This window comes from Bradyrhizobium sp. LB14.3, from assembly GCF_040547985.1.
In the GTDB taxonomy this organism is placed as follows: domain Bacteria; phylum Pseudomonadota; class Alphaproteobacteria; order Rhizobiales; family Xanthobacteraceae; genus Bradyrhizobium.
This window is the reverse complement of record NZ_JBEPQT010000010.1, coordinates 57,672-113,475: the sequence shown is the minus strand read 5'-3', so window position 1 is coordinate 113,475 and position 55,804 is coordinate 57,672. Positions and strand designations below refer to the sequence as shown.

Below are 55,804 nucleotides of genomic sequence, written 5' to 3'. Positions count from 1 at the left end.
GCCGCGATCCCACATCCAGGGCGTTCTTCAACGCGGCAGGCACCGAGCGATTGTACTCGGGGGTGACAAAAAGGACGGAATCCGCCGCCCGTACACGCTCGCGGAACGCCGTCCATTCCGCTGGCGGATCGTCATCGCCGTCCTGATTGTAGAGCGGCAGTTGGCCGATCTCGACGATGCCCAGCTTCAGTCCGGCTGGCGCCAGTTCAGCCAGCGCATTGGCCACCATGCGATTGATCGAAGCCTTCCTGAGGCTACCGACGATCACGGCGACGTCGCGGGGCTGATCCATGCGGTTCCCTTTCGATGTTTTTGAAATCGACTCCGACCTAACCCCGCAAAAGACCAATGGCTCCTCGGTCGGGAGCGGCTACACGATCCGATCGGGCAACAACGGCGCGACGGACGGACCCGAAAAACGTAAGCCGACTTCCGTCCCGTGCCGGCCGCGGACTTCTTCGCGACTTCCTTCGCAGGCTCATCCCCGAGATTCATCCGGCGACGGCCGCCGCGCCCTGGGAATTCGGAGGAAGAGCCTCTTGACTCTCATGAACGAAACGGGAACATAAAAGCATGAAAGCTGCTCCGGATCGGACTATTCCCGCCGTCGACGATTTCGATGCCGCCGCCGACCCAAGCGACAGCGGGCTTGCGGCGGCGATGCCCGGAAAACCGTGAAGGCCCTATTGGTCGCGAACGAGTTTCTGGAGGTGCAGCTCGACGAACTCCGCTCGAAGGTGTCGACCGGCTACGCGCGGGGGCGACTTCCAGGGCCGCGCGAACGCAAGAATTAGGCAGATGGCTCACATGACCTATTATGTCGCTCTACCGTTCGTTTTCTCCTGCGACGGCGTGGCCGCCGGGGAGGCAACGGAGTGCTTCAGCGCCAATGCCGCGGTCATGCGGGCCGAGGCGCTATCCCGGAAGCCCGATCATGCCGGCGCCGTCGCGTTCTCGCGGACCGGAGATCCGTCCAGCGGCGACTTCACCGACGCCACGCTGATCCGGAAGTTCGGTGACGACGTGCCAGACGACCTGAGCGCGCTGTGAAGCTCGACTGGCTCCGTGGCGAGATCACGCGCATGCGCGGGCAACTCCGCGCCCAGGAGCGGGAGATCGGGATGCTGCAGCGGGCGGGCGTGCCGACAGCGTCAGCCGAACTGCTGCTCTCGAGAATGCGGGCGAAGGTCGACGATCTCTGTCGCGAGCGGGACACTCTCCGGAAAGCGGCGTTCGCCTGACGCGACCGGCGTCACTGCGCCTCCAGATCCCAGCTGCCAGCGCTGCCGACGCGAGCACGCTTGACGACGACAGGGATGGCCCGCACCCCGCCCGCGTGCCGGTGGCGGGCCTGGACCGGCCTGCTTCTGTCGTTGCGCCAAGCGTCCGCGTCCTGCTGCAGAGCCTCGCCCAGCCGCCTTCGGCCTGGGCGAGGCTCTGTCATGCCGATTGAACTGTCCGCATGCCTGCGTCTGTCACGCCGCCAGCCGCGACACCGAGAAGCGGCGCTTCGGCTTGCCGCCGGGCGGATTGCGAGGGCCATCGTCCACTTCGCAGAGAGCGTCAAGGACGGCGTCGATGCCGACGGGTGCCTTCAGTCCCTCTGGGGCCCGCAGCGCCCTGCCTCGTAACCATTTTGCTCTTTGGAGGATCTGGCTATGCGCAGCTACGACCTTTCACCGCTCTGGCGTTCGACCATCGGCTTCGATCGTCTTTTCGATCTCGCGGAATCCGCCCAGCGCGCCGCTGAAGACAATTATCCCCGTACAACATTGAACGGCTCGGCGATGATCGCTACCAGATCTCGCTCGCGGTCGCCGGCTTCTCGCCCGAGGAGATCTCGGTCACGGCCGAGCACAACGTCGTCACGATCGAGGGAAGCAAGCCCGAGAAGGCCGAGCGCGAGTATCTCTATCGCCGGACACCACCGGTGCCCGCCTGGGACCCCGGGCCCAAAAGGCACCCGGAAGCCACCCTGCGGTGGCGCCTGAGAAATTAGACAAACCGGTTTTGGTTTCAAGGGTCGGCCCGAAAAATTTTCGGGTGCAGCCGGGGCCGATCTCTGACGCCCGACAGAGGCTGCGAGCCACCGTTAGCGTTCCCCGCGCGAGACCGAGCTCGCAAAATCAGGTGCTGGCGCGTGAGAGCCAGTTCACACGCGGTAGCGGGAGGAGCTGCTAAGGCTGGTGCGTGGTTTTCAGAGGAGACCGAACCATGGAATGGGCGGCCAAGGCGCTGGCACGCGCGACCGGCACGGACAAGGACGTCGAAGAACTCAAGGCGGTCGCGATCTTCTGCGGCGCCGGGCTGTTGCTATCCCTCTCAGCAGCCATGGTCTTCCCGGACCTCTGGTCCGCCCTCTTCTGAGCGATTGCCACGGACCACGCCGAGTGGCACCAAGCCCCCGCCGTTCTTGACTCCCAGGGCATCGGCATACTCAACTCCGCCGATTGATGTCGTGGGGTTGTGTCATGGAGCAGGAATTCTACCAGGGCCTCGCCCATCGGGTCCGGACCCTCGCCGAGAAGGCCGATCCGTTCACCAGGCGACGCCTGCTGGATCTCGCCAAGCGATACGATGCGAAGAGCGATCAGCCACCCCGCCCTGCAGCGGCCGAGCGTCCGCTGCCGGTACCGCGGACGACGCCACCGGCGTCCATCTTCTCCGGACCCGGCGAAGCCTAAGGTGTGGACGGCGGCTGCCATCGCTGGATAATTGAACGGCTGCGGGTCAAGACGCGTTCGCTCGGACTCGCTCGCGTCCTTCGCGAGCGGCGGCAGCGGAGGCGCGGGCGCAATGACCGTCTGAGCCGCAGCCACCTCGACCGGCACATCGACGACCTTGCGCCCCTCCATGAATTCGAGCACGGTCCGCCCCTTGTCGATGATCTTCCACCCGCCGTTTTCGCGATCGACCAAACCTTGCGAAAAGACGTCGAGTTCCGGCACGCGCGCGGCCAGCCGCCTGGTGCGGTCGGCCCAGTCCCGGACGCTGGTCGCCAGGATCGCCATGTCGCGCTTGATGTCGTCCATCACGGCGAAGCCGCGAAAAAGCGAGCGCTTCAACAGAAAACGCGGGTCTTGGCGCTTGACGTCGAAACCTTCGTGCGAGTCGAATGGCCAGATGACGCAAGCAAACTCCTATTTGGCGCAAGCGCGGACCGACTACTCGTCTGGGCACTATGAGCGATCAATGAAAGCGCTAAATGCCGCGCTTTCGATCGAGCCGCACCAAGTCATAGCTCTGACGCTGCGCGATCCGCATATGGTCTGCTTCACCGCCTGGAAGGGCAATGTCGGACATCTCTAAATCCTTGGAGATAAATCCCAACAACTTCCATGCCTATTGGTTGCGGGCGCGCTTGCGTCCAGGCGCAAGCGCTGGCGACGGCGTCAAACCCCGACTCCGAGAGCTTTTCGTGAAAAATAGTAGACCGCTGCCGTGGTGGCTGGAGTTCGGGGAAGTCCGCCCGTCGGGCCGTTTGGCTGACCTTTTCGGCGATGCTCGCCGGCTCAATCATTCATCGCGCTTGCGGCGACATCCGAATGCGCCGACCTCGGTTCAACTGCCCATCCGCCGCCGATCCGAAGTGTTTGGGCGGGACTGCTGGTGGTGGCGGCTCAGCCGATCATCGGCGGAGGGCCGGTATGGTTCTTCCTCGTCTGGATCCCGCTGTGTTCGTACTTGGCGAAGCTGGTTGCGAGCCGGCATCGTCCGCGGCTGATCAGGGAGGCCGAAGCGGAGGCGGCGCGACGCTGGGATCAGACCACTTCCGCAGTCGAGTCGTTTTCAAAGCGAACAACGGGGTGATCGAATCGTTCTTAAAGTCAAAACCGAGTCATTTTCAAAATGCGAGGTCCTGGATTATCAACGGGATAGCCGAGTCGTTTTCAAAGTGGCCCCACAAGTCCGCGGCGGCGCCCATGCTGGTGCTGATGCTGGGGATGGTGCTGGTGCTGGTGGAGGGGATGATGATGCCGGTGATGATGCCGCTCACGATGATCGTCGGCATGCCGATGAGCAGCAGCATCATGCGGATCACCATCATGGTGCCGCCGATGATCGGCGCCGGATATGCCGGCCCTCAGTCTTTCGATCCTGACTGTTAGGCGCGGGCCGCGGTGTCTCTCTTAGCGAAAAGCGGCTCCGCGCTGTCTACCACTTCTTTCGGAAGCATCTTCAGCTGCTCTGCGTCGAATGGTAGGTGAGTGAGATAGTTCGCGACCAGAGCCCCGACGGCTTCCGCCTGTGCTGCATCTCGTTGTCGCTTGAGCGGCTCCCTGTCCGCACGCCGGGACAACCAAAGCTTATGGGCGGCCCAAACCCGCGGGTCTGGAGCGACGATGCGCACCGGTTCGCCCTTCTCGTCGATCGCGGTTGCCTCGAAAGCCGGCGAATTCTGCAGCCAATCGAGTCCTTCGATTTGAACGGCAGTCAGGTCTTCGGGGTCCGAGCCGATTTTATCCGGGGCCTTCTTCCAAGGAGGGCTCTGCATAGGTTTGATCAGATCGACGAGATAGCCGTCCCGGTTTACGGCGCGGAACGTCTGCTTGGCGCGCTCGAAGCTGGTGTCGACACGTTGGAGTATCTTCAGCAACGAAGACTCGGAAACGTCGTCGTCCGCCACAAACGTAAGGCCGCCGCGCGCGTCGAACAGAAGATCGATGTCTTCCGTCGTGGCCAAGCCAGGATCGATTCTGACGCCGGAGGAGGCCTCATAAGCGTAGATGGCGTTTGTTCCGAGAATCCGAATGCCGGAACCTAACATTCCGAAGCCATCGAGAGCGCGCATGATGCGGGCACCGATCAGAGGGACGCGACCCAAGCCGAGTGCGCGATTGACCGCGGCTTGACGGTCCATCGTGTCGCGCAAGTTCCTCAGTCGGTTTTCCGCCGCTGCTCGCTTAGCCTCGAAGTCGACCTTCATCTTTTCGGTTTCGGCCGAGCGCGTGCCGAGCGAGCTTTGCTTTCGGAGGCCCGCTTTATCGTAGTAGCTCCGGACGAGGTATTCGTGGCCTTTGGACTCAATCCAGGTCAGGGAACCGCGATGAGCATCGTACGCCTCCTTGGCATCCCGCAAGGCCTGAAAGCGCTGCTGGCTATTGACCACCTCGCGGCGCTGATCATTGTTAAGCTCTTGAAAATCCATGGTTTCAACACTTCGATTAGTATGACGTCCCTCACTGTTGAAACCGTATTTATCATTAAAAATCAACGGTTTCAACAGTTCCATCGCAGATGTAGCCAAACTGTTGAAACCGGGACTTTTGTCTCCATCCGGCTGCCGTCCATCCGCCTTGCTACCCGCCCCATCGAACCACCGGTCCAGCGCCTGTCTATCGGTTTCATTTTCCGCGTACGCAACATCGCGATCCAATTGAGAGATGAGATCTGCCAACTGTCGATCGTCCAACGAAGGCACCAGGTCGACTTGCTTCGTTTTCAATCACCCGCAGGCGGACGCCTTCTTCGTAGTGCTTGAAAGCTTCTCTCAGATGCTTCGGCAGCCATCGTTCGTAGTTGGCAAGATCGACCCGGAGAGCACCGTCGTACCGGCTCCGGGCAAAACGGCTACGGAAGAGTTCCTGATACTCCTCGGCCCGATTAGCTCGCGCTCTGGCCACATGCGCTTGCTTGGAGATGGCGCCGCTTCCGGACGAGCTGCGGGACAGCATGCCGGCGCTCGCTGCCGGTCCCGCTCCCGCATGCGAAAGCCACCAAGTTCACGCGGCGTTCTCTGCAAAGCCGCCTTCGATATAGGCTGCCGGTCCTACCTGCATGCGGCGCAAGACCTGGTGGTAAGTGGAGGAGCTTGCCTCGTAGACGGTCTCTACGACCGACGCGGGTGCAGCCCGGGGCAATGTCGCAAACGTCTCGTTGAGGACGCGCCCATCCATTTGGCTAGGGGCGGCAATTCCCAGGAGATGCAGGATGGTCGGCGCGATGTCGCAGATTCCCGATGGAACTTCTGAAAGGCTGCCCGAGCGGAAGGCAGGTCCGGCGAGAATGCCGACCGCCGCCAACTCTTTAGGATGCAAGCCGCCATGTACTCCCAGTCCGATCGGCGCGTCGTTGCTCCAGGTTCGGCCGATGAGGCCGAATGGATCGAATTCACTATCGGCGCGATAGGAGAACAGGATGTCGCTGGAACGGGCATGATCTGCCATCACAAGCTGTCGCGCAAAACTGCCCGGCGCGATGCCGTCGACGTCATTTCGTCCAGCGGTGAAGATCGGTCCGCACCACGGCGCCTTGGTCATTGCTGCGACGGCCCGCCGGATCTTCAGCTCCGAGGGGTCTGCCAGATAAATGGCTCCGACCTGGCCGGGAACGATTATCGCATCTACGTCTTGTCCGGGCGCCGAGCCGCAGCGGAATCCGGCATCTCTGAGCACTTGGTGAACGTCAGCCTGCGCATGGACGCTCACGTGTCCATGATCTGAAACGGCAATGATGTGGACGTCCTGCCGCCGGCCTTCAGCCTCCCACCAGTCCAGAACGCGACCGAATTGCTGATCGGCCCAGGCGAGCGCTTCCAAGGTCCGTACCCCTGCCGTGCCGCAGTAATGAGACGAGCTGTCCGGTTCGCCAAAGGAGAGAATGGTGACGTCCGGCCGAAGCTGTGGCCAGACGATGTCGAGCAAAGCGGCCGTCAGATAGCTCTGCGCTGCGAGGTCGGGCGTTCCTGCTGGCGGGGGCGCCGGGGGCGGACCGATTCGAGCATTCAGCGCCTCGAGAAGAGATCGGGAAGTCGCGAGCCGCGCGAAGTGCCCCGAGATTGTGGGATGACCGAGCGTGCGCGCCTTGTGGTTGAACAAGCGGGTCGTCCCGGCAGAATTCGACGCGAGCACCGCGAGCGTCTTGCCGTGGGCGGCAAGAACCTCGCCGAGCGATGGCACGCCCATGAGACGCCCGCCGCTCAACGTATCCAGGGTTTCGACCAGTTGGTCATCCGCCGTGTCGACGTAGCGGGACGGCACCACTGCACGGTCGAGGTATTGGTTCCCAACCATGCCATGGCGCCCGGGTGATGCGCCGGTAACAAGGCTAGGCATCGCTGCCCGCGTTTCGCTCGGATAGACCGTGGCATTCCGGCCGAGGGTCACGCCCTGGCGCTGCAGCCTGTGAAGATGAGGAGTCGCTGTAGCATTTATAAGATCGGGACGGAGCCCATCGAAACTGACAAGGATGACGCGGCGGGTAGCAGGGGAAGTTACAGAGGCCTTCACGATAATGTCTTGTCCATGCGGTCGCGCAGCCAGTCCCCCACCAGCGAGATGGACAGTGTGGTGAGCGAGATGATCAGCGAAGAGGGGACGAGTATCCAGGGCGCGCGGGTCAGATAGTCACGACCATAGCCGACCATATTGCCGAGGGAGGTGAGCGGGGGCTGCACGCCCAGACCAAGGAAGCTCAGACCACTCTCGAGCAGAATAATATCCGGAAAGGCAAGAGTCATGGTGACGATCAAGGTTGAGGCGATGTTCGGTAGGATGTGGCGCAGGTAAAGGCGGCAAGGTCCTGCGCCCAGCTGGCGTACGGCGACCACATAGCCTTGCGTGTTCGCGCTCATCGCGAGCGCGCGCGTGACGCGCGCGTAGCGCTCCCAGCCATGAAGGCCAAGGAGGGCCACGAAGAGCAGCAGAGAGTTACCCACGAATGCAAGTACCGCGAGCGCTAGAACGAGAAACGGCATGCTGGCCTGGAAATCGACACATGCGAGGATGACCTGTTCGACCCAGCCGCGGAAATGGGCGGCGAGAAAGCCGAGCGTGGTACCCAGGCATGCGCCTATCAACGTGGCTCCAAAAGCAATGAAAAGGCTCATCCGGATCGATATCAGTAAGCGAGCCAGCAGGTCCCTGCCAAGCTCGTCGGTGCCGAACAGATGCAATACGTGCCCGCCGAAGCCAATAGGCGCGGCGAGACGATGCCGAAGATCAAGTGCGGCATAATCATAGGGAGCGAGACGATCGGCCAGGATCGCGATGACGAGCATGAGCGCGAGCCAAGCGATGGCGCCTTGCACAGCAACGTTGCGCCACCGAAGTACTCTCTTCTTCTTAGCGTCAGCAAACGACATCTGTCCGGCAGACATTTCCGCCATCTACGCTCCTCCAGCAGAGCGCGTATCGCGCAGACGCGGATCGAACATACCGTAAAGGAGATCGACTGCGAGGTTCGTTGCGATCATGGCGGCTGCCACCAGCAGCAAGATGCATTGGACCACAGCCAGATCGCGACTTACGACGGAGACGACGAGCAGACTGCCGATTCCCGGCCAGGAAAAGACGCTTTCGACGAGCACCGTCCCCGCGATTAAGTTGCCTACCATCAAACCCACGATGGTCAACACTGGTATGGCGGCATTGGGCAGGGCATGGCCCGTCACGACTCTGCGCCACGGTACTCCCTTGGCACTCGCCGTGCGGATATAGGGTTGCCCGAGCACCTCGAGCATGGCGCTGCGGGTGAAACGAGCCAGAACGGCCGCGCCACCAAGGCCAAGCGTGACCACCGGCAGGACCATATGGCGCACGCTGCCCGCACCACCTGAAGGAAACCAGGGAAGCTCGACCGCAAAGGCGAGCACGAGTACAAGCCCGAGCACGAATGAAGGCACGGTGAAGCCCGCTACCGTCACCATCATCACCAGACGGTCGGTGAAACTGTCGCGCTTGAGGGCTGCATAGATGCCGGCCGGAATGCCTAGGAGAAGATTGAGGGCGAGTGCCGGAGCAGTGAGCATCAGCGTGACCGGGATGCGTTCGGCAACAACCGTGGCGGCAGTACGCCCGTCCCGCATGGATTGGCCGAGATCTCCGTGGACGACCGCAAGAAGATATTTTACGTATTGGACCCAGAGTGGTGCATCGAGCCCCCAAGCCTTGCGAAACGCCTCGACCGCGTCGGCCGACGTTTCAGGCGACAGCATCGCGCGAGCGGGATCGCCAGAGGCTCGCAGAACCACGAAGGCGAATGTGACTACCATCGCTATGGTGAGCACGGCGCGAGCCACCCGAGTCATGATGAAGCGGGTCATCAGGCGACGCTCCCAACTTGGAGACCATCCCTGTTGATCAAATGGCAAGCGACCCTGCGTCCTGCGCCTACGGATGTGAGCTCGGGCACAATCCGTGCGCAGGCCGGAAGAGCCGCCGGACAACGTGGATGGAAGGCGCAGCCGGCGGGCCGCGCCGATGGATTGGGCGGATCACCTTGCAGGATCGTCCGCTCGCTACGCCGTCCAGGCCTGGGTACGGCAGAAACCAGCGCTTTTGAATACGGATGCAAGGGGGCGCGCAGAACTGCATCGGGCGAGCCTTCTTCGACGATCGAGCCGAGATACATCACAGCGATGCGATCACTGATCTGCCGAACGACGCGCAGGTCATGGCTGATGAAGATCATCGCCATGTGCCGCCGCTCCTGCAGGTCACGCAGAAGATTGACGACTTGAGCCTGGATCGAGACGTCGAGCGCGGACACCGGCTCGTCGCACACGATGAGGTCCGGATCGGTCGCGAGTGCTCGTGCCAACACCGCACGCTGGCGTTGGCCACCTGAGAGTTCATGAGGATAGCGCGCCCCGTGATCGGTTCTGAGGCCAACGTCAGCGAGGAGCCTATTGATCAGGTCCGCTCTTTCGGACTTGCGGCCGATCCGATGAATTTCGAGCGGTTCTGCGATTTGCGCCCCGATCGTCAACCGGCGGTCGAGCGCCCCCAGCGGGTCCTGAAATACCATTTGGATTCGCATCCTGAGATGCCGCCAACGGATATCGCTCATCGGCGGCAACTCTTCTCCGCCGAAGCTGACGGTGCCCGCATCCGGTCGTTCCAGGCCAATGAGAAGCCGGCCCGCGGTGGATTTTCCGCAGCCCGATTCGCCAACAAGTCCGAGCGTCTCGCCGCTGGCCAGAGACAGCGACAGTCCATTGACGGCGTGGACCGTCGAGTGACCCCGAAACAGGCCCTGGCGCAAGGAATATCGCCGGACAAGCCCATCGGCTTGGAGAAGCGGTGCGACCGTCATCGTCATGCGGCGACGGTCTCGTCCTGGCACCGCTGGCCGGTGACATGCAGGCAGGCAATTCTGTGGTCGACATTATCGTCCACAGAAGTCAATTCGACAGTGCATTCGCCACAGCGGTCCGTGCGCAGGTCGCAGCGTGGCGCGAAGGGACATCCTGGCGGAAGGTCCGCCGGGCTCGGAACGACACCGGGAATGGCGGCGAGGCGCTGCCGAGGCCCGTCTACATTCGGGAGGGCCCCAACAAGCCCGCGTGTATATGGATGAGTGGGATGGTCGAACAGACGCACGGCGGGTGCTTCTTCAATGATGTGCCCGGCGTAAAGCACCAGCACGCGCTCGCAGATCTCGGCGACAACGCCCAGATCATGTGAGATCAGGACCAGCGCCATGCCTCTTTCGCGTTGAATCTCTTGCAGAAGCTCAAGGATCTGCGCCTGAATAGTGACGTCCAAAGCGGTGGTGGGTTCATCGGCGATGAGGACGTCCGGCTGTCCCGCAAGCGCCATGGCAATCATGACCCGCTGATTCTGCCCACCGGAAAACTCGTGCGGATAGGCGCCAAGCCGCCGCGTCGCATCGGGAATGCCGACCTGATCCAGCAGGCGACGCGCTTCGTTCAGCGCGCTGCGCCTGTCCATTCCACGATGGAGCTGCAGAGCTTCGCCAATCTGATCGCCCACTGTACGCACGGGATTGAGCGCGCTGGTCGGATCCTGAAAGATCATTGCAATTCGGCCACCACGCACCTGTTCCAGATGACGGGCGGGAGCATGGAGAAGCTCTTGGCCAGCAAAGCGTACGCTGCCTGCCGTCCGGGCGCGCGACCCCAAGAGGCCAAGCGCCGCAAGCCAAGTCACCGACTTTCCGCAACCACTTTCGCCGACCATGCCCAGCGCTTCGCCACGGCGGAGGCTAAGATTTATTCCACGCAGCACCGGCACCTGGTCGAAAGCGACCTGCAGCCCAGTAATCTCAAGAACTCGTGTCATCTGATCTCCCTGTCCTGCCAGCGTCGTCGCGGCTGCTCCTGGCGGGGCGGCGTCGTAGGGATTGCGGGAGCCGGGCAGCCCGCGTGGTGGTGCTGCGCGCAAGTGGAGGAACGCGTCATTCATCCTGAATCAGGTCCGGATCAAGGCGCTGTTGAATGGGCCGAAATTGAGATCGAGCGTCAGCCCCGGCAACCAGGGTACGTCGCGCCGCTTGCCATAGAACTGGCCGGACACATGCAAAATCACACAGGGCGGATCGACCTCATTGATGATCTCGAGCATGCGGCGGACGATTGGACGGCGCTGCTCGGGCTCAGCGGTCTCCAGGAGCTGCGCGCCCAAGGCGAAATACTCCTCGTTCTTCCAGACCCCAACCGACTTCGGCAGGGCGCCGCTCGGGCCGTATTCACGCCAGGGATGGCCGAGATGATCCAGAAACAACGCCGTGTTGGAGGTGTCGAAGATCGCCCGCACCGGCTGGCGCTGAACTTGGGCAAAGTTTTCCATCATCTCGATTTTGACGTTCAGGCCGACTGCACGCCACATCTCGATCATGGTTTGCGCGCCAGAGATCTGATTGGGGTAGTAGTTGTTGAGGAGCCGATAAATGATCGGCTCTCCTTTGTAGCCCGCCGCAGCGACCAGCTCCTTGGCCTTATCAGGATCATAAAGCAGCGCGGGGAAATCCTCGATGTAGCCCTGGCCATAACTCGCGAGTTGATAGCCATTCGGAATCGGCAGACGGTTCGCCCACAGGCTCTCGATCAAGAGCTTGCGATCGAGCGCAAGGCTCATCGCACGGCGGATCCGCACATCTTTCAGCACTGGATCGTTCTGGTCGAGCACGAGCGAGCGGATATTCTGTACTGGCCCGCCCGAGATCTGGAGATCGGCGCGCTTCTCGATACGCTCGAATTGATCCGGTGGGATGTCAGTGATGAGGTCGAGCTCGTTGGCAAGAAGGCCGTTCACGCGCGCGGAAAGCTCGGGGACAATGCGATATTCGACGCCCTCAAATGGTGGCCGTCCGCCCCAATATGCATCGTGCGCAGTCAACGTGACATGGATGTCGAGCTTGTGATTGACGAGCTTGTACGGGCCGCTCCCTACAGGAGCTGCCGTCCAGCGCTCCCACGAGCCCGCGGCGGTGAACGCGCGCTTACAGACGATCTCCGCTCCCCAGGAGGCCAGACGCTGCTCAAGCAGTGCGTCGTTCCCTTTGGCGTGGACAATGACCGTATAGGGATCGACGACATCCACTTTGTCGATCCGGTCCAGCGACTGCAGCGCATCGGACATTCCGCTGCGGCCCGGTCCTAAGAGGTGGTCGGGCCCGAGGCTAAAGGCGACATCTTCGGCAGTCAGCGGGCTTCCGTCGTGGAACGCCACGCCTTTGCGCAGGAACAGCCGCAGCGACTGCGCATCAACTCGCTCCCAACGTTCGGCCAATGCCGGCCGCAGCGCCATCCCATTGGCGTGGTCAAAGCCAATGAGGCTCTCAAACAGCTGTGGCATGATCCGCCGAATGGCGGTGTCGGTTGCGATGACTGGGTCAAACGTGCGGGGAAAGCCCGACATGCCAACTCTTAATCGCCGCCGGGCTGGTTTCTTGCCGTCGCTCTCAGCCCAGACGGCGCTCGCGGTCGGCAACAAACCTGCTGCGACCGCACCAGTCAAAGCCTCTCGCCGTGTCAGATGGCTGCGGGTCATCACCGTCTCCCGGAATTCGCTTCAATCAGTACGGAACGCATAGCCTTGACCTTGCGGCGTTCAGCAGATCCTCGCAGAGGCCGAAAACTAAGATCGCTGATCTCGTGCTTGCCAAACGTGTCCGACGTTAGAGCCGCGAAATACTACGCTGCGATGACATTCATCGACTAAGTCGATGTTCACGTGCGCAGATGAGATGACATGAGGCTTCCGGGCAGAGAACGGTGCCTCCTCGGAACTGGGTCGCTACCGGTTGAGCTGAGGACGCTGCCCAACTAAAACGTCATCAGCGCTCTCACTGTTAGCGCAACCAACATGGTCTCGAGTGATCAAGTGTCGCGCGGAAACGATGTCCCCCCTAGCTTCTTGACCAGCTCTGAGGTGCAACGAGACACGACGCCATCATCGAGATGGTTGATCATTAGATCGCAAGAATGCGATCACACCATTGGTCGGCCCGCTTAAGAGCAATTAGAAACCGGCAAGATTTCCGCTTTTCACTCAGGTGCTGACTCTTGTCTCTCGTTTTAGACCGGCTCAGATGTCGTCCGTCCCTCAAAAGCCAAGGTCACGACCGCTTGCGCGGCCCAATTGCGCGATCAGGGCGCCGACGTGACCCCGCTCAGTGAAGGCCAGCCGAATCCGCGAAAGAAGGATTTTTCCGATGTCCTCTGTCAAACGCCTTCGTACTCGCCTGGACGAGACCAGTCTCATCCATGTCATGGCCGCCCATAGCCCTCTTTCGGCTCTGCTGGCCGAAGAGGCCGGGTTCGATGCTTTGTGGGCATCGGGCTTCGAACTCTCCGCGCTTTACGGTCTGCCCGATATGAGCCTGATCTCGATGACCCAGCATCTCGACATGCTCCGCTCGATCGCTGGACGCACGACGCTGCCGATCATCGCTGACATTGACACCGGTTATGGCAATGCAATCAATGTGATCCACGCCGTTCAGGAATACGAGCGAGCTGGCGCCAGCGCTGTGGTGATCGAAGACAAAACATTTCCGAAAGTGACGAGCCTTATGGCTGGCGGACGCCAGGAACTGCTTCGCGTGGAGGAGTTCCAAGGCAAGATCGAGGCCGCTGTTGCGACAAGACGAGACCCAAATTTTCTCGTTATCGCCCGCACCGAAGCCCTGATTGCGGGTCTCGGCGAAACGGAAGCTCTGCACCGAGCAAAAGCTTACGTAGAGGCCGGCGCCGAAATGGTGCTGATCCATTCGAAAAAGAAGGATGCATCAGAGATCGAAAGCTTTTCGCGCGCCTGGGGCGGATCGGTGCCGCTAGCGATCGTGCCGAACGCGTACCCGGATCTCGACGCCGAGCGGGTCAAAGCACTCGGGAATATCCGCGTAATGATCTACGGCAATTACGGTATCCGCGCTGCTGCAACTACGATGAGAGAGACCTTCCGCCGAATCATTGCCGATGGCGGCGTCCAGAACGTCCACAAGGATATTCTGCCGGTCGAAGAGATTTTCGACCTCCAGAACGTGGATAGCGTCAAGGCGGCCGAAGCTCGCTTCCTTCGCTAGATCTCTTGTCCAAGACGGCGTCATTGCGTCTGAGCTCTGCTCGGGCGCAGTTTTTGCTGTTCGACAATTGCTGTAAACGCCCCTCTCCTACCGCGCAAAGAGCGATCACGCCAGCCGATCTAGCGGCACGATTTCGTCGCGCCTTTGGAAACCAATGTGCGCACCTAGAAGTGAGCTCGTTCGCACGGATTGCACCGCGTCTGAGCGAAATCGCTTTCGCGCGCGACCTGCAGTTGGTATCTAGTAACCCGGCTGCGATCATCGAATAATGTGATGGACTATTGGTTTCTGGCAATGCCCTCCTGCGAGAACTGACGGGCATGCCCGAAATTCCGGAGCACAAAATGGCTACCGAAACGGATGAAGTGCCACTCAATGCGATCCGGGTATTCGTCACAATTGCGCGCGAGGGAAGCGTAACCCGCGCGGCTAGCGCCTTGAGAATGACCCAGAGTTCCGTCAGCCGCTACCTCGCCGTGCTGCAGGAGTATCTGGGCAGTGACCTCATGCAGCGTCGCGGCCGGCGTAGCGAATTGACGGAATTCGGACGGCTTTTTGCGAACACGGTTGCAGAACCGCTGGATACCGTTTGCTTCACCGCTAAGAGAATGCGCCGACGGAATCGTCGAGACACCAATCGGATTGTAGTCCGCACGTCACTCTCGACTTTCGCTTACGCCTTTCTGATTCCAAATCTTCAAGCTTTTTCTAATGAAATGGGCGGCGTAGTTGTGGATGTGATTAGCTCACTTTCGCAACCGACGTCGTCCGACGATTACGACATTTTGATCACACGGGATCTTTCCGTCATCGAGCCGGCAGATGATTGGGAAATCTACAACGAGCAACTCGTATGTGTGGGCTCACCAAATCACGTCGATGGCAAGAGCCTCCCGGTTGTTCGCACAGTACCCATCCTGAACATCACATCCCGGCCCGACATAATGCCGACATGGCTGCGGGCCATGAACCTGACCCCAAAGGATATAAAATCGGGAGCGCGATATGATCACAATTACCTGGCCCTGCCGGCGGTGATGACGGGCAAATGTCTTCTCGTCGCGCCCGAAATCATTGTAAGTGACCTGGTACGTGGTGGAGCTCTCAATGTGATTCCACGATCGCGCACTCCCAGCGGCATGCAGTATCGCGCCTATGCTGTCGACCGAGGCGATAATCCCGAAATGTCTCGCGCTTTTTGCCGGTGGCTCGTTCGTCTTTGTAAGAAGACCGCCCTTGCGGAGACGGCATAAGATTGTCGTAGCAGCATTCCAACTTGCTTGAAGATCTCAACCTAGCACCCGTTTTTTGAACGTGAGAGCAAAGCCTGCAACGACGAAGCTCGGCCCAAAACGGTCCTTCAACGCCGTTTGAAAACCGCCGTATGCTCAGCTCTGATTTAGATACTAATTGCAGAAGGCCCCCGGCGGGCATGCCGGAGGCCTCCTTGGAGGTTAACTTCGTTCTTTGAGCCCTCTTTTCTCCTTCCGCTGGTTTAGACAGAGCCTCACCAGTTCCGCTGAGCCCGCAAGAGCAGGGTCAGCGTGCTCTGATCTTTCAATTCGTAAAGAGCCGCCGGCTTGGCGACCGCAGACTGCACAGGCAGTGTCACTGTACTTCCGCTCGCGTACTTTTGGTCGAGCATGGTGTAGGCGAGATCTGCCGTGAAGGTCAGGTTCTTGACCGGTGTCCACCGCGTGACGACGCCGACAACCCCATAGTTGAAATCAGGATTACAGCCAGCATTGCCGCTCGACAGCGCAAGGTTGGCTACGAATGCACCGCAGATGTAGCCCTTCGCTGCGCTGTTATACCGAACGGCGCCCCAGCCGCCGTAGATGGCACTATTCCAATGAGGATCCCAGTTGTGTGTGTAACCAGCATGGAAGCCGTACGTCGTGGTTAGCTCCTGGCCCGCACCGGCAACGAACACGGAGTCAGACAAGCCCGCCAGGCCGACGCTTTGATAAGCACCTGCCAGCCCCGTGCCGCCGTACATCGCGTAGGTGGTTGGCATCAAGTCGTTGAAGTTGTAGCGGGTCGCGCCGTTGGTATAAGCGCCTGACACGTTGATCGTGTCACCGGGTCCAGTCGGGATGTTCTTGATTGACAAGGCCAAAGCAGCAGCCCAGCCCCACTTGTCGTCCGGATGCCCGGTCGCCTCGTCGCCACCGTAGTACCCAGCATGGTTGTCATGCGCCGCGAACGACGCCTGGAAGAGACCCCACGCCTGGTCAATACGAACCATCGCGACGAGATCTGGAGACGATGAACCGCCGATGTTGTTGGTACCATATGCACCGGTCGCGAGGACGGCCGCCGTTGCTCCACTTACATTCCAGATATTGGTCGTGCCGTAGGCGACCTGATCCTGAGCTGAGAAAGCAGCCGTGATGCCTTGTCCGAAGTCGGCGGTATAGGTGAACTGGTTCACGCCCGTGACCCATCCGCCGCCGCCCGGAAGATCATCGAACTCGTTGCCTGGATAGTTGGTCCAGGGCGCCGAGAACTGTGAGACGGCCTTACCCATCGTAAAGCCTGCGAACTGGATAAAGGCGGAGTAGACGCCGAGCGAACCACCAGCGACCTGTGAAGCGGTCGACGTTGTGTAAGCGGTCGCCCCATTGACGGCGCTCGTGCCGGCGCCAGTATAGCCGCCCGACGTCCAGGTGAACACGCCCGAGAAATAGGTGCGAACGAGGCCGTACTCAGTCGCGGTGCGCGTGTCGATGCTCAGTCCTTCACGAGCGCGCCAAGTGTAGCTGTGGCTTAAACGGTTGCGTGCTCCCGCTACGCCATTGGCGGCCGGGTCAAAATCGCTGTTGCTATTCGCGACAAAGTCAGTGCGCAGATATCCGCCAAGCTTGATGCAAGTGTCCGAGCCAGGGATGTAGTAGAAGCCGGCGCTGTACAGTGAGCAAACCTTCACGTACTCCACTGCTCTGGCTTTGACTGGCAGGTCAGCAGCGTGTGCCCCACTCGACGCGAGAGACGCCGACGCAAGAGTCAAAACAACATTCTTGATTGTTCGAAGTAAGCGAAAGTTCGTTTCTGAGAGTGTCATTGTCCCTATCCACTGGAGGTCAGCATTTGTGCGGCCGACGCAGTATCGTTGGGACGCAATCGTTTGGTGACGGAGATCAAGTAATCCGATGGCAGGTTCGGATTTGACGATGGATCACATGAGAACTGGAGATCGTCCAGTCGACCTCTCGACCGCAATGCGTAGGGCAAGCCGTGTCGCTGCGCACCCCACGCGAGCAGAGGATGACATCCTAGCGACAACCGTTTTGCGTCGCCGCCGCGCACATCGTGGCGCAGAGATAGAGAGAGGCGGTCTTAGAGCGAGAGACCGCACTTGCACCCAACACTCTACTCGGGGCTGCCGGGGCTCGCGAAGTCGATAACGTGTTTCCCCTGGTTCGGGCTCAAGCGAGGGTGCCAAGGGCACGAGCTGAAAACCAACACAGTTTTTCGATCATGGCGAAGCGGCGTAAGGCGGACGACAGCGGTAGCCTAAGTAATTTGGCGAGGTCGTTACCAGCCGAGTGGGCCAACCGTTCTCGGGTGGCTGGAACGGCCGAATTCAACGACTGCAACAAAGACGTTAGGGCAGCCCGCATCGAGCCACTCGTTCAATGGTGCTGCAAAAACTGTCCAGGCCCGAGCATGCGTCAGGCAGTCCTTCGGGCAGGCCTTCCGCCGTTGATGCCCGAATTTCTGCTGCGGGTTATGTGGGGCCGAGATCCGCCCGTGCCGAGCCGGAGGACGAGGATGATGATGGGGTTAAGCCGTTGCCGGACCGTCTGCTGACCGAGCTCACGGCAGAACGGACGCTGGCGCTGCCGACAAGCTGGCGACCACGCCGTCGGTCGCCTTCAGGCGCGCTATTACGAGGACAAGCGTTTCCAGGAGCGCATCCTGACACCTCCGCCGCTGACCAAGCCCAGTGACCTCCGGCCGGACGACTGGAGTTCACGGCCACTGCCGCCACGCCCGACAAGCGTGCCGGCTTCGGCCGACAACGAGAGCGACGTAGAGGATTCGAAGACGGCCGATCGCCGGCAGCAGCCGGAACTGGATCGCGAACCCGCGGAGAAGAAAGAATCCCCGGACAACGAGTTCGCTTCGGAATTTGCAGACGACCTCGATGAGGATGCCCCGCGGCTCAGGCGCATGACCGACATGATGCAGGGCGTTGCGCGCCAGGCATCGCTCGATCCCGGCGACGATCTCGGCTTGTGAGGCAAGGCATCGCGCCGAAGAAGAAGGTCCAGATGTCGGTGTATCTCGATCCGGACGTCATGAAGACGCTGTCCGCCTATGCCGTCCGGCGCGAGCAGTCGATGTCGCTTATCGCCGAAGCCGCCATTGCGTCCTTCCTGTCACCGGACGTGGACGAGCGTCGGGAAGCAGCGATTGCCAAGCGCCTCGATCAAGTCGATCGCCGCATCGCACGGCTTGAGCGCGACACGGGGATCTCGGTCGAGACGCTGGCATTGTTCGTTCGATTCAGGCTCACCACGACGCCGCCGCTCCCAGAACCGGCTGCGAAGGCGGCGCGGGCGCAGGGGAGCGCGCGGTGGGACAGTTTCGTCACGGCACTCGGACGACGGCTCAGTCAAGGACCGAATCTGCGACAATCCCGGAGGATACCCAGGAGAGCGAGTCGACGTGAAGGGGCGTCGACTAGTCAGATGATCGCTTGCCGCGTGGACGAAAATCCAGCCGCAGTGGCGATCCAAGACCGTGCACGGCCCATGCGCAACGATTGATGCGCCTTGAACTCAGATCTTGATCAAATCGAAAAGGTCCTTAGCTGAATAAAGCAAGCGCGGAACGATTTCCTATGTGCTGCCTCGCTTTCGGAGATTCAATGGATGGGACGATTAGACGGTAAAGGCGTTCTGGTGACGGGCGGCTCTCGTGGCATCGGCGCGGCAATTGCCCGCCGACTGGCGCACGAAGGCGCATACGTGATCATCAATTTTCGTGAATCAAAGGCGAAAGCCGAGCAAGTGGTCTCCGACATTGCTGCAACTGGAGGATGGGCGGAAACCTTTCAAGCGGATATTGCAGATATTCGTCAGCTCCAATCCCTTATAGGGCATGCGGCGGCGCGTCTCAATGCAGCCGGCCGACGGCTGGACGTCCTTGTGAACAACGCGGGTGTCGCGGAATCGGGATTCGTTGAACGAATCGAAGAGGCTGACATCGACCAACAGTTCGCAACTAACGTAAAGTCCGTTCTTTTGGGGGCTCAGGCCGTTGCGCGCGTCTTTGACGAGCAAGGAGGCGCTATCATCAATATCAGCTCGATAAGTGCTCGTCTCCCAGGCCCGGGCTACGCCGTCTACGCGGGAACCAAGGCTGCGATGGAGGCCATCACCGTTGCGCTAGCGCGCGAACTCGGTCCCCGCGGAGTGCGCGTAAATGCGGTTGCCCCCGGCACCACTGATACGGACATGACGCGCCGCGTCCTTACGGCGGAACTGGAAGAAATGACAGTAAATCGAACCGCACTCCGGCGCCTCGGACGCCCCGATGATATTGCGAAGGTAGTTGCTTTTCTCGCCTCGGATGATGCGTCATGGGTGACGGGTGAGATCATTACGGCGAGCGGAGGATTGCGTTGACGGATGACTCCCGCAACGCAGTCATAATCGCCTTGTGCAATAGCCGAGGGGCCATGCTCCCGCCGTGTATTCCGACACGGAACGTCCCCACCAGGCGAGATCTGCTTACGAGAGCAGAACTGACTTGCTCATTTTCGGCAGCAAACCAAATCTGAAGGGACTAAGATTAAAGGGCTCGCTGAACAAGCGAACAAGCTATCTCCTTAGTGCCGAGGCTGCCGATGTGGTTCCGACGCGGCCCCCCGCGACGAGCACACTGTGACATACGAGAGACTGCGCGACATCCGACGCGGCGGAGCAGACCGCCCCAGGTAGTCCATAGGTACGCACATCGAGTTCAAGCGTGAGCCTGCTCGCTTTAGACTTGCATTCGATACCTCCGCCCCACGGTATAGATATTTGTTTCTGTTGCGAGCAGGCATTCCAAATCCGAACCTCTAGTGTCGCGTAATAGAAGAAAAAACTCATCCCTTGCTTTGTCGATCGGCTGCATCACGCGATGACCGGGTAATTACCGACGATTTGACGCGTCCGGCAGCTGACGAACCCTCAAAAAAGAAGCGCAATCGTGCCAAAAGGCACGGGAGCAAAATGCCAAGGATCAATTGGAAGCCGTGAGCGGAGTTGCGGCCCCGTTGGGGCCGGTTGGTCGCCACCACGCTGACTGATCCTTCATTGAACAGACTATCTTCTGGGCGCCCGAGGTCCCGCCGACGGTTTTTTCCGGTACGGTCCGCGCCGCTCATAAGCTCGCAGTCAGATCATTCGCTTCGTCCAGGACGTCTAACCGGTATGAGGTCCCACGTTTGCGGTGATCAGCGGGCGCGCGCGTAGCGGATCGGCATCCAGTACTGGCGGATGGCCACTGTCGCGACGATCAGGAGCAGCCGTTGCTCGGACCACCACAAAGCAGCCGCGAGACCTGGCGCGCTTACGCCGATATTCCGCCGGACGTCGAGGGCAGCAGAATGGGCAGAAGCAGGCCGTGATTGACATTGCTGGTGTCCAGCAACGGCGCCCACGCCGACAGCCTGAGCCGCATCGCGCCATAAAAACCTTGGCACCTCGACGTCGCCGTTGATTTTGCGCCGGTGCATCGGGGCGAACTGGCCAGGCGTGGTCGAAAGGATCTGACCGATCTCGTTATGGCGCAGCGCCACGGCGGAGATCGCGGCGAACTCCGGGGTGCCGCCGTGGTTGAAAGCATCGGCATCGATGGCGAGCAGTGGGCAGATCCAGTCGAGCGGGCTCATCGACACTGGTCCGGCCACGATCGCGGCGACGTAACCGTCGAGCATGGGGAGATTGGTGGCGGCAGGATGCTGATCGACGCGAGCCTGGAGCCATCGCTCGAGGTCCGCAATCGGCATCGCGGCGGCGGCCATCGACGACGATGCTTTATGGCGACGTGGGCTCACGCGGCGGCCTGCGCAGTGCGCTGGCGGGCCGCCTTCCAGTTCCAGGCGAGCATCTCGTGCAGCTGATGGCTCTTGGTTCGCCCGGAGGCGATGCGCTCCAGCACGTCGGCCAGGTAGGCCTGCGGGTCGAGCTCATGGAGCTTTGCTGTGTTCACGATCGACGCCAGGATCGCCCAGCTCTCGGCGCCACCTTCACTGCCGCTGAACAATGAGTTGCGCCTTCCCATGGCAATCGGGCGCATGGAGCGCTCGACCGTATTGCTGTCGACCTCGATGCGGCCGTCGCGGAGAAACAGCCTCAACCCGTCCCAGTGGTTGAGCGCGTAGTTGATGGCCTCCGTCAGCTTCGACTGGGAGAAGAGCTGGTCGACCATCTCGGTCAGTCGCGCCTTGAGCGCTGCCATCAGCGGTCCAGCCCTGGTGCAGCGGGCGGCCAGCCGCTGCTCGGCACTGCTGCCGCGGATCTCTGCTTCGATGCTCGACAACACCGGGCATGGTCATCTCGGTTGGACCTTGTCAGCCGCGGCGACCGATGCCCTTGCAGCTCTGGTGCTACGGGGCGAAACGCGAACGAAGATGGATTGCACCGACGTCAGCAATTGCGCAAACGAGCGAGTGAATGGGCTCAAGTCGCGTGCGCGGCGGGGAGCGGCAGTCGCGCTGCTTGGGCCGCGGTTCTTCTATGGTTTCGACGACGGCCATGGGCGTGTCTTGCCAAGATAGGAAGAAGGCCTCGCGTCACGGCAGAGCCCTCTGGCGGGACGCTCAGTCCTGGTTCGGTCGCAACCAGATCAACTGCATGCCTTTCTCCCCCTCAACCTTAATCTGGGTGGCGTAGATCGGCGCGGGGAAGCTCGGATTGTCCCGCTTGATAGACAGGTACTCGCCTCGGGTCGAATATCTTCTGCGAGGCCTACGTAGATCCATACTACGCGGTGCTCTGCATGAGTTGAGAACGGTGCCGCCCGGCGCCGACCCTCAAAGGAGAACCGCACCCACTCCCATCGAGCAGAACGGTCCGTCATTGCGGCGCCGATCTCGTCTCTTCGAGTAGGCTTTCTCCAGAAGCTCATCGAAAGACTCTCGCTACACGGCTGCGGTTGGATGGGTCGGAGTTGCACCAGACGGTGAATGTCTGTTGCACCAGAACGGCTTGCTCGACCATCTCTACGTCCGACGAGATTAGCGTCCCCCAGGACTTGGCCCTGAGTCCGCGAACCGCGCACATACATCGGCTGCTCAGCGCCTTCATCACGAGGCTGGAAGAACAGCGTGAGGATTGGGGGAACTTTTGCCATGACGATCTCTCCGAACGGCTTTGCGTCGACACCGCAGCAGCCGGTTGGACTGGCCTCTTCGATCCACGACAAACGCTAGGTTCGGGACGGCGCCTCATCGCCTCACGCCCGCTGCTTGTCTCGCCGGCGAGAATTGATCTGCGCCATCAGGATCGGGCCAAGCGAAAATTCGCCGACCTCGGCTTTCCGCGTCAGACCGCGCAGATAACCGCCAGCGGAATTGATCGCCGTCCCGCGCTGCAGGATACACGCGACGACGATGGCTGCGGGAACCTCGCCTATAACCTTTTGCGCCTCCTCCCAGGCGCTCGGACTAATCCCCAGCATCGATCGCACGACGGCCGCTGTGGCCAGGAAATCGCGCCAGTTTGAAATCCCGCCCTTCGCATAATCGACGATGTCCGGACATGCACTCAGGACCATTCCCAATGGATACGCCCCCTCCCCGACTCGCGATGGTTGAGGCTTTGGCTCAGCTCCCGCCGCCCTGCCTTCTCGGAGGCTAGGTTCAAGATCAATGAGGGCATCTGGATTTGAATTCTGTATGTGGCGCTCAGAATGGGACTCATTGGCGCTCGGATTCTTAGATTTGATATGTGTTTCCAGAAGATTGAGCACGTCGTCGGCGAGCTGAGACAACTCGTCGGCGATCGGCTCGAGCTCCTGGCGCGTAGCCGTGCGCGGAATCTGGTCGACGATCGCGCGGAAGGCGGCGTGGACAACCTGCCAATCGGCAGGCCCCTGCCCTCCCCTTCGCGTCGGGACGGCTTCCTCAATGCCCGTTGCAATCATCTTCGCGATGTCGCGCCGGCACAGCGTAATGCGCTCTCGTACGAGCTTGAGCGCGCGGGCCTCGGCTTCGATATCGGCTGCCAGGCTCTCGAACTCCTCCGAGCGCACCACCAGCGGCGACAGGTCGAAGCCGAAGGCGAGCTCGATTTCGCCAGCATTGTCCTTCCGCGCATAGCGCTTGCCATTCGGACTGTCGCGCCGAACGATCAGGCCCGCGTCGACCAGCACAGCGAGATGGCGCCGCAGCGTCGATGCCGGCATGCCGTGCGCGCGCCGGGTGAGTTGATGGTTTGACGGAAAAACAATCAGATCATCCTCCCCTGTCAGCGCCGTCTCAGGATGGAAGGTCAGCAGCGCATTTAACACCGACAGCGCGCGCTCCGACACGCCAAGGCGCGGCCGCGCCGTGCAGATGGCGTGGAAGATCTTCCACTTATGCACGATCTTTTCGGGAGGACGTTCGGTTGCGACCATCTGGCTTGCCACATGGGCAAGCGTCAGCGATCGCCGCCCAAAGGGCGTCGTTGGGGAGTGTGACTGCATGTCTTTGCCTCATGCGGGCAAAGAAAATCCGCTCACCAAAACGGTGCCGTCGCTAAAGACGCTTGACTGCGATTCGTGAAAGTGATTCTCTGTCAGTCGCCAAACGTGACGAGAGAAGGCTTTCGGACGGAGACGTTCCGGGGGCCTTTTTTCTTTTCCGCTATGCTCCTACGGTGAGAGGACGGAAACGCGGGTACGCATCGCGCTGCCCAACCGTGTGAGGTCCAGGCAGCGCCATATCCAAAGCGGCAAGACGCCCGATGTCACTCATCGGTGCCTCCATCGAGAAATGCCCGGTAGAGTTCCGGCAGCCGCGAAATCACAAAGTCTCCAAACGCAGGCGCGGCCTTTTCATCTACAGCTAGCGTGATGCGATCTGCGCGACGTTCAATCTTCACGATCTTTTTGCCTCCGTCGTCCGCCCAGGTTGTCGACCGTGCAACTTTAGGCTTGCGGGGCGCCAGCGCGGCGAAAGTTATCGCGAACCGTTCATCGGAAGTAGCGCGCACAAACCGATCGCTGGCAACGCTGTCGGCCAATACCTTTTGGTCGTGGCGACCTACAAGCCGCTCTGCCAACTCCATCCAGCGCCGGCGGCCGGTTTTTGGCGCTGGCCCGATTGCATCGAGTAGGCTCCGGGGAAGGGCCCGCGCGACCGTGATGAGGCGGGAGAGCTCCGTCTTGTCGACGCTGAGCGCCGCCATGATGATCTCGCGCTTGAATCCACGATCCTCGAGCGCGGCGGCGTAAGTTGCCCGCTCAATAAAGGACAGATCCTCCCGCTCACCATTCTCCTTGCCTTGTGCCACCACCAGGTCTTCGTCGCTAAGGTCGCGGACCACGGCCCGCGCAGGGCGGCCAAGTTCGGCGAGCGCACGAACGCGACGATGGCCATAGGCAATCTGAAACCGGCCCGGGCTGGACGGATGCGGGCGAAGGAGGATCGGCACCAACTGCCCATTGGCGCGGATCGATTCAACGAGAGCAGAGTGCTTCTCGTCCACGCTGGTCATACGATCGGGAACGATCGAGGCGTCAATCAAATCTGGGGCGATCTCGATGACGGTTTGACCGGTGGTGAGTTGCTCGGTCAAGGCCTTGGCGGCATCGCGCTCCGCGGACAGCATCTCGAGTGAACGGCTCATGGCGCCGACAGCCCCACGCGACCCGAGTGTTGGCTGGGTTGGTCTGCGATTGTCGCTGGGCTCACCTGACGGTTGTTCGTTGACCGCGGTCAACTTGTCATCGATGAGGTCAGCAAGCAGGTTTTTTCGACCCATTAGGCCCTCCCCCACGCAGCCTGGATGAGGCTTTGGATTTCACCATTGACGCTGTCCAGCGATTCCATCGCGCGGTCGTAGGTAGCCCGTGTGAACTGATCGCGGCTGACCTCATAGAGCGTTTGCTTCGTGATGCCGGCGTCCGAGATCGCCGTACTTTTCAGCATCATGTTCGTGACCATGCGGTCGCCAAACAGCGAGCGCATAAAGCCGACCATTTGGGCCTGCGGTCCATCGCCGGGCTCATAACGCGTGACGAGATAGCGCATCCAATCGTAATTCATGTTGCCGCCTGCTTTGGCCACGACGGCAAGGAGGTCGGATGTCATGATTAGAAATTGGCACATCGACATGACATCGAGCATTTGCGGATGCACAGGGATCAGAATTGCCGTCGCTGCGCAGAGCGCAGAAAGCGTGAGAAATCCGAGTTGAGGCGGACAATCGATCACGACAATATCGTAGCGGTCCTGGACCGTGGCGAGGGCACGGGCAACGCGGGCGAAGAACAGCGGATCACCCGACTGGCGCGCAGCTAGCGCTTTCGGGGTTTCATGTTCGAATTCCATCAGTTCGATGTTGCCGGGAACGATGTCGAGCCCCGAAAAGTAAGTCTGCCGAATGATCTCATTCAGTTCGCGACGCGCATCGTCGTAGCGGATGGCGCCGTACAAAGTTCCGTTTTCCTCGACATCAAACTCTGGCTGATAGCCGTGCAGCGCGGAGAGCGAAGCCTGCGGATCCAGATCGATCGCCAGCACTCGATAGCCCTGCAAGGTGAAATGTTGGGCGAGATGCGCGGCCGTGGTGGTCTTCCCCGACCCTCCCTTGAAATTAACGACGCCAATGACTTGCAACTGTTCGCCCGCGACGCGATACGGTCGGTATCGGCGCGCGCCCTTGCCGGATTCATCGAGATAAGCACGAAGACTTTGAATATCGTCGAATGTGTACGACCTTCGACCCGATGGGCTGGTGTCCGGCTGAGGGCCCCTGCCCTCCAGCGACAATTGGCGGAGGTAGCCGTCATTAATGCCGACGAGTTTAGCGACTTCGCCAGATGTAAAGCGGCGCAGATGCTTGCGTGCCTTTGGCGGGAACAGCTTCGTTCGGTGGGCGTGCAGCTTCGCCGACAGTTCCCGCGCGTCTGCCGCGATCGTGTCGTGGATCGCCTGCGGCGCGCCAGGCGTGATTGACGCCATCGCTTGTTGGTCGTTCAGGGCCACGGCTTTCTCGCGTAGTTACGAATTTCGGGTACACGGCATGCGCAAAGCGTGGCTATTACGCCCGATTCTGGCCGGTCTCGCAACAGTTAAAGGGTAAACCAATCCTTAACGGTCCGAATCGGGCCACGGGTAGTTTAAAGTTGACCGCGGTCAACTCTCGGCACGTTGCCTGCACGGCTGCTGCGGTTCCAAAGGCGCCGCTCTTAAACAGAAGTTGACCGCGGTCAACTTTCTCCAGTCGTCCCGACGCAGTTCCCACATTCGACTCGCGCTCGAACTCTAGCACCGCCCCATTCGGATCAAAACTCAGCGTTGGGCCCTGGCGCGCTCCGCTCAGCCGCAACCGAACATCCGCTGCGGGGCGCTAGACCGTGCAGACGCGAAGGATGGCAGGTCGGAAGGATGGCAGGTCGAGAGTCCCGCGACCCGTTACGAGCAAGTCGTCCAGCGCATCACCAGATGCGGGCGCTTGCGTTTGCACCGACTCGTGGCGTGCTGGCTTGGAATAGCGAGCCGACCCGGCGAGCGCTGCAGCGAGGGAAAGTGCCCTCTTTCACCGCCGGCGCGCTCCCAGCCGCCGTTCCACCCTCGAAGCATGATCATCGGCTGCGAACATGTCGCGCTCGCACAGCACGACCGCGACGTCAGCCCGCATACCGTGACGATCAAGGGCTTTGGCGGATAGTCGGCTCCCAAGCGGCACAACACCCCGGAAGCAGTGCACCTCGCGCGGCAGGCGTTCGAGCTTAGGCACGGGGTTGAGGACCTGTTATCCTTCGCGGGTGTCCTATGCGGATCATCCGCCGTGCCATCCCGGGTTGCTTGGTCCCACGCGACTGGCGGGACTAAGACAGCAGCAGGGATGGAGGAGGGCACCGCGGCGCGACGGGCAAGAGGTAGACCGGAGCCGGTCGGGCGATCAGTGTCGCCGAAGCCGGTCTCGGCCAATCCAGTTCGGAAGGAACGGCATCTCTTCTCTTTCGCGGAACGGGCCACACTGCGGATCAACGACGGTGCAGCCCATTCCCGCTCGCAGCCGAGGGCGAATGCGCATGTGTCGGCGGAGGCTTCCAGTTTACGCTGTTCCTTGGCGCCTTCCGCCACCATCGAGGTCGCACCGCGCCGAGGGTTTGCCCGCGCGGGTCTCGCACCGGTTGTCTTGAAACCACGCAGGCGCGGGCGCGGGCCAACGAGGCTGTTGTCGCCCGGGACGGATCGAAGTCAGCTAGGACGACATCGATAGAAGCAAAGCGCCGGCGCGCCGCGTGTCCGGAGACGGAAAGGGCAGGGGAGCGGGGGAGCGGAAGGATGGAAGAATAGGGGAGGCGTTCATCAGCCGTTAACCATAAAGTTCCAGTCAGCACCACAAAGAGCCGCACGTCGACCTGAGGCCGCCCGTCACTGGAAGGCCAGGGCGGTCCTACTAACGGGGCCTGCTCCGGTATTCCCTGTATCGGAATCACCTAGGGGTGGTTGCGTCTAGAGGAGCATGCCATAGCCGTGCATATCGAGAATTCGCAGACCGAGGCGATGGCGCGGGAATTGACGGTGGTGGAAAAAGGTCCGCCTCACCCGAACAGTGCATCGGCACGCGCTCATGAGCTCGAGATCGAGCCGACGTAGTTTTTTCCTCGACCGTGGCGTCCAGTTCTGCCCGGATGTGCCAAAAGGGGGGCAACTCCGCGGCGGACGGCCCACCAAAAGGAATCCGCGACGGCCTGTATGAGGAGATTCATCGGCGCATCGCCCTTCATCGCGCTCATCAGCGACTGAGACGAGGCACGCGAGCTATTGGCTCGCCTGCAGCAAATCGGAACGCGTCTGACGTCGCCGCAGGCCGTGGGGAAGGGGGGTGTCGTGGCGTCGGCACTAATCTTTGGGTCAGCGCCACCGCGGAGGGGCTCGAAGATTAGCTAGCTGATGCTGATTGCCGCAGTCCCGATGCAGCCTGAGACCGCACAGCTCGTTGGACGCCATTCTCCCTTTGGGCAAGGGCGGTCCGGCGGGCGTCAATTTCCGGGCCTGTTTTTACCTACGCTTCACCTTGCCTCCGCGAAGGCCGATTTTCGAGGGCGGCCTGCTTTGCCGGGTAGGGCACAGTCACCGGAAAGGTGCGGCTGGTCCGGAATAGGGCCGGGGGTTGGCACGAGTGGCGATTTGTGGTTGATCTAAAGCTTGGCGGTGGTGATTTACAGCGCTGCGCGTGCTGATCCCACTGCGGCGTCACCCGATCGATAAGGCCTGCTTATCGATAGCGAGAGGAGAGCGGGAACAGGCCTCGCTATGACGGAACATAAAGGTGTGTTAGGTTCCGTTTCGCCGTTTCCTCTTAAGGTTATCAAGGCCTTGTCTTCCGGCTACAAAATCGCCGATCCACTGCCTTGGGCTCAGCTCGCGGGGCCGCTTGCCGCGGCCGAGGATGCTGTCGCCCGCCTCGACGAGCGACTGGCCAAAAGCCCAATCCGTGACGGTGCGATCAGCCGAATGCACTTCGCCGACGCTTGCGCCACTCTGTGGCTTGACGGCGAACTTGTCCACCTCGATGACCTCGTGCTCCACGACGCCGGCATGGACGTCCGCGCCCCCACCCACGAGCTGACCCGGGCTCACGCCGTGCTGCGCGCCCGTCGGCGCATTGCCGACGCGAAGCCCAATTGGGCGCTGTCGGTTTCCGGACTGGATGACCTTCGGGGCCGGCGCGAGCGAGAGGAGGTCGAGGAACGTCTCGGGCTCTACGAGGACGCAGAGCGGGACGCGGTGGGTTTCGACAGACCGCTTGGCGTCATGAACGCCGATCCCCATCTGGTCGCAGCCTTCGCTGCGGTCGACGCCGCCAACGCCAAGGCGGAGCGCAGACTCGCCGACGAGCTTCGGTCGTGGCCAGAGCGGGACTCGCTCGTCTACGATCCGGACTGGGACGAGGACGGCCGCCTCGACGACTGGCGCGCCGTCGTCGATGAGACCCGCAAGCTGCCGCCGACTCTGGCGGCTGCAATCGCCGCGGATGCTTGGGACGCGATTGAACCGCTCGAGCACACGCCTTGGCTAGGGTGCCTGCTCGCAGCTAGCGTGTTGCGCGACCGCGGCAAGACACGCTGGTATCTGTTGTGCCTGCATGGAGGGCTGAAAAGCATCTCGCGTGAGCGTCGGCGGGCACGTGACGTCGCAGCGCGGCTGGTTGTGCAGCTCGAGGCGATGACGGCCGCCGCCGAGGCCGGCCTAAAGGACCACGACCGCTGGCTGATGACCAGAAACCTGCTGGCCCGAAAACTCACCGGCAGGCGCGCCACTTCAAAACTGCCGGCGCTCCTCGAGTACGTGCTGACCCGGCCGATTGTCTCGTCCGGCATGATCGCGGCGGAGCTTGGGATCACGCCCCGTGCGGCCCAAAACCTCGTCGCCGAACTCGACCTTCGCGAGACGACTGGCCGGGGACGCTATCGCGCGTGGGGCATCCTGTAGAGCGCGAGCCGCAAGCAACGTGAATTCCGTTGCAAAGAGCGTAATGGGCGAGCATTCGTGCGCCGCAGAACATCAGTGAGGCAGCACGGAAAACGGGATCCCATAAAGGCGTCGATGGAATCGGCGATGCCGCAGGCATTGAAGGAGTTGACGCGGATCCACACGCTGCCGACAAGCACTCTAACGCCGACTTCGTGGTGCTTCTTCGAGATCATGACGGGCCTGCCGGTCACGATCGGGCTTCTGGGTACCTTCCATAAATTCCTGGCAAACACCAATGCGAAGTCGAGGGAGTGGCCGCACCACATGGTGACGCAGCGGGAACCACCATGAGTCCCCCAATGATACGGGCGTGCAAGGGTTCTCACCACTCAACCTTGACCGGATGTTCATCGTTTCCATGAGCGGCGTTTACCAGTGCACGCGGTCACTGCGTGGAACCACCTGTGTTCGCTTGCGAGCGCTGCACGCGCAACGCCGAATTAACGCCCCAGCAACCTAAATTAGATACTCACGAGAAGACTCGAATCGCACGGATGTACTGCGGTTCGATTTTTCTGGCGTAAGCGTAGCGTGCGCGTAGCGACTTGTGTGTTTGCGTACCCGTCCGAAGGGCGCGCGGTTCGCGTCCTTCGGCACTGGTCTCTACATCTTCGCATCACGCCTGGAGAGACCGGCAGTAGCACACCGCCTCTTCGCTGGCGCCTCAGCCGTTCGCGCGCCGCTCTCGCAATCCCCAATCGGTCCCAGGCCCGCGACGCTGCGCGCTCGCTGACGATTCAGCCACTCGAACCGCTGAAGCAGGCGGAAGCACGCCAGAAACTCTGGAAGGCGATGCTGGTGGCCGGATCTGGCGGCCCGAGGTCGGCAAGTCGACGCACTACCGCGCCTACTGGGTGCGTCCGTCCTGGGCGGCCGAGATGAAGAAGATGACACGAGCGCCGTCCACACTTTCACCGTCCTTGCGCCTGGGGCGACGGCAGCGAGGAACCAAGCTGGGGCATCCCGCGCAGACCGCCGCACTCTCCCCCCGAACTCGCCGAGGAAGCGAAGAGCTCGGCCGAGATGGGGTGAGCGAAGGTAACCTTTCTTACGTTCTCCCCGCTTGCGGGGAGACGTAAGATCGCTCTTGCGATGCGGGCGAGGGGGTACAGGTCTTTCGACAGTCGAATACGTGGAGAGATGCCCCTCACCCCAGTCCTCTCGGCGCGAGCAAATCTCGTTGCGGCCCCCTAGGAACGGGGAGAGGGAGAAGACCTCCTCAGGCCTCGATATCCAGCGCACAGTCGAAATTCGGCGCCGAATGCGTCAGTGCGCCGGCTGAGGCGTAGTCTACGCCGGTGGCCGCGATGGCTGCGATCGAGTCCAGGGTGACACCGCCGGATGCCTCCAGTTTGAGGCGTCCCTCGTTGAGCCTCACGGCTTCGCGCAGCGTCGCAATGTCCATGTTGTCGAGCAGCACGGCGTCGGCAAGGCCGGTGTCGAGCACCTCGCGCAATTGCGCCAGCGTGTCGACCTCGATCTCGATCTTGACGAGATGGCCGGCATGGGCGCGGGCGCGCTCCAGCACCGGGCGGATGCCGCCGGCGACCGCGATGTGGTTGTCCTTGATCAGGATCGCGTCATCGAGCCCGAAGCGGTGATTGAAGCCGCCGCCACAACGTACCGCGTATTTCTCCAAGGCGCGCAGTCCAGGGGTGGTTTTTCGCGTGCAGCAGACCCGCATCCTGGTGCCTTCGGTGCGCGCAACGTAGTCTGCGGTGAGTGTTGCAACGCCCGACAGGCGGCCGACGAAATTCAGCGCGGTCCGCTCCGCCGTGAGGATGGCGCGTGCCGGCCCCGAGATCGTCAGCACCTGCTGTCCGCGGGCGACGCGCGCGGCGTCACGAACATGCGCGCGTATCTCGATGTCGGGCGAAAGCTTTTGCAAGGTGGCGAGCGCCAGCGGCAAGCCGGCGATCACGCCGGACTGCCGTGCGACCAGGATTGCTTGCGCCTTCGTTGCTTCGGGGATCGTCGCAAGCGAGGTGATGTCGCCGGCACGGCCGAGATCCTCATCGAGCGCGCGTAGCACGGCCTCGTCGATCGCGAGCGGGGAGAGAAAGGCGTCGGGATAGAGCAGAGAGGTTGAGGTGATCATGGCAGACTCCGTCAGGCGATCATGGGTTGCGCGGCTCGCGGTGTCGGGCGTTCGGTCAGACCGTCCGCGAATTCGCGCACTGCTGTGAGCGTCGTCATTGTGCGTTGCGCGAGTGCGGGGACGTCCGCGGAATGGTCGGAGCGGAAATGCGCGCCGCGGCTCTCGCATCGGCTCCAGGCCGACGCCGCCACGAGCAGGGCGGCCGTTGCCATGTTGCGGACCGCGATGCTTGTGGCCTCGCGTTCGAACGCGGCGAAGCTGCGAACCGCTTCCGCAAGCCCGTCACCATCGCGGATCACACCGACATGTGCGCTCATCAGCGTCCGCAGCCGCTTCACGGCCGCGGCATCTGACGCGGCGCCGCGCGGCGGCACCAGCGCATCGGGAAGCCGGGCGGGCGAGGGAGTGGTGCGGCCGGCGATGTCGTCGGCGATGCGCGCGGCGTAGACCACGGCCTCCAGCAGCGAATTCGACGCAAGCCGGTTCGCGCCATGCGCGCCGGTGGACGACACTTCGCCGCCGGCCCAGAGCCCGTCGATCGAGCTGCGGCCGCGATCGTCCACCGCGATGCCGCCCATGTGATAGTGCGCCGCCGGTGCGATCGGGATGGCCTGCGTGGCGGGGTCGATGCCGGCGGCGATGCAGCTTGCATGAACGGTCGGGAACCTGTCGGCAAAACGTGCGCCCAGCGCCTGCCGCGCATCGAGGAAGGCGCCGCGCCCGGCCGAGATCTCCGCGAATACGCCGCGGGCCACGATGTCGCGCGGTGCGAGCTCGGCGAGCGGATGGCGCGCCGCCATGAAACGCTCGCCACGGCCGTTGATCAGCGTCGCGCCTTCGCCGCGCAGGGCTTCCGTGGCGAGCGGCGCGGGATCGCGGCCGACCATGATGGCGGTCGGGTGAAATTGCACGAATTCGGGATCTGCAATGACCGCGCCGGCGCGTGCGGCGATCGCAAGGCCGGATCCGCTGGCCTCGCGCGGATTGGTGGTGACGGCATAGAGATGGCCGATGCCGCCGGTGGCGAGCACCACCGTCCGCGCAGCGAGGAGGACCGGCCGTGCGGCGTAATTGCGGACTTCGCGCAGTTGAAGGCCGATGACAGCGCCGTCCTCGGTCAACAGCGCTTCGGCGACAAAGTCTTCGATCAGCCGGATCGATGGTGTGCGCCGCACGGCCTCGCTCAGGGCTGCGATGATGGCGGCGCCCGCGCCGTCGCCGCGCACATGCACGATACGCCGCGCCGAGTGTGCGGCTTCGCGCCCGACTGCGAGCCTGCCTTCGAGATCGCGGTCGAACGGCACGCCATAGGCGAGCAGGTCGTGAATCCGTGGCGCGGCCTCGCGCGCGATGCCCAGTGCGACCGCCTGGTCGACGATGCCGCCGCCGACGGCAACCGTGTCCGCGGCGTGCGCTTCCGGCGTATCGCCTTCAGCCACCGCCGCGGCGATGCCGCCTTGCGCCCATGCGGACGACGCGCCCAGTCCGAGCGGCGCGGCCGAGATCAATGTCACGGGCCGCGGCGCGAGCTTGAGCGCGCAGAACAATCCGGCAAGTCCGCCGCCGACGATGACGACGTCGTCGGAGCGGGTGAGGGTGTGGATGGTGTTGTGCATGGCTGTCTCCATTTACTCCGCCGTCGTCCCGGCACGGCCGCTGTGTGTGTGTCGCTAGTTCTTCAAATTAATCATCCGCTCGACCGAGCGCCTTGCGCGTTGCGCAAGCGCGGGATCGATCGTGACCTCTTCACGAAGCATCAGCAGGCTCTCCAGAATGTTGGCGAGCGTGATGCGCTTCATGTGCGGGCAGATATTGCAGGGGCGCAGCATTTCGACGTCAGGCAGCTCGGCCCGCACATTGTCGGCCATCGAGCATTCCGTGATCATCACCAGCCGCCGCGGCCGCCGCTCGCGCACCCAGTTGATCATGTGCGCGGTCGAACCCGTGAAGTCGGCCTCGGCCAGCACGTCAGGTGGGCATTCGGGATGGGCGATGATCTGCACGGAGGGATCGGCCTCGCGGTAGCTGCGCAGCTCGGCCCCGGTGAAGCGCTCGTGCACCTCGCAGGCGCCCTTCCATGCGATGATCTTCACGTCGGTCTTCGAGGCCACGTAAGTGGCGAGATAGCGGTCGGGCAGGAAGATCACACTCGGTGCGCCGAGGCTTTCGACCACCTGAACCGCGTTCGACGAGGTGCAGCAGATATCGACCTCGGCCTTCACCTCCGCGGAGGTGTTGACATAGGCAACGACAGGCACGCCGGGAAATTTTTCGCGGAGCAGGCGAACGTCGGCGCCGGTGATGCTGGCGGCGAGCGAGCAGCCGGCGCGCGTATCGGGGATCAGCACCGTCTTGTCCGGATTGAGCAGCTTTGATGTCTCCGCCATGAAGTGCACGCCGCACTGGACGATGATGTCGGCCTTCACCTTGGTGGCTTCGACCGCGAGCTGGAGCGAATCGCCGCCGATGTCGGCGACGCAGTGGAAGATCTCCGGCGCCTGGTAATTGTGGGCGAGGATCACCGCGCCCCGCGCCCGCTTCAGCTCGTTGATCGCCTTGATCGTCGGCGCCAGCAGCGGCCATTCGATCGGCGGGATCACATGTTTCACGCGCTCGTAAAGCGGCGCGGTGGCGCGCTCGACCTCCGGCGTCCATTCCAGCGACGGCATCGGCAATGCGGGCCTCGAGCCCGCTGGGACGGAACGCGGCGCAGCGGTGGTTTGGCCCTGCGGCCGGTTGGCAAAGTCGTCGGGGCCGTAAAGTCCAGAGATCGGCATTGAAGCCTCCAGCACATATTAAATAAGCTCAATTTGAGTACATATGGAGCCTGAGAAACCCGGCCGAGAGGCCGGGTTCGATTTCAGCAGCGCTCAAATATGCTCAATGAGTAAATTAGACCAGGACAACTAACACTACTCCAAGAGCTCCACGGTCGAATTTTTGGATCTCGACTGAACCTATAAGGGGCGATCAGGCTGCAAAGTGTGAAGTCGCATAGCCCGTCGAGTAACACGCGCTCGTGGACGGCAACTGCGACACGAGATGCAACAGCGCAATGCGCTTGAATCCCGCGTTCAGGCCATCAATTTCGATGAATTTCACCGCCGCGCCTGTGCGAGGTTGCGCCCCAAAGCTGCTCAGTATGGAAGCCGTTTCGAAGCCGTTGCCCGGGATCCGGCAACGCACCTTCGAATTGGCGCTATCGGAGCGGGCGAAACGCCGCGCCGCTGCGCGAGATTACGGATTCGAGATCTTCCTTTGAACGTGCATTTCGGTGAGATTACTAGCATTCGCAACTCAGTTAGGCGCGTCCGCCAACGGCGGCCCGAGATTCTCGTCGAAAAGCCAATAATCCGAATCACTAATAATCGTTCTTAAATCGTGGGCGCAGGTGAGCGCGTGATGCTTGCACAGGATCGCTGCAATGAGCGGAGATCCTCTGTTGAAATCTTGTCAGTGCGAACGAGCTCTGAGGATAGGACCTAGCATCCGGTGGCGCCGCATTTGACCAAGCCAGCAACGCAAGTCGGGAACGACTCTGCTGACACTCAGCTGCTGGTGCGGCGATTAACGTTGGAGGTCCGATCCCTCAACATCTGTCTGGAGGATTTTCTTCAAGTCCGGGCCAAAGCACTCGGCATCACTGGACCACAATTGACAATCTTGATGGCAGTGACAGACCTAACGAGCGAGGGGGATGTTGCAGTCAGCACGGTGGCAAAATTGCTGAAAGTTGACCCGTCCTTCATTACAATAAATTCCAAGGCGCTGGAGAAGGCCGGATTTCTGCGGCGCAAGCCCTGTATCAGGGATGGTCGGGTCGTCCACATGTCACTGACCGACAAGGCTTGTAAGCGCCTCGCGAACGTCGCTGCACAACAGAAGGAACTCGATCAATTTGTGTTCGGTGAGCTTGGCGTTGAGGAATTGACCAAACTGTCTAGCCGATTTGCAGCGCTCAGGCGACGGCTGGACGGTGCTCGTTTAAAAGCCGCCATGGATATTGGCGCGGTGACAACCCGAGGCAGGGGACGACTTCAGTCGACGAAGGGAAGCTCGTTGGATCGCTGATGGTTGCCTTGAATGCGAGGGTACCACGCACGTCCAGGCACCGTCATCATCAAGCGCCCATCGGCTCATCGCATTGCAATTCCGCCTCAGCGTTCGACGAGCGCCGATCTATCAGGTGCTCGGGTCCAACAACTTTTTGCGACAACACGGTCACATCCGCTTCGTGAGACGTTGCAGCAGCAAGTAAGGGCGAACCTAACTGGCTCATGTCAAAGTCAATGAGCAGATTTGCCATCCCGGCCCATACGATGGTCGATCCTGGGCTCATGCCGCTTTTCTGGAAGTCCCGATCAAGATAGATTCGGTATGCGGCCCGAGCTCTACGCGTGGGGCGCAGAGTTCTGGACTGGCTTGACTCATCGCACGCGAACTTGGTTTCTAAGCGTCTCGGTGCGGCATATCAAAGCGCTTGCAGCTCGTGACGAACGCCTTTTTCGCCTCGGCATTCTCGAAGCAAAAATGTGCCCCCTCATCGGCGCGCTCAATCGACCAGTCGATTTTGGCAGCCCGTGCAATGCGCGATGCCTCTTCGCGCAAGACATCCAATTGCCTCCCATGGGCCCGAACGATCACACAATCTGGCATTTAGAACCCTCGCTAACCCGAATGTCCAGTTCACGATGTACGGCCGGGCTCACAGCGCCATTCATCCAGACCATGGCTCTTGCAGTCCTCGTGATATAGCTGACCTCGTCGAGGCAACACCATTACGCGCTTTGATGCAAGCCACGCCGAAACAGGTCCGGGCCGATTGCACATGATTGGAAACAAGGCGGCAGTGATCTCTTCCGGACGCCTCCCCCTTTCGAGCAAACCCGGATCGGCGCGCGTTAAGGTTTCTGAACGGCAAAACTATGAAGAGAGACGTTTTGTGTGTAGGATCGCTCGCACCGGGGCTGGACCGCATTTTTTCACGATAGGCATTTCGAACCCGGGAAGGCCGCCGGCAATATTGTCGGCGGCCTTTTTCAGCAATAACACGATTTGGGACTGGCCTACATGCGACGGCTTCGGTGCTTATAGCCGCAGCTCAGATTATTATGAACTAGCTGGCCAGCACAGCAGTGCCGCATGGGGGCGTTAATGCACGATTGGAAGAACGAACTTGACGCACTGGTCGCTGAAACGATGGCATTCACCAAATCGCTGAAGCTAGAGATCCAGCTGCCCCGGTCTCTGCCGAAGGAAGCCGTCGAGCGGGGTGACCTCAGCGCGTCAGAGTATGACGGCAGCGAACGCGAAGAGATCAAGAAGCGGGTCGAGAGCTTCAAAGCGCACCAAGAGCACTTCACGCGTGAGCGCGAGGAATATGCCAATTCCCAGCTGCGCCGGATCAGGCCGATCACGAGAGCCTAGACGAGCTTGAGCCCGCCGAAGCTTCCCTGCACGCTCAGCGGCACAAATTGAGGTGACAGTAGTGCGGCGATTTGTGCTTGATAAGCGCGCGGGTTTGCGGCTGTCCCAAATCGGCATATTGCCGTGCGCGGAGTTCTCAAGCTCGGATTGCCTATTCTCCTAGGTTTTTCAAACGCACGAACTCCCACCGCGCTTGAAAAATGCATTCCATCCGCAAAACTCGCAGGAAAGCTGCTCCAAAACCCGAGCGCCTGACGCTTAGACTTACTTTGAAACCGATCGGTCAAACCGTCTACTAAGCGTTTTGCCATTGACCAAGATCAAAGCGTCAATTCTACACTCTCTATCCTCTCAAGACTTCACGGAGGCTAGATCATGCGCAACCTTCTTTATATTGCTGTGCTTGCACTTCCCATGCTCGTCTGCTTTGGATCACCTTCGACCGCCGCTCCGCGGGCTCGTTCGTACATCCCCCCAGCTCGGCAGGACGTTTATTGCCTGCAGGGACGTACCTGGGGATATCCTGGCAACTGCCAGTTCTCAACCTACGATCAATGCATGGCCACCGCATCCGGCACCCTCGCATATTGCGGTCTGAATCCCATCTACGCGTTCCAGCGACAGGCAGGACAATCACGCTGATCTGCGATCGCCACGAGATCGTTGTCAATTCCTGGTCGAGATTGTCCCTTTTGCGGACCTCGACAACACCGACCAATATTCTTCCCAAGGCCAAGACCTTTGTTTTCAAGTTGCCCAAGACATATCCAAAAGACTTCAGTGCGTAACCTTATCTCGATGAGAGAGGAGCGATTTCCCGACCCTTAGACCAGCGTCAAACCTGTGCGTGGCCGGGCTCCATATTTCTGCATCGACGCGTGATCGTTTACGACCCGAGACCATAATTGCGTGCGATGGACATCGAGTACGACGTGAGCGCGAGGCAGTGCCGGCGATGAAGCTCGCCGCCGAAACCGATGGTGTAGCGCGCGGCCGCAGGCGACTGGGCCCTCGCGCCCCATGTAGACGACAACAAGCTAGATGAAGTGACACTGGGAAACGTTTGAGGGTAGCAGCATTGGGCAGTGCAGGACGAGTTAAAACCTGCCTTGTTTATTACGCAGAAAATGCCCAAGAGCGGGGCCGGCCGCAGCGTGCGCGGTGCCGGTGTCGCTGCGACAGTCGCCGGATCATTGCTTCCCGCGTGCCAGCAACGTCCAGACCGGTGACGTGCCGTCCCAGCGCCGAAGCCGCCCGTAGAACCTCACTCGAACCCCGGCCTCTTTCAACCGCTCGACCACGAGATGCAGTGCGATCACGTCGCCCTCGGCCAGCTCCACGCAACCGCGCTTGCCAGACCACACCGCGCCCGGGAAGCGAAACAGGTTGTACTTCAGCCATCGGCCGCCGTGCTCGGATAGCGGTTCTAGGTCTACTTGTGCGCCGTTCCCAGGCCGCAGGCCGACATCCGGCCGACGGAGCAAATTCGCGATCCAACCCACTAAACTCGGCTCCTAAATCGAGGCAGTCTTTCGGTACAGTCGCAATAGAAGTGCACAGGCCATGTTAACGAGGCAAGCCAAATGACACGAGAGATGCTCCGCCGTACTCGGGAGCAGATCGCGGCGGCGAAGGCACTGCTTCAGCACAAGGTCCGAATATCTGGCACCCTGAGCTTCCAGAACAACAGAAACCTGGCGTTGAGCGGAATGGCGAAACAAGAAGCCAACTAGCTGCCGATCTGTGCAGCTGCAACAAGGCTATGGTCTTTATGGACGCAGTTCGTCGGACGGACTTGCGTGCGTCGGTTCGTGTACGATAGCTGAAGCGAGGAGCGCAACGACGTTGGTGGTGAGCTCCTAGTCAGTGTTTCTGACGGCCTCAGCCAGCATGGAGTAGAGCTGCTGCTTGCTGAATTCCTTGGGCTGTTGCCTCTCCGCTGTGTTCCGCGACACCTTCCGTGCGACTGGACGAGCGCAGGCTGCCGATGACGTCGGCCTCAGCTTCGGGGACGTCCTTATCTTGGGCGTTGCTGTGGGCGGCTTGTGGCCGCGCTTCAGGCCCAGACGGGTCAGCATGCCGCAGACCGCGTTACGACTGCACCCGAGACGACGCGCTATCTGCGCCGCGCTCTGTCCTGCGGACCAGAGCCTATTGAGGAGCGCTATGTCATTCGCATGCCAGCCCATGACAAATATTATACCCCTGGCTGCCGAACACGCTAGTCTAGTCGTCGTCCGGCTCGCGCACGACCGGCGGTTCGTCAGCGTCATCTTCCTCTTCGTCGTCTTCCTCTTCGTCGTCTTCGTCCTCCTCGTCTTCATCGGGATCTCTTGGCGGCATTGCGGTGCCCATAAGCACAAGCGGTGTCCAGTAGATCGCGGTGGTGGAAAATGCTTCGAAGGTATGTGGCTTCATGTGGCTGCTACTCCTCGAAAACACGCGTAGTCGCATATTCATGGCGGACGGCACGCGCGTCTGCGAGGGTGAAACCAACAGAAGTTATTACCCCTTTATCCAAGTGCTACGTGATGCTTGTTGTATGACAGGCGTTCCTCGAGCCCAGCCGCCTTCAGGGCGGTTGGAATCTTGTCCAGGACGGCCAATGAAGCAAAGTCGCGCTTCTTCTCCCAATACTTCCGTATCCCTTCGTTCAGCCTCCTCCGAAGTATTTACTTCAGGCGTCTATTCGGTAACATCCAACACAGTGACGCCATGAAGAACCACGTTGCTTTCGTCCAGCTTAAAAGCTCCGAGCTGCACTGCGATCATCGGCACTGAATGATTGAGGACCCCTAGCACGTTGAAAAACGGCTCGTGATTCACTCTGCGACAATTACGGCTCTGTGTTCTGACCCGGGACGACGCTGCCGCTCAACACCCCAATATTCGATGGTGCGGAAAATGTGACTCTCGTCCAACGCTCCCAGCATTACCTCTTCTTCGTAGAAGGTGTCCGCTTCCTCCGAGTACATCAGGAAGTCGCTCTTGCCGCCATGCGGCTGACGGCGCTCTCGCGCGAGACTTCAAGCTCGCCCAGACCAAGTCATGCTGGTATCGTCCAATATCTGAGTCTGGAGCCACTTCTCGACCAACCCAGCTGCGCGAAGTTCAACCGCTTCAATGTTTTTCAGCGCGAAACCCATTCCCGAGCTGCACCCCGGTTCCGAAGACGCGGGGTGTGTTATGGGCATGCTCGGCGACTTTGGCCCTGCGACATGTCGGCAGCCTGCCAAGCCGGCATGACTCACAATATTCGAATGTCAACTCGGCGGCGAGACCGGCCGTCTATTCAGGATCGCGCGCTCATTGTCGTTCGTCGTTGCACCTCGGAACACAGCAACAAATCGATCGCCTTGCCAAAGCTCAACGTCGTGCTCGGCATGCATTTGCTCGGCTCGACGCCGCGCCGCCTGCTCGTCAATGCAGTCGAGCTTCGCCACGCAGATCACTTGCCGGCTGCTGTCCACCACGAATGCTTTGTACCGCATTCCGCAATCCGATCCCAACGGGACCGTCATCGTAATCGAATGTCCGTCTAAGGCGGCGGGCAAACTAAGTGTGGGCGGGCGGAACCTTTGTACGTGTGGCAATTCGGCTATACTTGAAATTCATCGATCGCGCAGCGGCGCGCGTACGTGCCTAGACTATTGCGCTACCTCACTGGCGTAATCTCACTGCGTGCCGAAGCGTGCGGTTCGAGCTTAGGATTGAGAAGCCACCAAGCATCATCAGCAGCACACCTGACCAAGTTGCCGTCCAGCTGCGTGCCTCGTCGTGCGCCTCTGCAAGGTGCGCGCCCATTGGCATAGCTGGAGGTGAGCCGGCGGGCGCGAGGAGCTGCAACGTCAATTTGGCCGGGCACGGAGTGCTCAGGCGTAGGCGGCCGGCTGTGAAGATCGGTGGGTACCGCTGAGGTCATGGTGGTGCCCATATCGAGCACGGAAGCGGCATCAGCCACCTTGATTTCGGCTGCAGGCGGCTGGGAGGGCTCGGCCGGTGCGGAGCGCAGCAACTCCGCGCGCGCATTAACCACCGCGCTCTTCCTGGGCCGCGCACTCCCGTTCTCGTCCAAACTGGCGGTGCGATCTTCGGCACCGCGATGACGAACTGTCTTCTTCACCTTCGCCATACCCTCGGTCAGGAACCAGCATTTACGGTGACCGTCGAACCGATAGACCCAATGCGCCCCGTCCGCGGTCGTGTTGCCGGGTCGCGGCAAGCATTGCGCTTGCGCCAAAGAGGTTGCTGCGGGCTCGCGCGGAGCGCCATTGAACAAGTCGGCAAAAGGGTCGGAGACCGCAGGTGTCGCCGCAAGACCTCCAACAAGAACCAAACCGGCGAAGCAAACTCGCAAATAACCGGACATCGAAAACTCCCGGTGTTGCGCCCCTCACCGGGACCACCCTTCGCGGCCACTTAGGCTGCCATGCGGCCCAACTCTGGCGGCGCCATGGATTCATTGTGGGTCTGAAACGAGATTCGGGTCCGAATTGAAAACCAGTGCTGCAGCCGAGTTCGCCAACCGTTGGGGAGGTTTTGCTCCCGCCCGAGGGAGCGGCACAAGCCGGGAACTCGGATCGGCCGCGAATGCGGAAGCTGTTCCGTCGCCCATCATTAAACCGGCCTCAGTGTTTGCGTGCTGGGCCCATCGCATTTCCATGTGCGACTTGGCTACCATTCTGGATCGTCGAAGCCGCCATAGTCTCGAACGACGTACTCCCGGGTGAAGCGCTCGACCGGACGCCAGCGCTCGTGAATGACTACGGTTGCTGTCGGCGGCCTGCAATAATCAGGATTGATGACGATGGTCGGGGACGGGGAGTAGGGATTAGCGGGAATGAACGCGCAGCAAAAGCCCCCTGACATGCGATGGCGGCCGAGGCACTCGCAGCGGAGAGGGCCAGCAGACCGGCAGCGGTGCTTGTTGCATAAGAAGCCGTCCTCCACCTTCTTCTTACGCACCGTAAACGGCCGCGCTGGTCGCTTGTTTCAAAAAGTAAAATTGAAACATGAACCGCAGGACCGCCGCCCACGGGCAGCCGAGGGGCCTGCGTTTGCGGTGTCGCAACCGGTTCTGGGGGGAACCTGATCCTACGAAAGGCCTGAGCGTAACGAGCATCGCAAGCTGATCGCCAGTGCGGTATCGGTGTTGCGAGCTCCGACGGAGGCGCACATGAAGCGCAGCTGGTGGATGTTGATCGCCGTCGCTGGGGCGGCGTTTGTGTTCTTTTCCATGCTGGCCATTCGGGAGCAGCGCGCCGGCTTCGATACGTTTGCCAAGCAAGGGCATCCGCAGGCCTCGATCTATATGATGATCCCGCCCACCGGGAGATCTGCGAGCGTAGTCCTACATGCGCAACGAGCGCTAACGTCGGGCTTGCTTCCTGCCGCGATCATAGGCCCCCGTCACAAATCTTTCCGCAAGCCTTGAAGATCGGGTGGCCGGACTTTTCTCCGCCGACTTCGCGCGGTACTCGACCTCGGCCAGCAGCTTCGGCCCGACCCGGAGGCCCTTTGAGCGATCCGCTTAGCGACGAAACGCGTGCCCCGTGAGCCTGCTTCCGTTTGGCATCCGTCCATGCGTTGCTAAAGTGGGCGTCGGCGGCCATCATCGCGATGCTGCCCCGCCCATCCAGAACTTCAGATCCGATGCCACTCAGCCACTCCGAGAGACGGCGCAACCAATGCTCGGAAGAGACCCGCGGTTTGATAAACCTCAATCGTTCCGCCCAATCCAAGGCCTCACCCGCAACGGGAACTTGCGTGAACAATGAGCAGCTTGACACCCCTTGTTCTGGAACAAACTGTCGCACGCAGACATTCTCCAACTCACGAAGTGAAGGAGAATAGGATGCGCAAGTACTTGTTTGCTGCGGCGATCGTGAGTGCAATCGCGACACCCGCAATCGCGGATGAAGTCGGTGTCGGCGTTCAGGCCGGTCCGGTCGGCGGAGGCGTCACAGTCGGAGAGTCTCACGAGCACCGCCCCGTTGATCGGGACCGCACAACGGTCGTCAGGGAGCCTGAGCACACGGAAAGTGACAGGACGACGGTCATTAAGAAAGAGAATGAGGACGGCAGCCGAGAGAAAACCGTCATTCATCACGACAACGACTAACAAATGTGCCCGGACCACCGTCCGGGCTTTTCTTTTGCCTTGCGACACAGAGACGATTCGTTTGCTTCGCTACTTCTTACTCGGATCGTCTGCGGGATTGACGTAAGTTATCCCGAGTGGCCCTTGGCCATGAATTTGAACAACGGAAGGACTACTTGTCCAACCATAGTGGTTCATTTTGGCAGGCGCTTCGGCGTATCCGCCCGCTGTTAGCTCGATCGCTTTCTTCTCATCGAGTTTGTCGCCCATTCCGATGTGAAAGTTGCCCGATATGACGGTAGCGCCTTCATCTGTTGGATGATTATGGGCGGGAATTTTATAACCGCTTGGCATTCTTAGGCGGAGAACGAACAGCCCTTCTTTGGACGGGTCGCCCGAGAGTACCGCGATGTCGGCCCCCTTCGGCAAGGTGGGTGGTGCTGCCTCCCATTTAAGCTCACCAGAGTTAATCGGCATTTTCATATCATCGGCAATGGCTGTGTTCACACCTGCCAGGACGAAAGCCGAAGCGAGCAAGCGACTGAGCATGATCTCCTCCATTTGGTGAGCGAGCATCGTGTGCCAGCGGTGAAGCAAGTCAACTGAAAGTTAGCCTGCCGCTGCCGCATTCTAACGATTGGAGGCCTTAGCAGATTTATGATCCCACCAAGAGTGACAGCTCCGCTGACCTTGGCTTGCCAACGCTCGGACGAAACATCGAAGAACTCGGCCCGTTGCATTTTCTCGCTCGAAGCTTACTCAGCTACTGCTCCAACCCACGAGCCCATGTTTCAGCTTAACGCTGCGTGGGTTAACCACACCAAGCGAGCAGCCTCATTTTGGACCAACTGATCATGACCGTCGGCCGCTCTGCACCGGGAGCCGCCACGTGATTAGAATCGTCGTGCTTGGAGTGGCTTGCCTAGTTGGACTGGGCGCTATTGCTGCAGCCACGAAGAAATCCGGGCCGCCGCCCGCGGCCGATGTGGTCGTGCCAATAGTAGCCGGTAACAAGGCTGATCGCCTGCCATTCACAATCAAACTGGATATGCCAGCTGCCGGTGAGCGCGCGGATGTTGCGTACGTCCAGCCTGGCGAAGAAGAGCAAGCTGATTTACCGCCATCCGCACCAAAGCAAGTCGCTCTTCCACCGCGTCGCGACTTTACGCCTCGTCATTGGCACGATCCCATGACCTGAACGCCAGGGCCGCAAACAGAAGAGCCGACACCGCGAAACGACCAATAAAGGGCGCGGCTGATCAGCCTCTACAGCAGGCTGAGGCTAAGCGGTGCCGTTCGGACGGGCTGGATCCCCTGTTAAGAAAGCTGAACTTATCGCCGCCGTGCGATTCATGACCCCACCTCTAGTCGCCCGCTGCGCAATGGTTCTAATCAATATTGATCTGGCGGGTCATTCGCCGTTAATGATTGATTCAGTTTGCAGCATGATCATCGGGGAGCGACAAGGGATGCGATCATGCGATTGCGCCAGGCGAATACCTTGGAAGAGATCGAGGCGAGGGTCGCTGAAGCCAGCGAAGACCCAATGGCGCGTGTGACGCTGAGCGCGCGGGATTTCTCGAGTGCCAGCCGAGAAGAGGTTCTTGCATTATTGAAAGCAGACGGCGATCGAAAGCGCACCAATTGGCTGGTCGCAGGCGCGGTGATCGCTGGTTTTGCGTTGGGATGGGCTGCCGGTTTTGGTCGGTACGGTCCTATAACATTCGCGTCGCTCAATTCAACCACTCAGACAGAAACGCCTTCGCGTCGAATCGCTGAAACGAAGTCAGGCCGCAGGACCGGAGGCCCGCGAAAGACGGTATCGACTTTGGCTTTGCGAACACCGCCAGGCGTAAGTCAATTCTCCGCAGATGGAGCGAGCATTTCCGCCGAACCTACAGCCACATGGTCCGACAGGGCTCATCAATCCGTCGACGTATCGAGCACCGTTTCTCAGGCCATCGAAGCAGATATGACGGCGACCGGCTCGATAGCGCCCAGCGGACCTCTCATGCCTGCCCCGGAGACAAGACCAGCAACCATTGAGGGTTGGACCGTTCTTGACGTTCGCGGCGGAACGGCGGTTCTCGGAGGGCCCGATGGGGTTCGGATGGCAATGCGCGGCGATACAGTTCCCGGCATCGGGCGAATCGATTCGATCGTGCGTTGGGGCAACCGGTGGATTGTGGCGACAGCTAGTGGATTGATCTCGACTCCGTAAACGGCGCGCAACGCCTGCGGGGGAGCGGAACCTGTCGTGCATCTGCGAGAGGCATTCGTGATGAACCAACGGCAGGCGTGTAAAGCCATCGGCTGTTGCCGCATGACCGTGAGATACCAGACCACCCGGGCTGACGATACCAGCCTTGGCCAGCGCATGCGGGCGATCGCCCAGGAGCATCGCCGCTTCGGTTATCGGCGGCTGCATGCTTTGCTCAAGCGGGAGGCTATCTGATTAACCACAAGAATGGGATGGCCTCTTACCTTAGTCGCCGCAAGGGCGAGGACCTGCAAAGTTGATCACGGCTTTTCGCCAGCCGACGCGGAGGAGCTTCAGAAGAAACTCAACCCGCTGATGCGCAAGACACAACCCTACACGAAGCGCATCGCGCATCGAGGCATTTGGGGTGAACCGCAATTGCTGGCGGAGATCGAGTACAGGACCAAGAGCGCCGAAGGAAAAGTGCGGCATCCGTTCTTCAAGGAATTGAGGAAAATTTTGGGATGACTGATGCGTTCGACCAATGGAGAGAATGGGCGGGAAAGCCTCCGGGTGATCGGCGCACGACCCCGGCTGAATCGTACCACGCTGTCATGGACCTTCCGCCCTGAGGATCGGTTTGACCGTGAGAAGGTCAACGAGGCGGCGCTCAAACGACAAGAGTCTGTCTGGATTTACGAGCATGGTCATAAGCGCGCGGGCGATGGGGATTGGATAAAGGTCTTTGCCACCTAGGATGCCGCAAGCGCATGGCTCGCCGAAAACGATCCTGAAGGCGTGGCTTGGGCCCATCCGATTGAACGGGAGAGACAGATGACCAGCGTGGGGTTGTATGTCAGCGCTGCCGCCCTTCGATCCGGCTAAGTAAGCCACGGCTCAGAGCTCGCTGTAGATCGGGATCGAAGCGGCGTGTGCGTCGACGACTTCGACGACTTTCTTTTCCAGCGGGAGATCGCCCTTGCGTTCGGACCATATCTTCTTGAAGCGCTGGACGATTTCCGCGGCCGTGTCGACGGCCAGCTTTTCCGAGATCTTCGCCTTCGCCGCCAGATGCGTGAGCTCGTCCTTGGAGAATTCAGTCATCTTCTTCGTGCGCGAGTAGTTCAGCGCCATCTTGTCGTCCGCGATGTAGGGTATCGTAGATAGCAAATCGTAGGCGGGCGACAGGACGGGCGTGCGGCGGTCGGGGTAGATCAACGACCAATTCTTCAGATGCATGTCCGCGTTGCCGATCAGCGTGCTGAACACGAGGCGTCGGACAAACTCGGCGACGCCGGCTTCGCCGGTCTCGATGCCGAGCACGCGCGCGATGCTACGGTAGTTGGCCTTGTCGTACTTCTCGTCCGGAAACACGCCGAATACCTGCGCGAAGTCCTCCATGTGGACCGGTCCGTCGGCGGAGCGGTCGAACCGCTTGACGGCGAGCGCACGTCCCTTCAGCTCGCCGATTCCTTCCGGAAGCCCCTTGATCGACTCGACGTCGATCAGTTGGAGCTCGGGCACTTCCATGCCCATCTCCTTCGCCAGGGTCATCATGGAGAATTCGTTTTCGGGCACGCCCGGGTACTGATGGGACGGAAGCTTGACTATCCACGAACCGCCGACGCCCTCGACGGGAATGGTCAGACCGGCTTTTTTGGGATCGTTCTTGAGCGCGGAGAACTTCAGCTGCACGCCCGCGAGCGAGAAGCGCAGCATGTTCTGCCGCTCGTCCGGTGTGAGATCCTCCTGGACTTGGGAAGGCAACGCTTCTCCTTCCGCCGGATGGACTGACAGGGCGCCCGGGAGGTCCCGGCCCAGCATCCAGAGAAGAAAGAATTCGCGCTTTTCCTTCACGCCCGCGCGTTCCGCGAGGTAGCGACGCAGCGCGCCCTCCGGCAGAAGATTGGAGAAGAAGGGCGGAACGACCTGCTGATACGGTTTGAACGAGGTGAGCAGATTTCCGAACGTGTCCTTGAAGGACAGGCTCAATGTTGGGCGTGCGGCGTCGTCGATGTAGCTCTGGTTGAAGGCGAGCAGCGACCGGTCGCCCTGTATGAGCGTGAGGGTCGCGATCGGGTTGTCGTGCAGGCGTACGTCCAGGACCGATACGTCAGGCATCGTCATCCTCTTCATCGAGAGCGTAGGCCGGGCGGGGGGCTTCTACCGGATGCGCGATCCGGTTGCGTAGACCTTGCAACACGCCTGCCGAATTTTCCAGCACTGGGTTGGGGATAGGTTCGGCGCGATAGCCTCGCAGTGTATCGACGACGTCTTGGACAAGGTTCAGGTCAGTTTTCGAAAGATGGACCTGCTTCAGAAAGCGCAAGTATTCGGCGATGCGGTCGAGCGCAGCGGAGCTACCGTGGCGCTTCCTTTGTCCGGAAACGATGCGTTCGGCCTTCACGAAGAGGTTTGAGGGTCCTTCCTCAAGGGAGAATTCGTTGAAGTTTGAGCGCAGGATGCCCTCCACTGCGGGAAGCAGCTTCTTGGGCACGAGTACGACCTCGAGGTCGAGTGCCCGGACCATCTGGATGAAGCTGGACAGGCCCGGTTCGACGCGGCCGGTCTCTATCTGGGAGATGTGCGCCTGGGTCAGACCCGATCGGACCGCCAACGCACGCTGGCTTATGCGCTCTTGCGTGCGTTTCGCCTGGACAGTCCGGACAAGCTCTTCGCTCGGATACGACATGATATATAATCCTAATCAAAGGATCGTTTCGATAAGAATGATTATCACAGCCATGCCTCCAGTTTCAAGCTTGATAACTATTCTTATCATTCACGGCGTCGTGATAATAATAATATATCAACAAGTAGGACAACCAGGGGCGCGACAACGTAGCTCCATTTCTCGAACGCCATGGTGAGCCGGCTCTGAAGCCCCATGTCGGTTCCCGGCCGTCGATCCCACCGGAACACTCACTTGGGGATTTTCGCGCGAAAACCCCGATTGGCGTCCGCGAGCCCAGCCAAACTGCGCCGGGCAGAACACGGAGGTAGAACGATGTACGCCGACACGGAAGGCTATTTCGGGCAGGCAAGCGGGATCCCTACAGTCGGCTCCACGAGCTTCGGGGTCGAGATATCACCAACTTTCAGGACAAGATCGAGCGTCTTCGCCGCAAGGGAATCCGGCTCTCACCAAAGCTCGAATGGGATGCATTCGTGACGGCCTATACCCTTCACGACGAAGCGCCCCTTCATTCGTACCCGCGTCGCATCATGCCCTTGATGCGGCAGCTTCGGGAGCAGGAGGAGCGAGCACGCGCGAACATTTCGGAGTTAGATCCTTCCACATTCGACAAGAACGACGCGGCCGAAGAGCTCCAGTTCCGCTTCACCACGAATGCTTCTCTGATTGGCGATTTGTACCTCGTCTACATTCGGGAAGCGCTCACGGCCCATGAGAAGGAGACCCTGACCGCCGAAGAAAGTGCAATCTGTATTGCGCCGCGGCCGCTCTGCAGACTCTCGTCGATATCTGGGACGAAGCCCAGCCCCATGAGTCGCTGAGCGCCCCCCGCCGGCCGGTGGAAACGAACGTAGCAGCGCGCTGTTCTCCGCAGCGCGGCACCAACCTTCCGGGCTGCGGAGCGCCCTCCCCCTGGCCGCCGCCGCCGGATAATAGTTGGCTTCGCGAGATAGCAGCCCCACTTCCAACCCACGACCTCACGTTGTCGTCTTATGCTGCGAGCGATAAGTCTCTGCGAGTCGCAAGAAGTTTTTAAGCACCACGTGCCCGTCTTGGGTAAGGATCGATTCCGGGTGGAACTGCACACCAAAAGTCGGGTGATAGCGATGTGCGAGGGCCATGATCTCGCCCTCGTCGGAACGCGCTCTCACCGTAAGATTCGGTGCGCATGACTCATCGAGCTCAACAACAAGAGAATGGTAGCGGCCAACGCAAAGTGGCGACGGTAGCTCCCGGAATAGCCCTCGGCCGTCATGCGTTACATACGAGGACCGACCGTGCATAGGGCAACGTGCACGCGCCACCCGTCCGCCGAATACGCTCCCAATACACTGGTGTCCCAGGCAGATGCCGAGAATTGGAACGCGACCCGAAAGTTCACGGACGACGGCCGTAGATACTCCGGCCTCAATTGGAGTGCACGGACCGGGGGAGATGACCACTGCGCACGGCTTGAGGTCAATGAGGTCGCTGACGCTGACCACGTCGTTCCGGAAGACTTCCGTTGCTTCACCAAGCTCCTGGAAATAGCGGGCAATGTTGAAGACGAAGGAGTCGTAGTTGTCGATGATGACAATCAAAGTGCACCGGATGTTTCAGCACGAAATGCGTCAAAGATTCGCTGCGCCTTGGCAAGCGTCTCCTCGTATTCTGCCGCCGGGTCCGACATCGCCGTTATACCGCTGCCTGCATGAAACACCGCCATATCATCGTCGATCGTCACAGTGCGGATCGCGATGTTCGTGTCCATCTGCCCGTTGAAGCCGATGAAACCGATCGCCCCGCAATAGACCTCGCGCGCCACACGCTCGATTTCCGTAATTATCTGCATCGCTCGCACCTTGGGCGCCCCCGTAATGGAGCCACCAGGAAAGCAAGCTCGCAGTAGCGTAACCGCATCTTCGTCTCCCGCGAGTGTACCCGTAACGATGGAGACGAGGTGATGCACTGAGGCATAGGACTCGAGATCGCACAGGGCTGGAACGTCGACTGAATGTGGAGTGCAAACACGTGATAGATCGTTGCGCAGGAGGTCGACGATCATAATGTTCTCGGCACGATCCTTTTCGGACGCAACGAGCACGTTAGCGCGGCGCTGGTCTTCGTTGGAATCAGCCGAACGCGCGATCGTGCCTTTGATCGGTCGTGTTTCGACCTTTGTTCCGTCGAGCTTCAGGAATCGCTCAGGCGAGCTCGATGCGATGATCAGCTTTCCGTACCGCAGGAGGGCCCCAAAGGGTGCCGGGTTCAATGACCGCAGTTGACGATAGAAGGTGAGCGGATCGAATATAGTCGACAGCCTGGCCGTGAAGCGCTGCGCAATGTTGGCTTGGAAGAGGTCTCCGGCCAGAATCAAGTCGATGACGCGCTGTACCGCCGCAATGTATGCTTCTCGGCTGAAGTTTGAATTCCATGCACCCGCTCTGCCGGGGAGCACGATCCGCGGCGACTTTGGGTTGGCAAGCAGGGCTGCGAACTCATCGGCTCGACGACGTGCGCGCTCGCCGCGACGTGCGGGATCCTGCTCCGGCCATCCGGTCGAGACGATCCAGCATCTGTTGTTCCGGTGGTCGTAGCTGACGACCACGTCGTAAAGATGCAGAATGGAATGGGGTAAACGCTGACCGGGAATTGCCGGCGCCGGCAATCGCTCCAGCGTCCTGTTCAAATCGTAAGCGAAGAAGCCAGCCGCGCCTGCCTGAAATGGCGGGAGATCGGGACGATGCTCTTGCGGATAGTTGGCGAGAAGAGTGCGAAGAACTTCCCATGGATCGCCATCGATATCTTCGCCGTTGCAACTCGCCCGTCCACCCGCGACTATGTAGGTGCTGAATGGATCGCAGGTCACATATGAGTAACGCCCGAGCAACTCATGCGTTGCTGCGCTATCGAGAAACGAGAGGTGCGGTCGACGCGCGAGACATTGCACCGCTTTGATAGGCTCAATCCACTGTAGTTCACGGACGTGCATCGCCTATGGGTCACCGCTGACTGGCGTGCTGTGAGACACGCTTCGATTATGATCCCGACCACAATGAGAGCGACGCTGGTCGGAGCGCCGCAAGCTCTCGAGATTGACTGTCAGACTAAGCCCCGTCGGGGGATACGATGCGCGGACTAAGTTGGACTACGCCTGCCGCTGAGACGAAACGCGCATCTGTTGATACGTCATAGTCGGCCGCGAGGCGCAGCTCGCGCAGCGGTCGTGCTCGCCTGATCGATTCCTGGTAGAGGTCATGCGCTTTGTAGGCTGCGAGTTCCGTCTCGTTGTCGAACTCACCATAGACCACGACGTCGATATCGTTGCCGAACTGGTCGGCCTTGCGATTGCGAGCAATCTCGAGCCGCCGGGCATGCGAGATCCTGGTGAGAAGCGAGAGGCCTTCGATCATTTGGTCGATATGGGCCTTATCCTTGGCGGTAAACAAGACGATGTGACGGATCATGGATGGCCATAGGTTAAATCGCGAGCAGATCGCATAGCTATCTTGGAATCGAGCCCGCTGCAACGCTAGTGCCACATGCCGCCTCGCGCAGCAAACAGACAGGGTTTGACACTCTTGCGATGGCCTGCGGCCTGAAGCGGAGCCCGCCAATCTCATTCTGGTCAGGACGCGGGAAGGGCAAGGCGCTCAATCGTTTGAATGTGGCGTGCGAGCAGGTTGCAGGCTTGATCGACGTTGCGCGCTCGCAGTGCCTGCAGAATCAGGCGGTGATCCTGATTGGATCGCGGTCGCCCCCCAGCATTGCGCGCCATCGCGAACACCAATCGCGAATTCGCAAGCTGTAGTCCGTCGAGACTGGCGAGCAGGCGCGGCATCGCGCACGGCGCCACCAGCGCCTGGTGAAAGGCGCGGTTGGCCATCTCAAAATCCTGAATCGTCTGGGCATTGTCTCCTTCAATCAGGGCAAGCTCAATCCGTGCCAAATGGGTCGACGTGAGCTTTGGCGCCGCATTGCGTAACGCGACCACCTCGAGCGCGGCACGCATCTCGGCGATCTCCTTCACCGAATTGGTATCGAGCGGGGCAACCCGAACGCCACGACGGGGCACAACGACGACAAGATGTTGCGCCTCCAATTGCCGAAAAGCCTCGCGTACCGGGACGTGGCTCGAGTTGAACTCCCGCGCGACATGATCCTGCCGCAGCGGGGCATCTGGCTGGATGGCGCCGCTGACGATGCGCTCTCCGATTGACTCGGCAATGCGCCAGGCAACAGTCGTACTCTCGCGGTCGATCATCATAGATTATCTATCAAAAAAGTGAGTGCGTTTGCAGGCGGCGCGGATTAGCATCAAGATCAAGACCAATGATCATAGATAATCGCCAGTATTATCTACTATCAATCATGGATGGGAACGCAAGTCTTAATGATTGCCTCTGGGAGAGTAGAGCGGAACGACAGTAGAGACGGCGCACAGGTTCGCAGTAACTGGGAGCGCGCCGAGGCCCAAGCGCTCTATAGCCTGCCGTTTGCCGACCTGATGTTTCGGGCGCAAAGCGTTCACCGCGACAACTTCGATCCAAACCACGTCGAAACCGCAAGCCTGCTCAGCATCAAGACGGGCGGCTGTCCGGAAGATTGCGGCTACTGCTCACAGAGCGCGCATTACCAGACCGGTCTGAAAGCGACCCGCCTGATGGATTGCGCCGATGTGGTCGCCAGCGCACAGCGCGCCAAAGATGCCGGCGCAAGCCGCTTCTGCATGGCCGCGGCCTGGCGCAGTCCAAAACACCGCGATCTCGATCAGGTCTGCGATATGGTTAGCGCGGTCAAAGGTCTTGGAATGGAAACCTGCGTCACGCTCGGCATGCTGACCCCGAACCAGGCCGTGCAGCTCTTTGAGGCTGGACTAGACTTCTACAATCACAACGTCGACACCTCGCCGGAGTTCTACGGCAAGATCATCAGCACGCGTACTTTGCAGGATCGCATCGACACACTCGCACATGTTCGAGAGGCCGGTGTCAAGGTGTGCAGCGGCGGCATTATCGGCATGGGCGAGCGCGTCGAGGACCGCCTTGGCATGCTCGTGCTGCTCGCCAATCTACCCAGCCATCCGGAGAGCGTTCCAATCAACATGTGGAACGAGGTCGAGGGCGTGCCGGTCAACGACACCGCGGAGCGTCCCAAACCCTTTGCGCTGGTCCGCCTGGTGGCGACCGCTCGGATCATGATGCCGAAGAGCGTCGTCCGGTTGTCCGCTGGACGGCAGTATATGACCGATGAACTGCAGGCGCTGTGCTTTCTTGCCGGCGCGAATTCGATCTTCATCGGCGACACGCTCTTGACCACCAAGAACCCGCGGCGCGATCGCGACGCGAACTTGCTGGACCGGCTCGGCATCGCGTCCAGCCTGGCCTGAATCAATCAAGCATCGCGCGGCCGCGCGCAATCCAGCTTGGGCGAGAAATGCAGATTACGTTGATGAAAGGCAAAATCCATCGCGCCTCGGTCACCGAAGCCGACCTGCACTATGAAGGTTCGATTTCGATTGACCGTGCGCTGCTGAATGCTGCTGGATTCTTGATCAACGAACGCGTTGAACTCTACAACGTCGATACTGGAGCGCGGTTTGCCACCTATGTGATCGAAGCGCCTACAGGATCAGGCATCATAGGTCTGAATGGTGCGGCTGCGCGACTCGCGATGCCAGGAGATAAAGTTATTATCGTTGCATATGCCTCCTTTGACGGAGCCGAAGCAAACAATTTCAAGCCGCACGTTGTGCTGGTCGACCAAGACAATCGCATCTTGCCAGAAGCCAAGGGCCCGAAACTGAAGCCTTGTTCTTCGCCGCCATCAGACCCTTTGTAAGATCGATCGCTACTGTCGAGTGACGAATGAATCCAATCCATGCGACCAAAGTTGCCGATTATGTCGTAGCCTTGCACGCCCTGAAAGAAGACGACCGGCTGCGCGGCCTCAAGCCGCGTGCGGGGATCGATTTCGCGTCGAACGACTATCTCGCGCTGGCGAGCGCACCGCGCATGAAAAAGGCTGTCTTGGACGCGATCGAGGCCGGTACACCGATCGGTGCCGGCGGGTCGCGGCTTTTGCGCGGCAATTGCGATGAGCACGAACGTCTCGAAGCAGACGCTGCAAGTTTCTTTGGGGCGGAGACAGCGCTTTTCTTTGGCGGCGGTTATGTCGCAAATTTCGCTGTCCTGACAACGCTGCCGCAGCGGGGCGATTTGCTCGTCCTCGATTCTCTGGTGCACGCGAGTATTCATGAAGGCGCGCGAGCTGGCCGGGCCGACTTCCGGACAAGCGCGCATAACGATCCGGAGGCGGTCGAAAGCGCGATTCGTGACTGGCGGGCCGGTGGCGGAATGGGCCGCATCTGGATCGTCGTCGAAAGTCTCTACAGCATGGACGGCGACTTTGCGCCTCTCAAGGATATGGTCGCGCTCGCCGACCGGCATGATGCATTCCTGATGGTAGATGAGGCCCACGCAACAGGCGTTTACGGCGAGCAGGGACGAGGGCTCACCGCGCCCTATGAGGGACGCGAAAATCTGCTGGTCGTTCATACCTGCGGCAAGGCGCTGGGCGCGGCCGGCGCGCTCGTCACTGCGTCCGGCGTGCTGCGAGACTTTATGGTCAATCGTTGCCGTCCATTCATCTTCGCGACCGCGCCGTCGCCGCTGATGGCTGTCGCCGTGAGGGAGGCGATTCTAATCCTGCAGCAGGAACCCGAGCGACAGCAGCGTCTCACCAAGCTGGTCACGTTCTCGCATCGGGAGATGAGAGAGCGCGGCTGGAAAAGTCTTTCGGATTCGCAGATCGTACCATGCATCGTAGGCGACAATGCCCGCACGATGCGGCTCGCCTCTGCATTGCAGGCTCGCGGGTTCGATATTCGCGGAATCCGGCCGCCAACCGTGCCGGCGGGCACGGCCCGGTTGCGAATTTCACTGACGCTTAACGTGAAGGAGGACGACGTGCGTGCAATGCTCGATGCCTTGATCGAGGAGACGAAAGGCGAGCTTCAATGAGTGCCAAAATCGTCGTAACGGGCACAGGTACCGGAATTGGAAAGACGGTGTTTTCCGCGGGGCTCGCGAATCTCCTCGGAGCGGACTATTGGAAGCCGATTCAAGCTGGCCTCGAGGGAGAAACCGATACCGAGGTCGTCTCTTGTCTTGGCGGCCTCTCGGCCGACCGCATCCTGCCGGAACGCTACCGCCTTCGGACCCCCGCTTCTCCCCATCATTCTGCCGAACTTGACGGAGTTCGCATCAAGGCGGATTTGCTCGATGTGCCCGATACCGGGGAGCGGCCATTGGTGATCGAGGGCGCGGGCGGGCTGA

The 55,804-nt window shown here is 60.6% G+C and carries 54 protein-coding genes and 7 pseudogenes (2 of these 61 only partly in view); 27 read left to right on the top strand and 34 right to left on the bottom strand.

Going from position 1 to position 55,804, the window contains the following annotated elements:
* On the bottom strand, positions 1–292 hold the 5' portion of the coding sequence (locus tag ABIB00_RS20060; RefSeq protein ID WP_247282226.1) for an NADPH-dependent FMN reductase. 275 nt of this gene lie to the left of the window's left edge; only the first 292 of its 567 coding nucleotides appear in the window; the start codon lies at positions 290–292; its stop codon lies beyond the left edge, outside the window.
* A 506-nt stretch (positions 293–798) separates the two neighbouring features.
* Here ABIB00_RS20060 and ABIB00_RS20055 point away from each other — a divergent pair.
* The 4 genes and pseudogenes from ABIB00_RS20055 (at position 799) to ABIB00_RS20040 (ending at position 2,684) form a co-directional block, all read left to right on the top strand.
* Positions 799–1,050, top strand: a complete 252-nt coding sequence (locus tag ABIB00_RS20055; protein WP_354105553.1) for a hypothetical protein — start codon at positions 799–801, stop codon at positions 1,048–1,050.
* The gene (locus ABIB00_RS20050) at positions 1,047–1,241 is read left to right on the top strand and encodes a hypothetical protein (RefSeq protein ID WP_354105552.1); all 195 of its coding nucleotides are present in this window, start codon (positions 1,047–1,049) and stop codon (positions 1,239–1,241) included. The genes ABIB00_RS20055 and ABIB00_RS20050 overlap by 4 nt, the downstream gene beginning before the upstream one ends.
* A 417-nt stretch (positions 1,242–1,658) precedes the next feature.
* Positions 1,659–1,918, top strand: a pseudogene (gene hspD / locus ABIB00_RS20045) (small heat shock protein HspD); the annotation flags it as partial.
* Positions 1,919–2,471: 553 nt separating this feature from the next.
* Positions 2,472–2,684, top strand: coding sequence for a hypothetical protein (locus tag ABIB00_RS20040; RefSeq protein WP_247369653.1), 213 nt, complete (start codon positions 2,472–2,474; stop codon positions 2,682–2,684).
* Positions 2,685–2,842: 158 nt separating this feature from the next.
* Here the strand turns inward: ABIB00_RS20040 and ABIB00_RS20035 are convergent.
* A pseudogene (locus ABIB00_RS20035) lies at positions 2,843–3,032 on the bottom strand (hypothetical protein); the annotation flags it as partial.
* Between the two features lie 891 nt (positions 3,033–3,923).
* Here ABIB00_RS20035 and ABIB00_RS20030 point away from each other — a divergent pair.
* On the top strand, positions 3,924–4,109 hold the full coding sequence (locus tag ABIB00_RS20030; RefSeq protein WP_354105551.1) for a hypothetical protein: 186 nt from the start codon (positions 3,924–3,926) through the stop codon (positions 4,107–4,109).
* Here ABIB00_RS20030 and ABIB00_RS20025 read toward each other — a convergent pair.
* The 7 genes from ABIB00_RS20025 to ABIB00_RS19995 all read right to left on the bottom strand — a co-directional run bounded on the left by ABIB00_RS20025 (position 4,106) and on the right by ABIB00_RS19995 (position 12,734).
* Positions 4,106–5,398, bottom strand: coding sequence for a GSU2403 family nucleotidyltransferase fold protein (locus ABIB00_RS20025; RefSeq protein ID WP_354105550.1), 1,293 nt, complete (start codon positions 5,396–5,398; stop codon positions 4,106–4,108). The two genes, ABIB00_RS20030 and ABIB00_RS20025, sit on opposite strands and share 4 nt — an antisense overlap.
* 325 nt (positions 5,399–5,723) lie before the next feature.
* Positions 5,724–7,229: an alkaline phosphatase family protein gene (locus ABIB00_RS20020; RefSeq protein ID WP_354105549.1), complete on the bottom strand. Its 1,506-nt coding sequence runs from the start codon at positions 7,227–7,229 to the stop codon at positions 5,724–5,726.
* The gene (locus ABIB00_RS20015; protein ID WP_354105644.1) at positions 7,226–8,083 is read right to left on the bottom strand and encodes an ABC transporter permease; all 858 of its coding nucleotides are present in this window, start codon (positions 8,081–8,083) and stop codon (positions 7,226–7,228) included. The genes ABIB00_RS20020 and ABIB00_RS20015 overlap by 4 nt, the downstream gene beginning before the upstream one ends.
* A gap of 24 nt (positions 8,084–8,107) precedes the next feature.
* On the bottom strand, positions 8,108–9,043 hold the full coding sequence (locus ABIB00_RS20010) for an ABC transporter permease (protein WP_354105548.1): 936 nt from the start codon (positions 9,041–9,043) through the stop codon (positions 8,108–8,110).
* On the bottom strand, positions 9,043–10,041 hold the full coding sequence (locus ABIB00_RS20005; RefSeq protein ID WP_354105547.1) for an ABC transporter ATP-binding protein: 999 nt from the start codon (positions 10,039–10,041) through the stop codon (positions 9,043–9,045). Before ABIB00_RS20005 ends, ABIB00_RS20010 begins: the two co-directional genes overlap by 1 nt.
* Positions 10,038–11,024, bottom strand: coding sequence for an ABC transporter ATP-binding protein (locus ABIB00_RS20000; RefSeq protein WP_354105546.1), 987 nt, complete (start codon positions 11,022–11,024; stop codon positions 10,038–10,040). The genes ABIB00_RS20005 and ABIB00_RS20000 overlap by 4 nt, the downstream gene beginning before the upstream one ends.
* 129 nt (positions 11,025–11,153) lie before the next feature.
* A complete protein-coding gene (locus ABIB00_RS19995) occupies positions 11,154–12,734 on the bottom strand; it encodes an ABC transporter substrate-binding protein (protein WP_354105545.1) in 1,581 nt (526 codons plus the stop codon).
* Positions 12,735–13,398: 664 nt separating this feature from the next.
* Here ABIB00_RS19995 and ABIB00_RS19990 point away from each other — a divergent pair.
* Both ABIB00_RS19990 and ABIB00_RS19985 read left to right on the top strand, forming a co-directional pair.
* Positions 13,399–14,271 carry an isocitrate lyase/phosphoenolpyruvate mutase family protein gene (locus ABIB00_RS19990; RefSeq protein ID WP_354105544.1) on the top strand — a complete coding sequence of 291 codons (873 nt, stop codon included), beginning with the start codon at positions 13,399–13,401 and terminating at the stop codon, positions 14,269–14,271.
* Between the two features lie 344 nt (positions 14,272–14,615).
* Positions 14,616–15,524: a LysR family transcriptional regulator gene (locus ABIB00_RS19985; protein ID WP_247282215.1), complete on the top strand. Its 909-nt coding sequence runs from the start codon at positions 14,616–14,618 to the stop codon at positions 15,522–15,524.
* 254 nt (positions 15,525–15,778) lie between these two features.
* Here the strand turns inward: ABIB00_RS19985 and ABIB00_RS19980 are convergent, their stop codons facing one another.
* Complete coding sequence (locus ABIB00_RS19980; RefSeq protein WP_354105543.1) at positions 15,779–17,335, bottom strand: porin; 1,557 nt, start codon at positions 17,333–17,335, stop codon at positions 15,779–15,781.
* Between the two features lie 941 nt (positions 17,336–18,276).
* Here ABIB00_RS19980 and ABIB00_RS19975 point away from each other — a divergent pair.
* From ABIB00_RS19975 to ABIB00_RS19965, 3 genes and pseudogenes are all read left to right on the top strand, one after another.
* Positions 18,277–18,516 carry a hypothetical protein gene (locus ABIB00_RS19975; RefSeq protein ID WP_354105542.1) on the top strand — a complete coding sequence of 80 codons (240 nt, stop codon included), beginning with the start codon at positions 18,277–18,279 and terminating at the stop codon, positions 18,514–18,516.
* Positions 18,517–18,548: 32 nt separating this feature from the next.
* A pseudogene (locus ABIB00_RS19970) lies at positions 18,549–18,914 on the top strand (CopG family transcriptional regulator); the annotation flags it as partial.
* Positions 18,915–19,151: 237 nt separating this feature from the next.
* Complete coding sequence (locus tag ABIB00_RS19965) at positions 19,152–19,907, top strand: SDR family NAD(P)-dependent oxidoreductase (RefSeq protein WP_354105541.1); 756 nt, start codon at positions 19,152–19,154, stop codon at positions 19,905–19,907.
* Between the two features lie 815 nt (positions 19,908–20,722).
* Here the strand turns inward: ABIB00_RS19965 and ABIB00_RS19960 are convergent.
* The 6 genes and pseudogenes from ABIB00_RS19960 to repA all read right to left on the bottom strand — a co-directional run bounded on the left by ABIB00_RS19960 (position 20,723) and on the right by repA (position 26,440).
* Entirely contained in the window at positions 20,723–21,292 is a 570-nt protein-coding gene (locus tag ABIB00_RS19960; protein ID WP_354105540.1) for a UPF0149 family protein, read from the bottom strand.
* A gap of 29 nt (positions 21,293–21,321) precedes the next feature.
* Positions 21,322–21,813, bottom strand: a complete 492-nt coding sequence (locus ABIB00_RS19955; RefSeq protein WP_354105539.1) for an IS66 family transposase — start codon at positions 21,811–21,813, stop codon at positions 21,322–21,324.
* A 277-nt stretch (positions 21,814–22,090) separates the two neighbouring features.
* A pseudogene (locus ABIB00_RS19950) lies at positions 22,091–22,213 on the bottom strand (DUF736 family protein); the annotation flags it as partial.
* 512 nt (positions 22,214–22,725) lie between these two features.
* On the bottom strand, positions 22,726–23,958 hold the full coding sequence (repC, locus tag ABIB00_RS19945; RefSeq protein ID WP_354105538.1) for a plasmid replication protein RepC: 1,233 nt from the start codon (positions 23,956–23,958) through the stop codon (positions 22,726–22,728).
* A 263-nt stretch (positions 23,959–24,221) separates the two neighbouring features.
* Positions 24,222–25,238 (bottom strand): plasmid partitioning protein RepB, encoded by a 1,017-nt coding sequence (gene repB, locus ABIB00_RS19940; RefSeq protein WP_354105537.1) that lies wholly within the window; start codon positions 25,236–25,238, stop codon positions 24,222–24,224.
* On the bottom strand, positions 25,238–26,440 hold the full coding sequence (repA, locus tag ABIB00_RS19935; RefSeq protein ID WP_354105643.1) for a plasmid partitioning protein RepA: 1,203 nt from the start codon (positions 26,438–26,440) through the stop codon (positions 25,238–25,240). Before repA ends, repB begins: the two co-directional genes overlap by 1 nt.
* Positions 26,441–28,747: 2,307 nt before the next feature.
* Between repA and ABIB00_RS19930 the strand changes: the two genes are divergently transcribed.
* The 3 genes and pseudogenes from ABIB00_RS19930 to ABIB00_RS19920 all read left to right on the top strand — a co-directional run.
* A complete protein-coding gene (locus tag ABIB00_RS19930) occupies positions 28,748–29,926 on the top strand; it encodes an RHE_PE00001 family protein (RefSeq protein WP_354105536.1) in 1,179 nt (392 codons plus the stop codon).
* A 126-nt stretch (positions 29,927–30,052) separates the two neighbouring features.
* Positions 30,053–30,259 (top strand): hypothetical protein, encoded by a 207-nt coding sequence (locus tag ABIB00_RS19925; RefSeq protein WP_354105535.1) that lies wholly within the window; start codon positions 30,053–30,055, stop codon positions 30,257–30,259.
* 474 nt (positions 30,260–30,733) lie between these two features.
* Positions 30,734–31,000, top strand: a pseudogene (locus tag ABIB00_RS19920) (cell wall hydrolase); the annotation flags it as partial.
* A gap of 187 nt (positions 31,001–31,187) precedes the next feature.
* On the opposite strand, the gene nadC reads toward ABIB00_RS19920, so the two are convergent.
* From nadC to nadA, 3 genes are read right to left on the bottom strand one after another with little or no spacing between them, the layout of a single operon-like run.
* The gene (gene nadC, locus ABIB00_RS19915) at positions 31,188–32,066 is read right to left on the bottom strand and encodes a carboxylating nicotinate-nucleotide diphosphorylase (RefSeq protein WP_354105534.1); all 879 of its coding nucleotides are present in this window, start codon (positions 32,064–32,066) and stop codon (positions 31,188–31,190) included.
* A gap of 11 nt (positions 32,067–32,077) precedes the next feature.
* Positions 32,078–33,682 carry an L-aspartate oxidase gene (locus ABIB00_RS19910; protein ID WP_354105533.1) on the bottom strand — a complete coding sequence of 535 codons (1,605 nt, stop codon included), beginning with the start codon at positions 33,680–33,682 and terminating at the stop codon, positions 32,078–32,080.
* A 54-nt stretch (positions 33,683–33,736) separates the two neighbouring features.
* Positions 33,737–34,843 carry a quinolinate synthase NadA gene (gene nadA, locus ABIB00_RS19905; protein WP_354105532.1) on the bottom strand — a complete coding sequence of 369 codons (1,107 nt, stop codon included), beginning with the start codon at positions 34,841–34,843 and terminating at the stop codon, positions 33,737–33,739.
* A gap of 727 nt (positions 34,844–35,570) precedes the next feature.
* Between nadA and ABIB00_RS19900 the strand changes: the two genes are divergently transcribed.
* Positions 35,571–36,137, top strand: a complete 567-nt coding sequence (locus ABIB00_RS19900; protein ID WP_018460476.1) for a MarR family winged helix-turn-helix transcriptional regulator — start codon at positions 35,571–35,573, stop codon at positions 36,135–36,137.
* A 49-nt stretch (positions 36,138–36,186) separates the two neighbouring features.
* Here ABIB00_RS19900 and ABIB00_RS19895 read toward each other — a convergent pair whose 3' ends face one another.
* Together ABIB00_RS19895 and ABIB00_RS19890 are read right to left on the bottom strand one after the other, a co-directional pair.
* Positions 36,187–36,405: a hypothetical protein gene (locus ABIB00_RS19895; RefSeq protein ID WP_354105531.1), complete on the bottom strand. Its 219-nt coding sequence runs from the start codon at positions 36,403–36,405 to the stop codon at positions 36,187–36,189.
* A gap of 110 nt (positions 36,406–36,515) precedes the next feature.
* Positions 36,516–36,683 carry a hypothetical protein gene (locus ABIB00_RS19890; RefSeq protein WP_018460477.1) on the bottom strand — a complete coding sequence of 56 codons (168 nt, stop codon included), beginning with the start codon at positions 36,681–36,683 and terminating at the stop codon, positions 36,516–36,518.
* Positions 36,684–37,220: 537 nt separating this feature from the next.
* Between ABIB00_RS19890 and ABIB00_RS19885 the strand changes: the two genes are divergently transcribed.
* Together ABIB00_RS19885 and ABIB00_RS19880 are read left to right on the top strand one after the other, a co-directional pair.
* On the top strand, positions 37,221–37,493 hold the full coding sequence (locus ABIB00_RS19885) for a hypothetical protein (protein ID WP_247282202.1): 273 nt from the start codon (positions 37,221–37,223) through the stop codon (positions 37,491–37,493).
* 375 nt (positions 37,494–37,868) lie between these two features.
* On the top strand, positions 37,869–38,135 hold the full coding sequence (locus ABIB00_RS19880; RefSeq protein WP_083926480.1) for a DUF3551 domain-containing protein: 267 nt from the start codon (positions 37,869–37,871) through the stop codon (positions 38,133–38,135).
* A gap of 548 nt (positions 38,136–38,683) precedes the next feature.
* On the opposite strand, the gene ABIB00_RS19875 is transcribed toward ABIB00_RS19880, so the two are convergent.
* The 5 genes from ABIB00_RS19875 to ABIB00_RS19855 form a co-directional block, all read right to left on the bottom strand.
* Positions 38,684–38,995 (bottom strand): hypothetical protein, encoded by a 312-nt coding sequence (locus ABIB00_RS19875; protein ID WP_247282201.1) that lies wholly within the window; start codon positions 38,993–38,995, stop codon positions 38,684–38,686.
* A 357-nt stretch (positions 38,996–39,352) separates the two neighbouring features.
* Positions 39,353–39,682 (bottom strand): GcrA family cell cycle regulator, encoded by a 330-nt coding sequence (locus ABIB00_RS19870; RefSeq protein WP_354105642.1) that lies wholly within the window; start codon positions 39,680–39,682, stop codon positions 39,353–39,355.
* A gap of 37 nt (positions 39,683–39,719) precedes the next feature.
* Positions 39,720–39,911, bottom strand: coding sequence for a hypothetical protein (locus ABIB00_RS19865; RefSeq protein WP_354105530.1), 192 nt, complete (start codon positions 39,909–39,911; stop codon positions 39,720–39,722).
* A gap of 845 nt (positions 39,912–40,756) precedes the next feature.
* Positions 40,757–40,984, bottom strand: a complete 228-nt coding sequence (locus tag ABIB00_RS19860) for a hypothetical protein (protein WP_247282199.1) — start codon at positions 40,982–40,984, stop codon at positions 40,757–40,759.
* A 164-nt stretch (positions 40,985–41,148) separates the two neighbouring features.
* Complete coding sequence (locus ABIB00_RS19855; RefSeq protein ID WP_354105529.1) at positions 41,149–41,862, bottom strand: hypothetical protein; 714 nt, start codon at positions 41,860–41,862, stop codon at positions 41,149–41,151.
* An 807-nt stretch (positions 41,863–42,669) separates the two neighbouring features.
* Between ABIB00_RS19855 and ABIB00_RS19850 the strand changes: the two genes are divergently transcribed.
* Positions 42,670–42,927 carry a hypothetical protein gene (locus tag ABIB00_RS19850; RefSeq protein WP_247403341.1) on the top strand — a complete coding sequence of 86 codons (258 nt, stop codon included), beginning with the start codon at positions 42,670–42,672 and terminating at the stop codon, positions 42,925–42,927.
* A gap of 420 nt (positions 42,928–43,347) precedes the next feature.
* Positions 43,348–43,614 carry a hypothetical protein gene (locus ABIB00_RS19845; RefSeq protein WP_018457443.1) on the top strand — a complete coding sequence of 89 codons (267 nt, stop codon included), beginning with the start codon at positions 43,348–43,350 and terminating at the stop codon, positions 43,612–43,614.
* A gap of 69 nt (positions 43,615–43,683) precedes the next feature.
* Here ABIB00_RS19845 and ABIB00_RS19840 read toward each other — a convergent pair whose 3' ends face one another.
* The gene (locus tag ABIB00_RS19840; RefSeq protein WP_051113032.1) at positions 43,684–44,142 is read right to left on the bottom strand and encodes a cupin domain-containing protein; all 459 of its coding nucleotides are present in this window, start codon (positions 44,140–44,142) and stop codon (positions 43,684–43,686) included.
* A 373-nt stretch (positions 44,143–44,515) separates the two neighbouring features.
* Positions 44,516–44,701 (bottom strand): hypothetical protein, encoded by a 186-nt coding sequence (locus ABIB00_RS19835; RefSeq protein WP_247367787.1) that lies wholly within the window; start codon positions 44,699–44,701, stop codon positions 44,516–44,518.
* A gap of 369 nt (positions 44,702–45,070) precedes the next feature.
* On the opposite strand from ABIB00_RS19835, the gene ABIB00_RS19830 reads away from it, so the two are divergent.
* The 4 genes and pseudogenes from ABIB00_RS19830 to ABIB00_RS19815 all read left to right on the top strand — a co-directional run bounded on the left by ABIB00_RS19830 (position 45,071) and on the right by ABIB00_RS19815 (position 46,549).
* A complete protein-coding gene (locus ABIB00_RS19830) occupies positions 45,071–45,814 on the top strand; it encodes a hypothetical protein (RefSeq protein WP_247445778.1) in 744 nt (247 codons plus the stop codon).
* Positions 45,807–46,059, top strand: a pseudogene (locus tag ABIB00_RS19825) (IS3 family transposase); the annotation flags it as partial. The gene ABIB00_RS19830 and the pseudogene ABIB00_RS19825, both read left to right, overlap by 8 nt.
* Positions 46,059–46,321, top strand: a pseudogene (locus tag ABIB00_RS19820) (ATP dependent DNA ligase); the annotation flags it as partial. The pseudogenes ABIB00_RS19825 and ABIB00_RS19820, both read left to right, overlap by 1 nt.
* A gap of 3 nt (positions 46,322–46,324) precedes the next feature.
* Positions 46,325–46,549 carry a hypothetical protein gene (locus ABIB00_RS19815; RefSeq protein ID WP_354105528.1) on the top strand — a complete coding sequence of 75 codons (225 nt, stop codon included), beginning with the start codon at positions 46,325–46,327 and terminating at the stop codon, positions 46,547–46,549.
* 141 nt (positions 46,550–46,690) lie between these two features.
* On the opposite strand, the gene ABIB00_RS19810 is transcribed toward ABIB00_RS19815, so the two are convergent.
* The gene (locus ABIB00_RS19810; RefSeq protein WP_354105527.1) at positions 46,691–47,914 is read right to left on the bottom strand and encodes a type II toxin-antitoxin system HipA family toxin; all 1,224 of its coding nucleotides are present in this window, start codon (positions 47,912–47,914) and stop codon (positions 46,691–46,693) included.
* Positions 47,907–48,485 (bottom strand): helix-turn-helix domain-containing protein, encoded by a 579-nt coding sequence (locus ABIB00_RS19805; RefSeq protein WP_247542592.1) that lies wholly within the window; start codon positions 48,483–48,485, stop codon positions 47,907–47,909. The genes ABIB00_RS19810 and ABIB00_RS19805 overlap by 8 nt, the downstream gene beginning before the upstream one ends.
* Positions 48,486–48,961: 476 nt before the next feature.
* Here ABIB00_RS19805 and ABIB00_RS19800 point away from each other — a divergent pair, with 476 nt between their 5' ends.
* Positions 48,962–49,309 carry a hypothetical protein gene (locus ABIB00_RS19800; RefSeq protein ID WP_354105526.1) on the top strand — a complete coding sequence of 116 codons (348 nt, stop codon included), beginning with the start codon at positions 48,962–48,964 and terminating at the stop codon, positions 49,307–49,309.
* A 156-nt stretch (positions 49,310–49,465) separates the two neighbouring features.
* On the opposite strand, the gene ABIB00_RS19795 is transcribed toward ABIB00_RS19800, so the two are convergent.
* The 4 genes from ABIB00_RS19795 to ABIB00_RS19780 all read right to left on the bottom strand — a co-directional run bounded on the left by ABIB00_RS19795 (position 49,466) and on the right by ABIB00_RS19780 (position 52,734).
* Complete coding sequence (locus ABIB00_RS19795; RefSeq protein ID WP_354105525.1) at positions 49,466–50,068, bottom strand: anthranilate synthase component II; 603 nt, start codon at positions 50,066–50,068, stop codon at positions 49,466–49,468.
* The gene (gene pabB / locus ABIB00_RS19790; protein ID WP_354105524.1) at positions 50,065–51,459 is read right to left on the bottom strand and encodes an aminodeoxychorismate synthase component I; all 1,395 of its coding nucleotides are present in this window, start codon (positions 51,457–51,459) and stop codon (positions 50,065–50,067) included. The genes ABIB00_RS19795 and pabB overlap by 4 nt, the downstream gene beginning before the upstream one ends.
* Before the next feature lie 115 nt (positions 51,460–51,574).
* Positions 51,575–51,934: a Dabb family protein gene (locus tag ABIB00_RS19785; protein ID WP_247351102.1), complete on the bottom strand. Its 360-nt coding sequence runs from the start codon at positions 51,932–51,934 to the stop codon at positions 51,575–51,577.
* Between the two features lie 161 nt (positions 51,935–52,095).
* Positions 52,096–52,734 carry a GntR family transcriptional regulator gene (locus tag ABIB00_RS19780; protein WP_354105523.1) on the bottom strand — a complete coding sequence of 213 codons (639 nt, stop codon included), beginning with the start codon at positions 52,732–52,734 and terminating at the stop codon, positions 52,096–52,098.
* Between the two features lie 126 nt (positions 52,735–52,860).
* Here ABIB00_RS19780 and bioB point away from each other — a divergent pair, with 126 nt between their 5' ends.
* The 4 genes in view from bioB to bioD are tightly spaced (at most 47 nt apart) and all read left to right on the top strand, a layout consistent with a single transcriptional unit that may run on beyond the window.
* A complete protein-coding gene (gene bioB, locus ABIB00_RS19775) occupies positions 52,861–53,856 on the top strand; it encodes a biotin synthase BioB (protein ID WP_354105641.1) in 996 nt (331 codons plus the stop codon).
* Between the two features lie 47 nt (positions 53,857–53,903).
* Positions 53,904–54,308, top strand: a complete 405-nt coding sequence (gene panD / locus ABIB00_RS19770; protein ID WP_354105522.1) for an aspartate 1-decarboxylase — start codon at positions 53,904–53,906, stop codon at positions 54,306–54,308.
* 26 nt (positions 54,309–54,334) lie between these two features.
* The gene (locus ABIB00_RS19765) at positions 54,335–55,489 is read left to right on the top strand and encodes an 8-amino-7-oxononanoate synthase (protein WP_354105521.1); all 1,155 of its coding nucleotides are present in this window, start codon (positions 54,335–54,337) and stop codon (positions 55,487–55,489) included.
* Positions 55,486–55,804 carry the 5' portion of a dethiobiotin synthase gene (gene bioD, locus ABIB00_RS19760; RefSeq protein ID WP_354105520.1) on the top strand. The gene runs 314 nt beyond the window's last position, so only the first 319 of its 633 coding nucleotides appear in the window; it begins with the start codon at positions 55,486–55,488; its stop codon lies off the right edge, out of view. The genes ABIB00_RS19765 and bioD overlap by 4 nt, the downstream gene beginning before the upstream one ends.

Coding starts and splice junctions, on each gene's coding strand:
- ABIB00_RS20055 (WP_354105553.1), top strand. CDS start 799: ATGGCTCACATGACCTATTATGTCGCTCTACCGTTCGTTTTCTCCTGC.
- ABIB00_RS20040 (WP_247369653.1), top strand. CDS start 2,472: ATGGAGCAGGAATTCTACCAGGGCCTCGCCCATCGGGTCCGGACCCTC.
- ABIB00_RS20030 (WP_354105551.1), top strand. CDS start 3,924: ATGCTGGTGCTGATGCTGGGGATGGTGCTGGTGCTGGTGGAGGGGATG.
- ABIB00_RS20015 (WP_354105644.1), bottom strand. CDS start 8,083: ATGTCGTTTGCTGACGCTAAGAAGAAGAGAGTACTTCGGTGGCGCAAC.
- ABIB00_RS20010 (WP_354105548.1), bottom strand. CDS start 9,043: ATGACCCGCTTCATCATGACTCGGGTGGCTCGCGCCGTGCTCACCATA.
- ABIB00_RS20005 (WP_354105547.1), bottom strand. CDS start 10,041: ATGACGATGACGGTCGCACCGCTTCTCCAAGCCGATGGGCTTGTCCGG.
- ABIB00_RS20000 (WP_354105546.1), bottom strand. CDS start 11,024: ATGACACGAGTTCTTGAGATTACTGGGCTGCAGGTCGCTTTCGACCAG.
- ABIB00_RS19995 (WP_354105545.1), bottom strand. CDS start 12,734: ATGACCCGCAGCCATCTGACACGGCGAGAGGCTTTGACTGGTGCGGTC.
- ABIB00_RS19990 (WP_354105544.1), top strand. CDS start 13,399: ATGTCCTCTGTCAAACGCCTTCGTACTCGCCTGGACGAGACCAGTCTC.
- ABIB00_RS19985 (WP_247282215.1), top strand. CDS start 14,616: ATGGCTACCGAAACGGATGAAGTGCCACTCAATGCGATCCGGGTATTC.
- ABIB00_RS19980 (WP_354105543.1), bottom strand. CDS start 17,335: ATGACACTCTCAGAAACGAACTTTCGCTTACTTCGAACAATCAAGAAT.
- ABIB00_RS19965 (WP_354105541.1), top strand. CDS start 19,152: ATGGGACGATTAGACGGTAAAGGCGTTCTGGTGACGGGCGGCTCTCGT.
- ABIB00_RS19960 (WP_354105540.1), bottom strand. CDS start 21,292: ATGGCCGCCGCCGCGATGCCGATTGCGGACCTCGAGCGATGGCTCCAG.
- repC (WP_354105538.1), bottom strand. CDS start 23,958: ATGCAGTCACACTCCCCAACGACGCCCTTTGGGCGGCGATCGCTGACG.
- repB (WP_354105537.1), bottom strand. CDS start 25,238: ATGGGTCGAAAAAACCTGCTTGCTGACCTCATCGATGACAAGTTGACC.
- repA (WP_354105643.1), bottom strand. CDS start 26,440: ATGGCGTCAATCACGCCTGGCGCGCCGCAGGCGATCCACGACACGATC.
- ABIB00_RS19930 (WP_354105536.1), top strand. CDS start 28,748: ATGACGGAACATAAAGGTGTGTTAGGTTCCGTTTCGCCGTTTCCTCTT.
- ABIB00_RS19925 (WP_354105535.1), top strand. CDS start 30,053: ATGCCGCAGGCATTGAAGGAGTTGACGCGGATCCACACGCTGCCGACA.
- nadC (WP_354105534.1), bottom strand. CDS start 32,066: ATGATCACCTCAACCTCTCTGCTCTATCCCGACGCCTTTCTCTCCCCG.
- ABIB00_RS19910 (WP_354105533.1), bottom strand. CDS start 33,682: ATGCACAACACCATCCACACCCTCACCCGCTCCGACGACGTCGTCATC.
- nadA (WP_354105532.1), bottom strand. CDS start 34,843: ATGCCGATCTCTGGACTTTACGGCCCCGACGACTTTGCCAACCGGCCG.
- ABIB00_RS19895 (WP_354105531.1), bottom strand. CDS start 36,405: ATGAGCCCAGGATCGACCATCGTATGGGCCGGGATGGCAAATCTGCTC.
- ABIB00_RS19885 (WP_247282202.1), top strand. CDS start 37,221: ATGCACGATTGGAAGAACGAACTTGACGCACTGGTCGCTGAAACGATG.
- ABIB00_RS19880 (WP_083926480.1), top strand. CDS start 37,869: ATGCGCAACCTTCTTTATATTGCTGTGCTTGCACTTCCCATGCTCGTC.
- ABIB00_RS19870 (WP_354105642.1), bottom strand. CDS start 39,682: ATGGGCTGGCATGCGAATGACATAGCGCTCCTCAATAGGCTCTGGTCC.
- ABIB00_RS19865 (WP_354105530.1), bottom strand. CDS start 39,911: ATGAAGCCACATACCTTCGAAGCATTTTCCACCACCGCGATCTACTGG.
- ABIB00_RS19860 (WP_247282199.1), bottom strand. CDS start 40,984: ATGCGGTACAAAGCATTCGTGGTGGACAGCAGCCGGCAAGTGATCTGC.
- ABIB00_RS19855 (WP_354105529.1), bottom strand. CDS start 41,862: ATGTCCGGTTATTTGCGAGTTTGCTTCGCCGGTTTGGTTCTTGTTGGA.
- ABIB00_RS19850 (WP_247403341.1), top strand. CDS start 42,670: ATGAAGCGCAGCTGGTGGATGTTGATCGCCGTCGCTGGGGCGGCGTTT.
- ABIB00_RS19845 (WP_018457443.1), top strand. CDS start 43,348: ATGCGCAAGTACTTGTTTGCTGCGGCGATCGTGAGTGCAATCGCGACA.
- ABIB00_RS19840 (WP_051113032.1), bottom strand. CDS start 44,142: ATGCTCAGTCGCTTGCTCGCTTCGGCTTTCGTCCTGGCAGGTGTGAAC.
- ABIB00_RS19830 (WP_247445778.1), top strand. CDS start 45,071: ATGCGATTGCGCCAGGCGAATACCTTGGAAGAGATCGAGGCGAGGGTC.
- ABIB00_RS19815 (WP_354105528.1), top strand. CDS start 46,325: ATGCGTTCGACCAATGGAGAGAATGGGCGGGAAAGCCTCCGGGTGATC.
- ABIB00_RS19810 (WP_354105527.1), bottom strand. CDS start 47,914: ATGCCTGACGTATCGGTCCTGGACGTACGCCTGCACGACAACCCGATC.
- ABIB00_RS19805 (WP_247542592.1), bottom strand. CDS start 48,485: ATGTCGTATCCGAGCGAAGAGCTTGTCCGGACTGTCCAGGCGAAACGC.
- pabB (WP_354105524.1), bottom strand. CDS start 51,459: ATGCACGTCCGTGAACTACAGTGGATTGAGCCTATCAAAGCGGTGCAA.
- ABIB00_RS19785 (WP_247351102.1), bottom strand. CDS start 51,934: ATGATCCGTCACATCGTCTTGTTTACCGCCAAGGATAAGGCCCATATC.
- ABIB00_RS19780 (WP_354105523.1), bottom strand. CDS start 52,734: ATGATGATCGACCGCGAGAGTACGACTGTTGCCTGGCGCATTGCCGAG.
- bioB (WP_354105641.1), top strand. CDS start 52,861: ATGATTGCCTCTGGGAGAGTAGAGCGGAACGACAGTAGAGACGGCGCA.
- panD (WP_354105522.1), top strand. CDS start 53,904: ATGCAGATTACGTTGATGAAAGGCAAAATCCATCGCGCCTCGGTCACC.
- ABIB00_RS19765 (WP_354105521.1), top strand. CDS start 54,335: ATGAATCCAATCCATGCGACCAAAGTTGCCGATTATGTCGTAGCCTTG.